We start from the raw sequence: 57,671 nt of genomic DNA on the forward strand, positions 1-57,671 counted from the left end.
AATGCCGGCTGACAAAGATTTTAATATACAGCCTAATAAAGAGCTAACAAAAAACTGTGCCGTGAAAGATTATATACGTTTGTAGCAAATCAACCTGTTTTCATCCTTTCTGATAACTCTGTAGCCCAGAAGGTGAAAAATTTCCTTCACGAAGAACCGCGCAATGGTAAGATTTACGGAATAAGCACCGGGTTGAAATTCTTCTACCCCGGGCAGATAATGCAGATAGTTGTTAAGGAAGCTGTCTCTGAAAATCGAAGATATTTCGAGCCAGAAAGGTGAACGTCCTTTAAGAATAAAAAAGCCGTCATTTCCTTTCTTCTGATATAGAGGCATAAATATGAATCCGGATACAGGGGCATTAATTCTCTGATGATCGTCATAAGCCAGAAAATCTCCTTTCCGTATGCTGTCAAAATTTACATACCCCTTTTTCATCCTGAAAGTTAAAGGGTCTTCGACCATATAATGATGATCAATTTCATAGTATTTGATGGGGATATCCGACTCAGGCCTTAGTTTCTCTTCAAGTTGCCTTAGCTCCTTAATTCCCAGATTCACAATGTTGACGTAATCGAGATATATCCAAAGAAAGGCTTCGGTTCGCTCGATTGAAAGTGGGTCGGTGTGGCTGCCTGCTTCAAAACCAATCGCAGGGTAACCCAGATCGTTGATATAACTGAGTAATGTTCCGTGTATAGATTCTTCGATTCCCAGTATTTGGGGAACCGGAAACCGCAAGGCAATTCTGCGGTTTTCAAGCGTATCATTAAAGGGAATGAATGCACAGCTTTTAGCCGATGTAGTATGTAAATCAATGAAGTAAATCTCCTTCATATCATCACTGTATCTGCCAATCAGTCCCTTAATAATCTCCCTTATTTCCAGGGCCTCCTTCCATTCAGCTGATTCACGCAATTCATCGGAACCTGAGTCAAGCTCGTTCCAAATTCGGTTCAGATCAAAATCTATATATCTTACCCCTTCTTCTATCGCAGTTTTATTACCGCTTATCATATACACCGAACCCTGCATATCACCTTTCATGGATTCAAGGGCATTGGCAATCTGCTTGCAAGCATTTATCCCGGCCGTCTCATTTCCATGCACTCCCGCAAAAACCACAAATATGGGACCTACTTCTGCTTCATGACTCCATATTATCCTGTTTGTATCGTCCTTTTTTTGTTCTGTTTCCTTTTCGTTGTGCATTAAGTTGACGGTCAATACTTCGGTGCTGATAATTATTTTTGGTTTTCAAGTGTTTTCAGAAGACGAATGGTAATCTTCATAAAATTACCCTCCGATATTATTCCTATAAGCCGGCTGTTTTTCACTACCGGGAGACAACCAATCTTTTGTTCCCTCAGTATTCTCATAGCCTCCATTATAGATGCCTCCGGGTGAATCGTAATAGGATTTTGAAGCATGATATCGCTTACGGTTTTAGTGCCTGTGTCTTCACCTGCATCCTCAGCTTTTGAGTATTCACGCAGCAATTGCCTCATGGTGATCAACCCTATTAAGTGCTTCTGATCATCTTCTACGGGTAAATACCTGATCTTTCGCCAGTCTAACAGGTTGGCAACAAATTCGAGTATATCATCTTTATGAACGGTAAACAGGTCGGTAGTCATAAACTCTTCAACCATCAGGGATGACGGTTTCCAGTTTTCCAAATCTTCCAATTTCGCTAACCCCCATTTATGAACAGGTTCTCCTTTGTTTTGATTCTTCATCATCGCTGAAGTGATGGCTGTAAGTGCCTGATCTCTGTTACTCTCTTTAACTAAATTTCCATAAGATTTAACAACCCAATAGGATCCGGTTTGTGCGCTTTTCACCCTCTCCTCTATCACACCAAGGTAGGTGTCAATGTCAGAAGAATTGATGTCAGCTTTTTTCAACCCATTTCGAGCAATCGGCAACAGTTCGTCTTTAATCAAATCAACCGCCGATACTTTCCGATCACCCGTCCACATAAATTTGGTATCCAGACCCATTTTGGATGCTGCAAAAAAGTTCATCCGGGCGTTATCAAAATCCAATTCTTTGGTAATATCCTTGTACTCATCTTCAAATCCATTCAACAGCCCCAGCCAAAAAGCTGCATTTGACACTTCATCTACAACTGTGGGTCCCGATGGAAATATTCGATTTTCAATTCTCAAATGGGGCTTTCCGTTACTAATACCATAACAAGGCCTGTTCCACCTATACACCGAAGAATTATGCACTTTAAGCGCCATAAGCTCTGGTGCCTTTCCTTCTTCCATAAGTTTTTCCACTTCTTCCTCAACTTCTGCACTCAGCATTACGCGGTATCGGGAAATATCTTCCTTATAAATATCAAGGATACTGTCTTCCAACCATTGGTTCCCAAAGGTTACACGTGGACTTGAGTCCCGCAGATGCTCTCCCACCTGCCGGGTATCGATGGATTGATGAAAAAGGGCTACCCGGGTTTCTGCCCAAAGGCGCTTCCCGAATAGGACGGGGGAATTTACCGCACAGGCTAAAACGGGAGCGGTAACCGCTTGTGCAATATTGTATCGGTTTACAAATTCATCAGGCTTAACCTGTAAATGTACCTGAAACCCGGTATTGCAAGCTTCCAACAAGGGAGAATCAAATTTCATCAGCAACTCATCCATCCCCTGAATGCGAAGTTCAAACTCTTTACCTCTCAGTCTATTAATCGCTTCACACAGAGCCTCATAACGCTGGAGCGGGGTTAAATTTTTGATATCCACATCCATCTTTCGGATGGTTGGCAAAATACCCGTAAGTAAAATATCGCCCCCCATCTCTCTAACCACTTTCCTAACACGCTCCACATCTTCATGAAGATCATGCTCCATCTGTGAAAGGCTGTTGCCGGTAAATTCCAACGGCTCCATATTGATTTCCAGATTGAAGCGGGCAAACTCAGTGGTGTAATTTCCGTCTCCAAGTTTTTCCAGAACTTCCATCGACTTTGAAAACACCTTGCCATTCGGATCAACCATACAAAGCTCCTGCTCGGCCCCAATTCTTATGGTATCGGTTTCAAACCAGTCATTTTCAAGCATGGTTTTCAAGGCCCGCATATCGCGGAACACGTGCTTCATGAAGTTCTGCACCTGTTCGTTATCATCAGCAAGCTTTACGCGCTCTTCTCCCATAGTCTGTTCCGTTAGATGGGTTGAATTTCATTCACCCTTAAATACCGACTTTGCGTACCCTTTTGCAAGTTTTTTGAAGGGCCTTTTTTACTGAATGGCGTCCACGTTTACATTTACCCTCACCGATGAGAATCTACCTTTGGTTTCTGCTTCATATACTCCCATAATTTTCTCCACAACTGCCTCGATATAACCCGCTCCTTTTTCGGGATCAATCTTCAGCGTTACCTCCCAAATGTACTTCTTATTCATCCAGGGAATGGCACCCGGCGAAGGCCCCAAAACAGCTAATTCAGGAACCACTCTCCCAATTGATGAGGTTAGCTGGTGGGCCGCCTGACTTACCTCTTGTTCCTTTGTAGATTTAAGCTCAAACTGTATCAGGCGTGAATAAGGCGGGTAATAAAGCGGTTTCCTGAATTCCATCTCCTGTCGTGCAAATCCCCGGTGATCGTGTTTTTTAGCAAACTGGATAGCTGGATTTTCCGGCTGCCGGCTTTGAAGAAATACGGTGCCGGCCTTCTCTCCTCGCCCCGATCTTCCTGAAACCTGGCTCAGCAGTTGGTACATTCTTTCTGTTGCCTGAAATGAGGGAAAGGCCAATTCCGTGTCGGTATCAATCACCCCTACCACCGTTACATTTGGGAAATCGAGTCCTTTGGCCACTAATTGAGTTCCAATTAATATATCTGCTTCACCTTCCCCGAATGTATTCAGAATCTGTTCATGAGCCCCTTTTCGGGAGGTGGAATCACGGTCAAACCGGATTACGCTTGCCTCAGGGAACAAATCTCCGAGTTGCTCTTCGATATTTTGCGTTCCCGATCCTTGCACTTTCAGGTTTGGAGAACCGCAATGCTCGCAGTTGGTATCGGCACGGCGGGAATACCCTGAGTAATGGCACATTAGCAGGTTTTTACGCTTGTGATACGTCAGGCTAACCGAACATTCCGGGCTTTGGGGGATATGCCCGCAATCTTCACATTGCAGATAACTGGCATAGCCGCGCCGGTTGTACAACAAGATAATTTGCTCTCCTTTTTCTAAAGCTTCTTCCATCTCCATAAAAAGAGGAACCGCCAGTTCGCCTCGCATAGCTCCTTTATACTGTTTTAGATCCAGCACCTCCACTTCGGGTAGCTTTGCTTCGGCATGGCGTTTTTTTAGTTCCAACATTTCGCACTTCCCTTTGGCCGCCATATTCAATGCCTGCATGCTTGGCGTAGCCGACCCCATAATGACAACAGCGTCGTTTTCCCGGGCTCTCACAATCGCCGTTTCCCGGGCATGATACCTGGGAGCGGGATCCATTTGCTTGTACGAGCTGTCGTGTTCTTCATCCAGAATAATAAGCCCCAGATTTTGTACCGGAGCAAACACTGCTGATCGTGGCCCAATGGCGATGTTCTTTTTCCCTGAATTCAGATCTTTCCAGGCCTGCAGCCGTTCACGGTTTGTCATTCGGCTGTGTAGAACAGCAATCTGATCACCAAAAATGCGGTAGAACCGGGATACCGTTTGCGGCGTAAGTGCAATCTCAGGAACTAACACTATGCCGCCTTTACCATTCTCCACCACTTGTTTGAGCGCATGGATATATACTTCGGTCTTTCCACTCCCTGTAATTCCAAACAGTAAATAATTGGCAAACTCTTCTTTCGTCAGTGATTCACTTATTTTCTCAAAGGCTTTTTCCTGATCCTCATTTAGGGTTTTTATGGATTCCGGTTCATGAGATAGGTGATCGATTTCGGTTTTCTTCTCCACATCCTGATAGGTAATCCAGCCTTCATCACGCAGTTTTTTTAGGGTGTATGAGGTTAGAACCGACTCCTCTGAAATATCAGATTGCCGAATGGGAATTCTTTCAGCGATATATGAAAGTGCTTCTATCCACTTCAATTCACTGTTAGCATCGTCACTTTCTAAAAACGCTTGTACCGATTCTTCATTTCTTCCTTCAGCCCATATCCATTGCCGCTCTGTAGCTACCGTCACCTTCAGGTCTGGCTCTTCCCAAATCTCGATTACTTTCTTTTTAAGCAGCTTTGAGAATACTTTATTTAAACCCGTTCCCTTATACCTTTTCTTGGCTTCATTCAGCGTTGTTTCTGATTGTTGAAGGTCTTCAATAATTTCCTTTTGGTCTTCGCTCAATCCTGCATCATCAACCGATTCAGATACTCTCAGGTATTTGCGGGAAACGAAGTTCAAACCCGCCGGCAGAGCAGCCTGAATTGTTTCTCCCCAGCTGCTATAATAGAACCTTGAAATCCATTGGGTAAGCTTCAAAAGCTCCTGCGACAGAAGAGGATCCTCATCCAGTATTTTTCGCAGGGGCTTTGTTTTGAAAGAAGGAGTTTGATTGTGAACACCGACAATCACACCAATGGCATAGTAGTTTCTGAATGGTATCCACACGCGCTGCCCGGGCTGTACAGAAGCCATAAGCTCTTTAGGCACGTGATAAGTAAACTGCTTTCGGACCGCTGCCGGTAAAGCTACATCAACAAAAATGGACAAAATATCGGTGTGATCTTGATTTCATGAATAAAGGAAGGAAAGCTTATCCAATTTCAACGCCTGAATCAACCAGTTTATAGAACCACTAGTAAATAAATCAGAATAATAAGTACCGGTAAGCTAAATACCAGTCCGCCTCTCCAATATGCCGTTCTGTTTCTCATAACCGTCTCCTGTCTAACTATTTACCGCTGATGACAGATTTAGTTTCATCAACTGCAATCTTAATTAAATCATTCTCTCCAAACACCACATGAACATGTGAACATTGAACAAGGAACACCCAACGTTTAAGTTTCTTTTCTAAGGTTGTGCGTTGCTGTTTGGATGCTCTTCACAAATATTGCAATGAGTTCATTGTTTTCTTTCAATATTTCATCCAAGATTAGGTCAGCAAGTATTCTTCTCTTTTTGAGAATAGAAATATTTACCTGCGTCTCTCTAAGTTCTTTGGCGCCAATTTTCAGTTTATGAATAAAATCTTTTCTTGATTCCGCACTTTGAGCTTCACCATGATGAAATGCCGGTGATGTTCCACTTTTTACTAATTGCTTAGCAAAATGGATTCCCATAACTGTTTTGGGCAGCTGATCAACAATTTCCAGTACCATAACTGAAAAATTTATCAGCCTTTCCTGTAAATCATATTTCACATTTCTCATAAGTCTTCGTTTAAGTTATAGTTTAAAGTTCAACATTCGATGTTCCTTGTTCAGTGTTCTACCCCAGCCAGCCTTCCCGGTCCAGGCTTCTGTATTGGATGGCTTCAGCCACGTGGTTTGATTTGATTTCTTCGGAGTGATCCAGATCGGCTACTGTCCTTGATACTTTCAGGATACGATCGTAGGCACGGGCCGAAAGTCCCAGGGAAGTAATCGCTTTTTTGAGGATAGATGAGCCGGCATCATCCAGCTTGCAGACTTTCCGGACGGTACGGGTACTCATTTGGGCATTGCAATAAACACCTTTCATCCCCATAAACCGTTTGGACTGAATTTTTCGGGCTTCCACTACCCGCTCCCGAATATCTTTAGAAGACTCCCCTTTTGCCTTCCCCGATAGTTCTTCGTAACTCACTTTATGTACTTCGATATGCAAATCAATCCGATCCAGCAACGGCCCGCTGATTTTGCTCAGATATCTTTGCATCTGCATCGAGCTGGTGCCATTCATTTCTTGTGGATCATACCAGTCACCTGATGGGGAAGGATTCATCGAAGCCACCAGCATCACCCGGCTCGGATAGGTCACGCTCATTCGGGCCCTTGAAATGGATACGCTGCCATCTTCCAGCGGCTGGCGCATTACTTCCAGGGCGCTTCGCTTAAACTCCGGTAGTTCATCTAAAAAAAGCACTCCGTTATGCGCCATCGAAATCTCGCCGGGCATGGGAATGCTCCCCCCTCCCACCAAAGCCACATCCGATACCGTGTGATGAGGAGACCGAAACTGACGTTTAGTAATCAGTGCTTTTCCCGATTCCAGAATCCCCGATACCGAATGGATCTTGGTTGTTTCAAGAGCTTCCTCCAAAGTCAGCGGCGGCAGAATCGTTGGTATTCGGCGGGCCATCATGGTTTTTCCTGAACCCGGAGGACCTACCATAATTACATTATGTCCACCAGCAGCAGCAATCTCCAGGGCTCTTTTTACATTTTCCTGTCCACGGACATCACTGAAATCCAGCGGATTGTGTTTCCCATTCTGATGAAAATATTCCTGCACATTACTTCTCAATGGATCGATATTTCCGCGGTTTTCGAGCCAGTCTTTCACCTGGTTCAGATGCTCAAAAGGGAACACTTCAATCCCCTCCACAACTGCTGCTTCTCCGCCGTTTTCTTTGGGAACCACCAGGTATTTGAATCCTTTTTTGGCAGCCTCAACGGCAACCGGAAGTACTCCTTTGACCGGACGTATTTTTCCATCCAGTGCCAACTCTCCCAGCATTACGGTATCGTCCAGTTTGTCGGTATGGATTTGCCCTGACATATTCAAAATTCCGATGGCGAGGGGCAGATCAAATCCATTTCCTTCTTTAGGTAAGTCGGCCGGAGCCAGATTTGCGGTGATTCTTCCCAATGGATAATAAGAGCCCGTATTCCGGATGGCTGCTTCTACCCGGTCTCTTGATTCTTTTACGGCGCGGTCCGGCAATCCCACCAAAAAGAACTTGACCATTCCATTGGTGTGATGTGTTTCTACGTCAATAATTTTTGCATCCACCCCCACTGTGGATGCACAGTAAACTCTTGAAAGCATGTTTTGTACCTGAATCTTTTTTATTGTGTTTACGTAGTTAGAGCGGTGAGAATCCAATTCCTTACAAAAAAATTTCATAAATCATACATATCATGAAAAAAGAAGAAGCTAAAGAGAAGGCAAAAACCATTTATCAGGAAATACAGGGCGGCGTAAATGAGGTGATAAAGCAGATCCGGAATTTGATTAAAGAAGGAAGCGCCCGTAAGCTGATTATTAAGGACAAGGAAGGCGAAATTAAATTTCAGACTCAGCTGGCTTTTGGGGTAAGCGGGGCTGCACTTATCGGAGCGATGGCACCCGTCATTTCAGCCATCGGGATGTTTGCCATGTTCATCAACGATTACCAGATTATTGTGGAACGGGAAGTTACCGATGATGATGAGTATTCGGTGGATGCTGAATTTATAGACATCAAAGATGAGGACGAGTCGGAAGAAGAAAAGCCGAAAGCCAAGTCAAAGTCTAAAAAAGAAGATTCGGACTCCGAAGAAGAAGAGGAAAAGGAAGAAAAAACGGTTGGGAAGAAAAAGAAGTGATAAGTAATTAAGTGATGAAGTGATTGAATTGCAGAACATAGCTCACTTCATCACTCGTTAATTTATCACCATATCACTTACTTCCAATGAGATTCGGCGATGGCTTCTTCGCTTTCAAGCTCACCTAAATAGCGTTCGGCATCAAGAGCGGCTTTACATCCGGTTCCTGCTGCAGTTACTGCCTGTCGATAAACGGCATCCATGGCATCTCCGCAAGCAAACAATCCGGGTAGGTCGGTTTCGGTTGATTGACCTTTTGTTTTGATGTAGCCGACATCATCCATTTCCACCACACCTTTAAAAAGATCCGTGTTTGGCTTGTGACCGATAGCTACAAAAACGCCGGTTACGTCCTCTAATTCTGTTATTTCGCCAGTATTACTATTCTTTATTTTCACCCCATCCACAACTTGATCACCAAGAACTTCAATCAGCTCGCTGTCCCACATAAATTCAATCTTGTCGTTGTTGAATGCGCGGGTTTGCATTGCCTTGGAAGCACGCAGCTCATCCCGACGATGAACGACAGTAACTTTGCTGGCAAATTTAGTCAGGAAGGTGGCTTCCTCCATGGCTGTATCACCGCCACCAACTACAACTACATGCTGGTCGCGGAAGAATGCACCGTCGCAAGTTGCACATGCTGATACGCCTTTCCCTCTCAGCTTCTGCTCGCTTTCAAGGTGCAGCCATTTAGCTGAAGCGCCGGTGGATGCAATAATTGCATTCGCGTACACCTCGGTTTTTTCATCAACAGTGATTTTATAGGGGCGTTTGCTGAAGTCGATATCAGATACAAAACCGTACCGGCAGTCAGCCCCAAAGCGGGTAGCCTGCTCTCGGAAGTCCTGCATCATTTTCGGGCCCATTACTCCTTCCGGGTAGCCGGGAAAATTCTCTACATCGGTGGTGGTCATAAGCTGACCACCGGGCTCAGGACCTTCAAATACCAATGGGCTTAAATCGGCTCTGGCTGCATATAAAGCAGCAGTTAAACCTGCGGGCCCGCTTCCTACAATTACAACGTCAAATGTTTTTCCGGCAATATCTTCCATATCTCAAATCTTTAGTTAATTCGACTCCAATTATAAGGTTTTGAGAACAAAATAATCTGTCTAATTCTCTATCGAATTCATAGATCAAGCTTATGCTAAAACCTCAAAGTGTCACCTTCTATTTTCGTTTTAGAGATGCATTTCCAACCCGAGTTCTTACTTACCTGAAGACACCATGCTCAAATAGGATAAGTCACTTTTAAATTCCCATAAAAAAGCGCTCCCAATAGCATTTGTGATATTCACCGATTTCATTATGTTAATCAAAATGTTTTAACGGAGGATAAAAAAGTGATTGTTGGAGTTTTAAAGGAAACAGCTGAACATGAACGTCGGGTTGCGCTTACACCCGAAGTCACTGACCAACTAATTAAACAGGGGCTTAATGTCTGGGTTGAAAAAGATGCCGGACTTGCATCCAACTTTTTAGACCAACATTACAAAGATTCAGGAGCTAAGGTAGTGTCCGGCAGGAATGAAATTCTCACCCAAACTGACATCCTCCTTACTATTCAAACTCCTTCCAACGAAGAACTTAAGAAGTTAAAGAAGGGAACCATTCTCATTTGCTTCCTCTGGGCTCTTCAGCACCCTGAGTTGGTAGAAGAGCTCAAAGAACTGGAAATTTCTTCGCTTGGGATGGATGCCATCCCCCGCATATCACGGGCACAGAATATGGATGCCTTGTCTTCCATGAGTTCCATTGCCGGTTATAAATCTGCTCTGATCGCGGCCAATGAGCTCGACAAATATCTGCCCATGATGATGACCGCCGCCGGAACTATCCCGCCTTCCAAAGCACTGGTTTTAGGTGCCGGAGTTGCCGGACTTCAGGCCATTGCAACCTGCAAACGACTGGGATCTGTGGTTGAAGCTTTTGACATCCGCCCGGAAGTAAAAGAGCAGGTAGAAAGTCTGGGTGCCAAGTTCGTTGAAGTTGAACTTGGCGAGGAAGACACACAGACCGAAGGAGGCTATGCCAAAGAGCTGGATAAGAGTAAGCAAGACCTCCAGCGTGAAGCCATACATAAGCACGCGAAGAAATCAGACATTATCATCACTACTGCTTTGATACCGGGCAGGCCAGCACCACTTCTTATCACCGAGCAGATGGTGAAAGACATGGCCCCGGGTTCTGTGATCGTTGATATAGCTGCTGAAAACGGCGGGAATTGTGAACTGACCGAGGCCGGGAAAACGGTCATCAAACATGATGTTAAAATTGTGGGACCTGTAAATCTGCCAAGCCGACTTTCTCATCATGCCAGCAAGCTTTATTCAAAGAATATGTACGCTTTACTAAATCTTCTTATTAAAGAAGGAAAAGCAGATTTTGATTTTGAAGACGAAATTCTGCTTAAAACCACCATCACCCATCAGGGCAAAACCATTAGTCCAATGTTGAAATAAACATCGAACAAGGAACACCGAACTTCGAAGTTCAAAACTCATACTGCTATGTCAGCTTTAATTTTTTCTTTATTCATTTTTGTTCTGGCCTGTTTTATTGGGTTTGAACTCATTTCAAAAGTACCTCCAACCCTGCACACCCCGCTTATGTCTGGGGCAAATGCCATTTCGGGCATCACCATTGTAGGGGCGCTAATTGTTGCCGGCCACTCGGGGGTGGATTCTCAAATGAGTCAAATCATCGGTTTTGTTGCCATCGTATTTGCCACTATTAATGTGGTGGGCGGTTTTATGGTTACAGACCGCATGCTGGAGATGTTCAAGAAAAAGGAGGATGACAAATGAGCCAGTTTTTACCTGAAAGCTTTTTGCCTTTTGTACCCGATGTTATCCAGATTATATACCTGATTGCGACCTTCTTTTTTATTCGCGGGTTGAAGTTGCTGAACTCTCCCGCCACAGCCCGAAAGGGAAATCAATATGCAGCTATTGGGATGTTAATTGGTATTGCCGTCACTCTTTTCGATCAGCAAATTATTTCTTTTGAATGGATTGTAGCCGGTGTAGTTATTGGCGGTTTGATCGGCGCAGTGCTTGCCAAAAAAGTAGCTATGACAGCCATGCCGGAACTTGTAGCTGTGTTTAATGGATTTGGTGGTGGTGCATCAGCATTAGTCGCCTGGGGAGAATTTTCCCGCCTGACCGATCCCACCGTTATGTCACCGGATAGTTTGGTTACCACAGGCTTAGGCATCTTCATCGGAGCCTTAACCTTCACCGGCAGTTTTATCGCCTTTGGTAAACTGAAAGGATTTATTTCCGGAAACGCCATCACCTTTCCAGGACTGAACGTTATTAATATCGGGTCCATGATTGGTGTGGTGGTTCTGATCGGAGTCTTCACTTTCGATCCCACTAATCAAACCATCTTCTGGATTATTCTCGGGCTTTCACTATTGATTGGAATCACCTCTGTCATCCCCATTGGCGGTGCAGACATGCCGGTTGTTATTTCCCTGCTTAACTCCTATTCAGGCATTGCCGCCTCTATGGCCGGCTTTGTGATTGGCAATAACCTCCTCATTATTGCCGGAGCTCTTGTAGGAGCGGCCGGACTCATCCTCACCCAAATTATGTGCAAGGCCATGAACCGCTCGTTAACCAACGTCATATTTGGAGCCTTTGGAGGTGAAACAAGCGGAACTGCAAGTGGCGAAGAAGGAGACAAAACCGTTCGCGAAACCTCTGCGGAAGATTTAGCTATTCAGGTTGCGTATGCTTCAAAGGTTGTCATTGTACCGGGATATGGATTGGCCGTTGCTCAGGCCCAGCATGTTATTAAAGAAGTGGCCGGAAAACTCGAAGAGCGCGGTGTGCAGGTTAAATACGGGATTCATCCTGTAGCAGGTCGCATGCCCGGACACATGAACGTACTTTTAGCCGAAGCGGACGTTCCCTACGACCAGCTGTTGGACATGGATCAAATCAACCCGGAATTTAAATCGACGGATGTGGTATTGGTGATTGGAGCCAATGATGTCGTAAATCCTGTCGCTAAAACCGAGCCCGGCAGCCCCATCTATGGCATGCCTATACTTAATGTGGATGAAGCCAAACGAACGGTGGTATTTAAGCGAAGTTTAAGCCCCGGTTATGCCGGCATCGATAATCCGTTGTTTTATGACGAGAAGAACCAGATGTTTTTTGGGGATGCCAAGAAGAGTTTGCAAGCTCTGAATGAAGCGTTGAATGATGTTTAGAATGGAAAACAGATAACGCTGATTTTGCAAATTATCGCAGATTAAACAAATCTCAAACACTTACCAGTACGCTTGGTGCCGGTGTGATTTTTTCCATCTATAATTACCCTTCTTAATGCAGAACCGCTTATCTTTTCATTTCAGCATTCCAAGACAAACTGATTTTTAGATTATCACACATGCCATCTACCAAATTTATCCGACTATTTATTCCGGTACTGTTTCTGTTTTTTGTCACCGTTTCCTGCTCTGATGACAGCGGTTGCAATCAAAAGCCCAACACGGCTGTAAATCAGGCCCAGCTGCAGTTAGATATCGATGAAATTGAAGCCTATCTCACCGAAAATAACATTGAAGCTGAAGTTCATGAATCCGGCCTGCGTTATGTGATCAATGAGCCCGGTGACGGTAAAACAGCTACCCTTTGCGACCAAATTACGATCAGTTATGAAGGACGTTTGCTTTCGGACGGCAGTGTATTTGATGACAGTGACGGTAAGAACGTAGCCTTCCCCCTCAGCCGACTGATCATAGGGTGGCAGGTTGGCATTCCTTTAATTGACGAAGGCGGAAGCATTACCCTTTACGTGCCATCCTCTTATGGGTATGGAAGCCGGGGCGCCGGGGATGATATCCCACCTAACGCCAACCTTATTTTTGAAGTCAGCCTGGCCCGGGTTTTTTAGTTTTTTCCTTCCAATAAACAAAACCTATCACAGCTTAAAGCTTTATTGATTTTACCGGCATCCGGGGATTTCCTTTCTTTCACTTATATTGAAAAGAAATTAAACGGAGATAATATGGCTGATAAAAATGAAAGTTCTGCAAATAAGGCAGGCACGTATAAAGCTAATGATTCTAAAGCTCACGGAGATGGAGATATAAGTAAATGTCCATTTCATAACGGATCTCTGCGTGAGACGGCCGGTGGCGGTACCGGAAACCGCGAATGGTGGCCCAATAAATTGAACCTGAATATTCTTCGCCAGCATTCTTCCAAATCAGATCCTATGGGTGAAGATTTTGATTACGCAGAAGAATTTAAGAAGCTGGACCTGGATGAAGTCAAAAAAGATCTCAACGACCTGATGACAGACTCCCAGGAATGGTGGCCGGCCGACTTTGGGCACTATGGACCACTCATGATCCGAATGGCATGGCACAGCGCCGGGACGTATCGTGTAGTTGACGGCCGTGGTGGCGGAAGCACCGGAAACCAGCGATTTGCTCCCCTCAACAGCTGGCCCGATAACGTGAATCTTGATAAAGCACGTCTATTACTGTGGCCTGTAAAACAGAAGTATGGCAACAAACTTTCCTGGGGAGATCTGATGATTCTCGCCGGAAACGTAGCCCTCGAATCAATGGGTTTTGAGACCTTTGGTTTTGGCGGCGGACGTAAAGATGTGTGGGAACCGGAAGAAGATATTTACTGGGGTTCTGAAGGCGAATGGCTTGCCGATCAGCGTCATACTGATGATGGAGAATTGGAAGAACCGTTAGGTGCCGACCACATGGGACTGATTTACGTAAACCCGGAAGGCCCAAATGGCGAACCTGATCCTAAGAAAGCAGCGAAATATATCCGTCAGACTTTCGCTCGTATGGCAATGAATGATGAAGAGACTGTCGCACTGATTGCCGGAGGACATACCTTTGGTAAAACTCACGGAGCTGCACCTGAAGATCATAAAGGGCCTGAGCCCGAAGCCGCACCTATCGAACAGATGGGAATTGGCTGGAAGAGCGACTACGGTACCGGAATGGGAGCTGATACCGTAAGCAGTGGCCTTGAAGGAACCTGGACTCAAACTCCTACCGAATGGAGTAACAAGTTTTTTGAGAATCTTTTTGAGTATGATTGGGAACTAACCAAAAGTCCGGCCGGTGCCTGGCAATGGAGACCTAAAGACGGAGCCGGTGAAGGCACTATTCCTGATGCTCACGATCCGGAGAAAAAGCATGCACCGTTTATGCTGACTACCGACCTTTCTCTGAAAGAAGATCCGGCATATGAGAAAATCTCTCGCCGTTTCTACGAAAATCCGGATGAATTCGCAGATGCTTTTGCACGTGCGTGGTATAAACTTACTCACCGTGATATGGGGCCAAAATCACTCCTGATAGGGCCGGAAGTACCTGAAGAAGAGCTGTTATGGCAAGATCCCATTCCGGAAGTTAATCATGAATTAGTTGATGAGAATGACATTGCCGAACTGAAAGAGAAAATTCTCGATTCCGGACTATCCGTATCAGAATTGGTTTCTACAGCATGGGCTTCAGCTTCCACATATCGTCAATCAGACAAGCGGGGTGGTACTAACGGTGCCCGAATCCGATTGGCTCCTCAGAAAGACTGGGAAGTAAACAACCCCGAGCAGTTAAACAAAGTGCTGAATACCTATGAAACCATTCAGCAGTGGTTTAATGAAAATCAGTCCGGCGATAAGAAAGTTTCAATCGCTGACCTGATTGTTCTGGGTGGAGCTGCCGGAATTGAAAAAGCAGCCAAAGATGCCGGTCATGACATCACCGTACCGTTTACACCCGGACGAACCGATGCTACCGCCGAGCAAACTGATGAAGAATCGTTTGCATGGTTAGAGCCACCGGCTGATGGATTCCGTAACTACTACAATCCTAAGCACAACACCACTCAGGAAGAAATGTTGGTTGATAAAGCGCAGCTGCTTTCCCTGACTCCACCTGAAATGACGGTGCTTGTTGGTGGTATGCGTGTGCTGGAAACCAATTATGATGGTTCCAAAAAGGGTGTGTTTACGGATAACCCCGGAACACTCACCAACGACTTCTTCAAGAACCTGCTGGATATGAATACGACCTGGCAGGCTACTACCGACAAGCAGGATGTGTTTGTTGGAAGTGATCGCAATACCGGAGATGTGAAGTGGAGCGGAACACGCGCTGACCTTATTTTCGGATCCAATTCAGAACTGCGGGCACTTGCAGAGGTGTATGGTACAGAAGAATCCGAAGAGAAGTTTGTGAACGACTTCGTTAAAGCATGGAATAAGGTAATGAACCTTGACCGCTTTGATCTGAAGTAACCTTCACAGCTTAACTACGCTTTAAAGGCAGCCTGATTTAGTTCAGGCTGCCTTTTTTTGTTTCCAATACCTGAGGACCTTTAACATGTAATAGCTTAACAAAGTCATCATGCTGATCAAAATGGAACAACCTGTCAATAAAAGCCATGTCTCAAACGAAATCAGTGTTTCTGATGAAAAGTTGTTCTTGAAATTTCCGGTTAAAAGGACTGATACAGGCACCCAAAGTATTGCAAAAGACAGGCTCGGGTAAATAAAGTACCTGGCTTTAGAAGGCTTTTTAATTAATGAAAGTATGAGCAAATTTAGGGAGACAAGAGCCAGCCAGGTTAACAGGTTACCCAAAGGCAGAAATGAAAATATAGGTGTAGCTGTTACCAGCAGCCAGTGCCCGGTAATTAAAAGATAGCTTACCAGAAGAATGAAAACCGTAAGCCCAACACGAAAATACATCATTTTATCCTGAATGTAATTAGCCGCCATCGACTCCACAACTCTTAACAAAACAGACCTTGAATTCTTTATGAATGTTGGTACTTTTGCCTGCGTCCAAAAATTAAAATCAGACTTATGAAAATGACCAAGATTCGCACCCTGTTTATCTCTCTTTTGATTTTTGGAACCCTGGGATGCTCAACATCCCCAAAGGTTGAGCCCGGTGTTTCCCTTGAACTCGCTAAATTCAGAAAAGCCCTGATCTCGGATGTTAATTATGAACTGTTCTTTAATATCCCCGGGAAAGAAACAGAGGACATATCCGCCTCAGAAACCATCACATTTACTCTTAAGGAAGCTGGTCATGATATACAGCTGGATTTTCGAGAATCTGCTGAATTACTGAAATCACTTACCATAAACGGATCGGAAAGTGAGATTAAGTTTAAAGACGAACATTTGATTTTACCATCCCACCTGCTGAAAGAAGGACTGAATTCGGTAACCATTGATTTTATTGCGGGTGAATCTTCACTCAACCGAAACCCTGATTACCTTTATACCCTGTTTGTTCCCGATCGTGCCCGAACCGCCTTTCCCCTTTTTGATCAGCCTGATCTGAAAGCAACTTATGATCTGACCTTAGAAATCCCGGTATCCTGGGAAGCTATTTCAAATGCACCGCTGGCTTCCGTAACCGAAAAAGATTCAGCTAAAACCCTTGAGTTTGCTACCTCAGATTTAATCAGTTCCTACCTGTTTTCTTTTGTTGCCGGCGATTTTGAGGCCGTCTCGCGAATTGTTAACGGCCGTGAAATGACTATGCTGCACCGTGAAACGGACGAGGAAAAAGTAGCCCGGAGTATCGATAAAATTTTTGAACTCCACGCGGCCTCACTCAACTGGCTGGAAGAATACACCGGTATAGACTATCCCTTTCAAAAGTTCGATTTCGCTCTCATACCTGCCTTCCAATATGGAGGCATGGAACACGTGGGAGCCATTCAATACCGTGCCTCTTCCCTGTTCCTGGATGTAGATCCATCTGAGTCTCAACTCCTCAGCCGGGCCAGCCTCATTGCCCACGAAACTGCCCATATGTGGTTCGGAGACTTGGTCACCATGGAGTGGTTTAATGACGTATGGACTAAAGAGGTGTTTGCCAATTTCATGGCTGCCAAAATCATGAATCCTAACTTCCCCGATATTGATCATGATCTGAATTTTGTACTTCGTCATCACCCCAGCGCTTATTCCGTGGATCGAACTGAAGGAGCCAATCCCATTCGACAGCATCTTGAGAATTTGAACGAAGCCGGGCAGATGTATGGAGCCATCATCTATAATAAAGCACCCATCATGATGCGCCAGCTTGAGTTACTGGTTGGGGAAGAACTCTTTAAAAAAGGATTACGCGAATATTTAAGCACCTATTCTTTCGGCAATGCCACATGGCCCGACCTGATTACCATTCTGGATCAAAAGACTGAACAGGACCTGCATGCATGGAGTGAAGTTTGGGTGAATACCGCCGGCCGTCCTCATTTTTCTGTGGAGTTCCATGAAGATGACCTTCCCGGCCGCGAGCCATTGAAGTATGACGTTTTGGTGCAAAGCGACCCGGCCGGTTTGGAAAGAGTGTGGCCACAGCAAGTTGGTATCTGGACCATCAGCCCGAAAGACAGCTCATTCAAATTTTTTGATATTTTGAGTGACGAGCAGAAGAAATTTGCTACCCTGAATAAACTTCAGGCTGAAACAAGAGTGTTTAATGCCAATGGGCGCGGCTATGGTCTGTTCCCTGCAGACCTTAAAACCCTTCAGCATTGGGAACACATGCGGGATGTACGGAAAGGCTCTCACCTCATCAACCTGTATGAGAATATGCTGGAGCAGAATGAAGTATTTCCGGATTCATACCTGGATGAATTGGTCGGGATTTTTCAAACCGAGGAAAACCAGTTATTGCTGAATCTGGCGCTTGGGCATATTGAAACCATTTACTGGAAACTGCTAACGGAAGAACAGAGAAATGAAGTTCAAAGCGGGTTGGAAGAAATACTCTGGAATGAGATGCTGGCTCAAACCAAAAGCAGTACAAAGAAAACTTTCTTCAACACCTTCAGAGACATTGCCCTGTCTGATAATCAGGTCCAAAAAGTATATGATGTCTGGAGCGGGGAACTTGAAATTGATGGGCTAAATCTTGCGGAAACAGATTTCATCAGCATGGCCGGAGACCTTGCAATTAAACGACCTGATTTAGCAACATCTATCATTTCGGAACAACTCAGTCGAATTGAAAACCCGGACCGCAAACGCCGGTTTGAGTTTATTCAGCCTGCTCTGTCAGCAGATCAAAATGTACGCGACTCCTTTTTTGAATCTTTAAAGGATGAAGGAAACCGAAAAACAGAATCCTGGGTTTTAAGCGCGCTCGGATACCTGCACCACCCGCTTCGTGTTGATGAATCAGAAAAATATATTCTGCCAAGCCTGGAGGTGCTTCGGGAAATTCAAACAACCGGAGACATCTTCTTCCCCAAGCGCTGGCTGGATGTTACCCTTGGCAACCATTCATCAGATGAAGCTGTGAAAACGGTGCGCACATTTCTGGATAATAACCCGGATTATAATCGACAGCTGAAAATGAAAATTCTACAAGCTGCCGATATGATGTTCCGGGCTAATGAGATTAAACAATACACCAAATAGCGCTATTCTTGCCCCGTACGCTGCAAGGATCTTTGGATGCTTACAGGTTCTGCTAAGTGGCTGCTTCATCCTCGGTGCTCATAATTTCAAACCAGTTGATGTTTCGGGTCAGGTACATAACCACAGATAGCACGACAAATAATCCAAGGCTTCCTAACAAGAGCGCATAATCCTGCAATTGCAGCAGAATGTAGAGGTAGCCATACAGGATGATTAACACCCCAAAGATGATTCCTGATTTCAGCTTATCGGATAATACGCTGTAGGAGTAGATTGTGATCAACCCAATGATGGCGGCAGCAGCAATTACATATGCTAACTGGAACACCACATATTCTGAAATCGACAGAAGCAGCGTGTAAAAAATCAGCAGGGCGAAGCCGATTAATAAGTACTGAATGGGGTGAATGATTTTCTTGCTCAGCAGTTCGATCATAAAGAAGGTCAGGAAGGTCAGCGAGATAAACATGATGGCATACTTGGCAGTTCGCATGGTTTTCTGATATTCATCCACAGCCAGCAGCAGTTCAACCCCGAAAAGCGTATTGGTCACTTCCTGGTTAGGCCCCTGCCATTGCTGAGCAAAATTCCGGTTCAGGTGTAATACATTCCATTCGGAATCAAATCCGGCATCTGTGACTTCCCGCTCGGCTGGTAAAAAATTACCCGTAAAACTTGGGTTTAACCACTCTGATTTAAGCGCAACATTTGTCTGCTTGCCTACTGGTGAAAAATGAAGCCCGGTACTTCCGTTTAAATTCAGATCAAAGCTAAAATCATAGGCTTCGCCGGTGGTAAGGTCGGGTGCAATAGAAATTCCGGAGGCCAGAACATCATTGGATTCAATACCCGGATTCGCCAAAAATTCACTCTCATTCCAAGTAATATTCACAAAGTCCTTGATTCCGGTCATATCTGAAATCCCTACCGAAACAAAGGCGTCTTCAATAAGGAAGTCTTCCACCGGCACTTTAAACCCACTCAAATCAATGGCCGGGAAATTTCCTGATACCGACAAGCTGCTGTTATACACAATCACTTTATAAATGCCCCGATACCGAATTTCCGGGGTGATGGCTCCTTCTACATTCAGGTTCTCCGGCAAAAAATGAGCATAACGAATGGTTTGCTCTACCTTATCCTCGCCGTTGAAATAATACCTGTAAGGCACACTGATAATAGGTCCTACAACAACTTGTTCATCACCCCATTTTTGACTGATTTCATTCGCTACGGAATCTCTCCTGTATTCCCGCTCCGAAATCAGTCCCTGGATTAAAAGGGAAGGAATAAGCAGGATCAGCGTTAGAAACGCGATGATAAATAAACGGGTACCGAGCGATTTTCTAAGGTTTTTCATGATGGTTGGGTTGAGAATGAGGAATGAAAAATGAAAAATTCAAAATTAAAAATGGGGGCTCTTTCTGTCATATTGAGCTGATCGAGAAATAACAAATCCCCCCATTTTGAATTTTTCATTTTTCATTTTGAATTTAAGAAGTAACACTGTTTCCGCTATTAGCTTATTCTGATTGATGGTCTTCAGCTTCTTTCTGTGCAGCGTATTTGAACATCAAGGCAGACACAATCCAAAGTGTGACGAAGAAGCCATTTACTCCCAGAATTTCTAACACTGAGCTTGGAGGCGATTGGTAATAACCTCCGAATATTGCTATGGCCGCAATTAGTGCCTGTGCAAAGGCTGCCACAAACAGAGTGATGACCATACCCTCTGCTTTGAATCTAGAAATAACAGATCCTATGATACCAATGGCAATCACCCCAAAATACCACACGTTGATGGGGTTGTCCTCAGAACCTATGATTCCAACAGCCAGGTTTGACCAGATGAGAACAAATCCTGTTCCCAGTGCCAGTCCTATTGCTGCACGATAAGCAGAGGAACCGGATTTACGGGTTACGAGCAGGTAGGTATAACCTGTTCCAAGAATAAGTATGCCGGCAAAAATGAAATCGCTTAAGGTCCACATCACTTCTGACGTAAATTGCATAGCGGTGAAGGGGATCAGCAAAATGACTGCTGTTCCCACAGTAAGGTATAGTAAGTGTTTAGATAAGTGTTGTTCTGTATTCATGTTTTGACCTCATTAAGAATTTAAATATTTAAAGCACTTTGAATTACAAAGTAGTTGGGTAAATTTTTTTGGTTAACGGATTTAACTGTTTTTCTGGGCTTTTATAATTTCTTCCATCACGTTCAGGTAGTCATCGAATGCTTTTTTTCCGTCCGGTGTCATGGAGTACTTAGTGTTTGGTTTGTTATCGATAAAGGATTTTTCCACTTCAATGAACCCCTCCTTTTCCAGCTTCTTAATGTGTGTGGCAAGGTTGCCGTCGGTTACATCCAAGAACTCCTTCAGCGCACTGAAATCGAGCGAATCGTTAACCGCCAGGGCCGACATAATCCCCAGCCTGACCCTGCTCTCGAATGCTTTATGTAAATCATCAAAAGATACGTTCACTGCTAATCACCGCTCGTAGCTGAAATACATGTAAATTCCATACATCATATGAACTGCACCAAAGCCCACTGCCCACAACAGCAAGCCATATTCAACAAACCAGGCGCTTACCAATCCCAATGCGATCTGCACAAAGCCCATAATTCTCACTTCCGGGATGGTGTACCGCCCGGCATTTACCAAAGCAAGTCCATAGAACAATAACATCAGCGAGGCGAGAAGACCAATAAGTCCTTTTGCGAGGAGCACTAAAATTAATACCCCTCCTGCAGCCAAAGGAATAGCCATGCTGCTCAAAAGTCTTCGGGAGGTGGCATTCCATATATTTTCTCCGTTTCCATCTGCTTTTCGTTTGGAGAAGTAAATGGCCGTCACCAAGGCCAGCACTAAAATCCCAATGGCCAGCCAGACTACGTTTGCCAAATTCGGGGATGCATAAAAAAGCTCATCCGGATTAAATTCCAATAAGTTGTGAGCAATGTAAGCCCCGGCTAAGGCATACAAGCCGGCCATGATCCCCGCCCAGCCGGAAAGTGATAAAAACTTAGAAGACCGCTCCATCATCGAGCGTATCTCCGCAATGTCCTTGATATAATCTTGCTCTTCTTTCATACAAAGTACTTTTTATTTAAAAGTAGATGAAAAAAATCAGTTCTGCAAGAGGGATGGAAAATTTTTTAGTATGATTTATGAGGCACCACCTACTAAGGTGTAACCCCGGCATAACGGATACCGGTAAGACGATGCATCTCGTAATCATAAGTGGAAAGATCGTTTTTATTAAAGCCACTCACTTTTTCGTGGCCGCAAGCCCGGGCTATAACTTTGACCAATTCGCTGGATGCTTCAAAATAATTCTGCAGCTGGCTGGCTGATTGATCTATGATGAGTCTTTTTCTCAAGCCTTCTTTCTGAGTAGCTATCCCGACCGGGCAGTTATTGGAGTCACAGGCCCTCATACCCAGGCATCCAATTGCCTGAAGTGCTGCATTTGAAACTGCAACGGCGTCTGCCCCGAGCATCATCGCTTTAGCAAAGTCTTCGGCTACCCTTAATCCCCCCGTAATAATCAGCGTTACATCACTGGCTCCGGATGTATCCAGATGTTTACGGGCCCGGGCCAGCGCAGGAATGGTGGGCACATTGATATTATCGCGCAAAACCGTGGGTGCTGAACCGGTCCCGCCCCCTCTTCCATCCAGGATGATATAGTCCACTCCTACTTCCAGAGCAAAATCAAGGTCGGACTCAACATGACTGGCTGCAATCTTAAAACCCACTGGAATACCTCCAGTTTTCTTGCGAACCTCATCTGCAAATCCTTTGAAGTCTTCAACAGTTTTTAAGTCGGGAAAAGCTGCCGGTGAAACAGCCGTTTCACCTTCCTCTAACCCTCTTACCTCAGCAATTTCTTCCGTTACTTTATCTCCCGGCAGATGTCCTCCCGTTCCGGTTTTTGCCCCCTGCCCTCCTTTAAAATGAAATGCCTGAGCTTTTTGAACTTTTTCCCAAGAGAAACCGAATTTACCGGATGCCAACTCATAAAAATATTTGGAGTTATTGGCCTGTTCTTCGGGTAGCATACCTCCTTCACCACTGCAGATTCCTGTACCTGCAAGCTCTGCTCCTTTGGAAAGAGCAATCTTTGCTTCTCGGGATAATGCTCCGAAACTCATATCAGATACAAATAACGGAATTTTCAGTTTTAGCGGTTTTTTTGCCTGAAGTCCAATTACAACCGTAGTGTCCACTTCCTCTTCATCCATGAGCGGTCTGGTTGCGAGCTGAGCCGGCAGAAACTGGATATTCTCCCATTTGGGCAGGGTGTTTCGATCTACCCCCATAGCAGCAGAAGGACCATGGTGTCCATAATTCTTCAGCCCGTTTTGGGCGAGCTCTTTAATATAACCGGTATAGGGTTCGGTATCCTCTGGGTGCGTATCTGCGTACTGGCCAAGGTATTCATCCCTGTTAAAGGGCTGAGGATGTTCCTCAAGGTATTCATTGATTTCCGCTTCATCTACCCATACATATCCATCTTTGATTTCAGCTGTAAATTTATGAAGCACCTCCTCATTATTATATTCCGAAACGCCTGTATCGTATCGGTAGTCCCACCCATGAACACCACAAATAATGTTACCACCTTCAATATAACCGTCGGCCATAAGCGCTCCCCGGTGCAAACATCTGCCATACAGTACCGAAATTTTGCCATCATACTTTATTGTCACAAGGTCTAGCCCATTTAGCAGGCTATGTACAGGTTTTCGGTCTTCAAGATCATCAATTGCATGAAGTTTAGTCATTTGTCTTTCCTTATTATGAAGCCTTTTCAGGCAGATTATCTTTTAATTCCTACTGCTGACAACGAGATGCGTGTGTACTAAATAGTATTTAACGAAAGCCAATGTGATAAAATCCGGAAAAGATTCAAAGAAAATAAGGCCGGGAGTAAGACGACTGCCTTGTCACATTATCATTTCTATTGATTGATAGCAGGGTCAAACGGCCTTACAGGCAGGCATCCATCAGAATGGTTTTATCAAAATTACCCTCAGCTACCAATAGTATAAAACTCAATGCGAAAAAAATATTGACAAAACAAAAAACCCTGCTCACATAAATGAGCAGGGTTTGTAAAGGTCAGGTTTAAAAAGGTGATTTATTTAATCAGCATCATCTTGCGAGTTTGCACATACTTACCGGCCACAATACGGTAGAGATACATACCGGAAGCCAGTCGGGAGGCATCGAAATTGACTTGATGCCAGCCGGCCCGCTGCCGTTCTCCGTTCACCAGTGTGGCTACTTTACGGCCCAGCATATCGAATACTTCAAGGCGGACCTCACTGCTTTGCGGTACGCCATAGCGAATTATGGTAGTTGGGTTAAACGGGTTCGGGTAGTTTTGATGCAATTTGAAGTCCTCCGGAATCTGAGCCATAAGTTCAGCTGAAGTTATAAAATTCGGGTCGGTGCGTACTTCCAGGGTATCCAGCGACACGATGTTCTCGTTGTTAGCCACCTGGATGGCTACAAAGAAAGTATCCGCTTCGGCTCTGGTAGTAATCGAAAGCTCGCCGCTGGCATTATCAAAGCCAACCGTTTCGGCAGTATCTGATACGATACCGAAGCTGAATTGCAGTTGCTCATTCGGCGTGGTCGCATCACTCACATACTCCCAGAGGTTCAGAATACGGGTGTCTTCGGTAGCTATCTCAAACGGATTAGGCAAGTCGGAGAACACCGGTTTGTCATTCACGCCCTGCTGCCCACCCCAGGCAACGGAAATGTTATTGGCCTCACGCATAGCTTTCATGGCGTTTGCCCCGGCTTCATTGAGTTCTATATCACCGATATCGATACTCACACTGTCCTGCAGATCCAGCTTGGCCCATTCTACGAACATCTTGCTGGCGTTTTCTGAGTTCATTCCTGAGCCAGTCATAAATCCTGATATGCTTTCACTGGCTGTTGTTTTAACCTTTCCGAGACTATATGGATCGTCATCACATGGAGCACCATAGCCAAACTCAACCTGTCTGCCATCCGGGAATTCATATAACTCATATCCTCCAAAACAGACTACGTTGACAGGATCAAACCCGCTTAAGTCCTGATTGAATGAAGCCGCCCCATAAAACATATTTTTCATTTCCCGGGTCTCGGATACATCCCACGCTTCTCCTGTTTTATTATTTAGTTTGCCATTAAAGGATTTCGCTCCCCTAAACATGCCAGACATGCTATTAACATTTGAAACATCCCATGATAATGAGTTATCAAACATTTTTTGGCTTCCACCAGTAGCTACTTTACTTGAACTGCTTCCGGGAGCATAACCGTTATTAAAGCGGTATGCATTTACAAACATCGCATTCATATTGGTTACTGATTCCGTGTTCCAAGAACTTAGATCCTGATTGAACTGGGAAGACGCAAACATAAACGCCATATTCGTCACATTCGATACATCCCATTTGTCCAGAGGTTGATTAAACCTGGTTGCAGTGAACCGGATATTTACCCGACGTGTAGCAGCAAACATGCTGTACATATTGGTTACTGATGAGACATCCCAATCGTTTAAGGGCTTGTTAAAAGAAACGGCTCCAAAAAACATGTTCATCATATTTGTAACCTTTGACACATTCCAGTCGCCGAGCTCCTGGTTGAAGGCCCTGTTCCCATAAAACATGTTATACATACTCGTAACATTAGAAACATCCCAGTCCCCGATAGGCTGATCAAAGGCAGCTGTCGCAGCAAACATCCCTGTCATATCGGTAACGGATGAAACATCCCAATCACCTATAGGTTGGTTAAACCTCAATGCGCGGTGGAACATGGAATCCATTTGTGTCACTGAAGAAACATCCCAACTGCTTATATCCTGATTAAAGGAAGTTAGTCCATCAAATAACTTACGCATGTCCGTGATGCCGGTTGTCACACTTGTTTCAAGGTCCGCGTTGTTTGAATCTTCAAGTAATAAGCTATCCAGCCCACTGCGATCTCTAAGCGTAAAGGTTGTGTTCTCGCCTTCAACTTCGAGTACATCGCTTTCATCTACCTGTGTTCCCGGGTAGGCCTTGATGGTAACCCCATTTTCTGCGAAATAGAACTTACCGCCGTATGTATTTTCATAAATAATAGCTTGAACTCCTTCTTCACTTGACCCTGTTATGAAAAGATCTAAATCTCCATCATTGTCGAGGTCGTTCACGTTCAGATGACTGTAATACATATTTTTAAGATCTATGCCAAGAGGTGAATAGGTATATGATCCATCGTTGATAAACACGTCAGTATATCCTGAGACAAGTGTAGTGGCAGTTTCTTTTGAAATCATACCGGAGACCATGATATCCAAATCACCATCACCATCGATATCAGTTAGTTTTGAATAACCAGCTTCTGCAAATATATCAAACTCTATCCAATTGACTTGGCTGTTCAAAAGGGTAAAAGAACCATCTCCGTTGTTTTTATAACGGTAGGAGACTAACTGCGCTGAAGTATCGATACCAGCAAGTAACAAGTCTCGGATGCCATCTTGATTGACATCAACCAATTGTATATCGCCTTTCAATACACCCTTAAGCTGAGCTTCTAAAAGTGTAAAGGCACCTGATCCGTCATTCTCATAGATGTTCGTTAACAATTCGCTTTTATTATTGCTTCCAGTTACGATAAGGTCCAGGTCACCATCTCCATCGATGTCTCCCCAGGTTGTCGCCCCCAGAATTAATCCTGTATCACTCAATTGGTTAGCCGTAAAGGAATCATCGCCCAAATTACGGTAAACCGTTGTTGTCGTACTGTCATTCTCATTGTTACCTGTCAATACAAGATCCAGGTCACCATCTCCATCCATATCTCCCCAGGATGATGTTCCACCAAATACTCCTTCCAAATTAGTTGCTTCCAGGGCTGTGAAGCCGCTTGGTGTATTCTTATAGATTAATGCGTTTGGAGTACCATTTTCTTCCTGCCCTGTCATGATGATATCCAGATCTCCATCACCGTCCATATCACCAAATTCAGAGGAGCCATAGTACAAACCAACCAGATCACTTGTGCTCTCGGTAAAATGACCTACTCCATCATTAAGGTAAATCGAAGATATAAATGAGTTATCGCCATCTACACCAGAAATGAAGAGGTCATCGTCGCCATCTGCATCTACATCTCCAAAACTGGAAGTTGACAAACCAACACCAGCCACCGATGCATTCAGGCTATCTAACCTTACATTACCTTCTTTAACGATCACGGAAAATGTCTTTGCTAAAGTAGCTGTTCCTTTTTCATTGGTAACGCTGACCTGATATTTTCCTCCCGTCATATTTACCGGCAGATCAATAGTCAAAAGCGTTGTTCCTGCAACTGATTTGGGAACTACAGAGGTACCTGAAGTTTCTCCAACTTTTGTTAACATAACTGAATGTTCGGAGGGCGATTTGCTAAACCCGGAGCCATACAGAACAATCTCTGTACCTGGAACAGCACTCATTGGGGTTGATAGAGATAATGAAAGAGGAGCGGTAATGGCTTCATCTTTGCCCGGGATTGGGCTCTGAGGATTAGCCTGCAAATATGGATAACTCACCGAATCTCCTGTTACAATTGCCCAGATGTTTTCAAAATCAAAGCCTGCATTTGCAAAAGTAAGAGAGTCTTTCATCGCACCAGTGGAAACATCCGTAGTTTGCTCACCACTTGTGTTCCAGTAGGCGTTGGACTCTACGTCTGAAAGTGTGCCTGCAAAGTAATTATGGGTTTGGGTTGCTCCATTAAAGCCAACAATACCGCCTTCAAAAGTACTTCCTGATACTGTTGCCAGTGAATAACTGTCAGAAATTGTACCTCCATCAGTTACACTACCTACAATACCACCAGCTCTTTCGCCTGAAACTGATCCGGTTGAATAGCTTTTGCTAATGAATGTATTTTCATCGCCATACGATTCAATATCACCGGAAATACCACCAACATCGGTTCCGGTAACTGTTCCCACAAAAGAACTTTCTATAATAGATCCATCATTCCATAACGCTCCGGCTATACCCCCTGCGGTTGGCCCGGAAACTGTACCAGTTACATGTACATTAGATACCGTTCCGCCTGATACATATCCTATAGGACCTACTGTGGTACCTCGTAAATTGACCTCTTCAAGCTTAAGGTTGCGAACAGTTCCCGAATGCGCACCGATCAAGCCTACATATTCTTGTTGCGCCGTGCTGTTAATGTACAATCCGGTAATGGTATGATTGTCTCCATCCAGACTTCCAAGAAACCATACAGATTCGCCTCTAGTAATCGGAATCCAACCCTCTCCTTCATTGTATGGAGCTACATCAAGGTTGATATCATTTATCAGTTTAAAATGGCCATCTAAATTATAGGGTTGTTCGGAATACACATCTCTCATTACATTCAGCTGATCTGCCGTGGAGATCAGGTACGGATCAGCTTCCGTTCCGGAACCTCCTTCAAATGGATTTGCTTTCACATATCCACTGGTTATGGTATCACCATACGCCGTTCCATCAAACGGGACCACTTCCACTCGCAGGTCGGTAAAATTATCCGTACTGATAATGATGTATAAAGAGTCTGTTGCTCCATCTATTTTTGCTTCAGAAGAGCTCCCGTACTCACCATACACTTTTCTATACCACTGGAAGCTGGCTCCGGCATTGTCATCGCCATCTGCATCTTCAAAATCATAGGTAGCCGCAATGGTTTCTCCTGTTTTAGGATAGCCGGAAATGGCTGCATTGCTGGCAACAGGTGCTCTGTTACCCTGATTAATAGTGATGGTAAATCCTATTTCATAACTATCTTCTCCCCCATTATCTGTACCTCCATCATCAATTACTTTAACGCTAACTACAGCGACTCCGGTTGTATCCGGTAAAGGAGTAAATGTTAATGTACCCGCGTATTCGTAACCACCTGAATATCCAGTACCAGCAATTACGATCTCTGGTTGGACCTCAAACAAACTTGAATCCTCAGTACTAACAGCATATTCCAATGGCTTCTGACCGGATTCATTAGAAGGGCCTGGCTCAAAATATGCTATAAAAAGAGCCTGTGAAAATAACCCTGAAGTATTTAGCACAACAGGGTTTCCATAGGTAATTTTAGCATATGGTGCGTCATTCACAGGGTTTACTGTGATTAGAAATGTTTTTACCGTTTGATCGGTACCACCATTTCCTGTACCGCCGTCGTCACTCAGTGTTACCGTAACGGTAGCCGTGCCACTACTATCGGACGAAGCCGTGTAGTTAAGAGTTCCTGTGTTAAGATCAATGGATGGCTGAGCTGAGAATAAGGCTTCATTATCCGTCTCAACAGCTAAATTTAAAACCTGCGCAGACTCGTCTGCTGCTCCTTTAGAACTAACCGTCAAAAAGTTTTCTACTGTTTGTTCACCAGCGTCCTCGTTTGAAGATTGGTCTCCGGCTAAAGTAAATACAGGACCATCATTCACCGGGTTCACGGTAATAGTAAAACTATGTTGTACGGTCAACCCTTCACTGTCTTCAGCCTGAATAGTGATATCTGTCGACCCATTAGCATTCGATTGCAAAAGAAAGCCCAAGATATCCTGAGTATTGTCAACCGAGGTGAGCACTAACGAAGTATTGGTATTTGATACCAATGAGTACGTCAAATCCGCATCATTATCTTCGTTATCACTAAATACATCGGTGAAATTGATGGGGTCTACAGAGCTATCCTCGTTTACCGAAAAGTCAGCAACAGCATTTGTCACAACCGGAGCTGTATTCCCTACAAATGCCTTAAGAGAAGGATACCCGCTCATCGCCCAGATATCTGTAAAGTCCCAGCCGGCATCTGTGAAGGTACTTTGTGTTTGCATTTCGGTGGTTGTTTGACCGGTAATACCGGTGGTGCTGCCAATACCGGTTGCAGCCGCCTGACCACTAGTCTGGGTATCCCAAAAAGAATTACTAGCTGCGGCAAAGCTGTTTTTTTGACCAATAAAACCCCCTACATTTGAACTACCTGTAACCGCACCTGTGGAATAACTGTTGCTTACCGTACCGCTGTTATAGTTTCCGGCAAAGCCCCCCACGTTTGTATCACCACTTACAGAACCGGTGGCATAACTATTTTCCACATTGTCGTAGCTAAAACCAATCAATCCACCCACGTTATTGGCCGTTCCGGTGGCATCACTGGTGGAGTAACTTTCAGATATCGTGCCCAGGCTATGAAGCCCAACCAAACCTCCAATGTCCTGCGTACCATCTACCGTACCTGCCGAGTAGCTTTGCGTTATACTGGAATTGTTTAGCCCAACAAGTCCCCCTACAATGGCTGATCCATCCACATCTCCATCGGCATAACTACCTGAAATGGTTCCATTATTCTCACCGGCCAGTCCCCCGGTATTTCCACCTCCGGTAATTGAAAGTTGTTCTAAACCAATATTTTTGACTGATCCGCCATCACCAATAACGGCAAACAGTCCTGCATAATCTTCTGTTGAGCGGTTAACAGTCAATCCTGTAATTACAAATCCTTGTCCATCAAAACTTCCGGTAAAGGGGGAATCGCCTCCAATGGGTACAAATCCTGCTCCTGAGTTCCAGGTAGAGGTCGCAGATGCATCCAAGTCATTGTTCAATACAAAATGTAAAGAAGGGCCGTCTTTCAGTGCTTGCAGCTGCTGAAGTGTTGCCACCTGGTATGGGTCGGCTTCACTTCCGGTACCTCCGGCAAAGCTAACCGCAGGTGTTGTTGGCTCAGCTGCAACAGGACCCTGAAGTGCACTTTCCTCTTGAGTACCTGCATCGGTGCCATCACTTGGGATCACCGAAAAACTAATGTATTTACCTTCATCAGCGCTTGTCAACGTGTAGGTAGCTGCATCGGCTGTCGGAATTGGAGTCTTTCCGCTCCCTGCTCCATCATCACTACGGTTCCATGTATATACAGAGCCACTTTCAGGATCACTATCGGCATCGCTATAATCATAGGAACCGGTTAATATTGATCCCACTTCCAAAGTACCTGAAAAAGAAACATTACTTGCCACAGGTGGTGTATTCCCCCCACCGCCAGAGCTTGAGCCTACCGGTCCTTCCAGCATACTTTCTGCCGGCATACCGGTGTCCGTGCCGTTAGAAGGAGTCACTTCAAAACTAATATATTTACCATCATCGGCCACTACCAGGGTGTATAGAGTATCTGTAGCCCCGGTAATTGCCGTCCATCCGCTACCAAATTCGTCATCAGCCCGGTACCACTGGTAGGTTGACCCATCTTCAGGAAAGCCATCCGGGTCGTTGTATTCATAACTGCCGGTAAGGGTTTCGCCGACTTCCAGGGTTCCGCTGATCTCAACAAAATCAGCAATTGGCCCGGATGGCGGAGGCCCGAACTGGGCAAAAGCCGGGTTCACCCCGATGATTAACAAAAAAAGTATAGATTTAAATGCCAACGTAATAGCGGTTTTCATAGTCCTGGTATTAGGAGTTGATGGTGTGTAAAATGAGTGCAAGGTCAAACAGCTTATCTTTAGTGACATAGCCTTTGACCTTGAGTTCTTCTGATTTGGTTCTGAATATGTGATTGTCGTGACTGGTCACAATCACCACGTTTGCGGCGGAATCCAGCTGGTTTATTTTCTTTGTGGCTTCAAAACCGGACATAGTGCCCAGCTCGATATCCATAAGTACACAATCGGGTTTCAGGAGCTCATATTGAGCTACCGCCTGTTCCCCGGTTTCACATTCTGTGACCCGTGTAGATGCGCCTTTAAAAACACAAACTAAATTCCTTAGCATGCGACGCATATCCGCATGGTCGTCCACAATCATTATGTTCATTGATAGAATTATTTCTATGAGAAAGGATGTACCCCGATAAGCCAAAAATCCGGTATGCACCCCAGCATCGCTAAAACTGCATTTTAAGAACACCTATATCAATGGGAAGAGCTACTCATTCGTATAGGTACAACTACCCAAATATGCTTAACGAAGTATAGAAACCGGGTTTTTATAACTTCGATGCGTGTTCTACCGCGTATTTAAGAAGAGCATGAGTTCCACTGAGGCCCAGTTTGTTACAAATGTTGTTGCGGTGATTCTGAATAGTTTTAATGCTAACGTTATTCTCATCGGCAATTTCCTGGCTGGTTTTCATCTCAGCCAGTTGCTTTATGATGTTTTTTTCGGTTTTTGTCAACGAATTGAGACCATCCTTATCACTTGCCGGGGCTACAAGTTTACTATTTCTCCTGATGAGAAATTCAGATATGGCGGGACTGAGGTAGTGTTTTCCACTGAGTACCGTTTGAACGCACTGAATGATTTCCGAAACCGTGTTTTCTTTGAGTACATAACCTTTCACGCCAATATCCATGGCTTTGTTGAAAAGAGACTCATCTTTGTACATGGTCAGAAAAATGATGTCGATGGATATGCCTTCATGATACACCTGTTTAGCTACTTCAAAGCCTGTCAGCTCCGGCATTTCAATATCGAGTATGGCAATTTGAGGGCTTTGCGTGCGAATAAGATCCAAAGCCTCCTTCCCGTTTTCGGCAGTTATAATTTCAAAATCTTCATGGCCTTCCAAAACCTGCTGAAGTCCATTCCTCATCAGAGGATGGTCATCAGCTATCAACGTTTTTACGACATTGCCCATTCTTTAACCGGTATAACTATTGTGATTGTAGTTCCTTCCGTCTTCCCCGAATCAATCGATAAGGTACCCCCGAGAGTTTCAACCCGTTCATTCATCCCTGACAAACCAAGCCCACCTGCATTTAATTTATCGTCAGGATCAAATCCAGCACCATTATCCCATATCATAGCTTTTAATCCGGGTTCTGCCCTTCGGATAATTACAGATGCTTCCGAAGCTTTTGAATGTTTAAAAATATTGGTTATCCCTTCCTGAATAACTCTGTAGAAGTTGATTTCTTTGTCTTTGGATATCACCTCATCAATATCGTCCACATGGTAACTCCATTCTATAGAAGAGGAGTCCTGAACCTGACTGCATAAATTGTTCAAAGCTTCAGTGAGTCCAAATTTCTCAAGGTGAACCGGACGTAATCCATGAGAAATAGACCGGACGTCCTCAATAGAGGTAACCGCACTTTGCATAATTTCATCAAGCTGTTCGTCCAGTTCCGCAGGTTGATCAACAAATTTTCGAGCAAGCTCTGCCCTGTTTTTTATAACTAAAATTTGCTGGCCAAGACTATCGTGTAGTTCAGATGCAATCCGCTTTCTTTCCTGCTCCTCCGATTCAATAAGCTGTTCGGTAAAGCGCTTTTGTCGTGCATTCTGTCTTTTCAGCTGCTCTATTCTCAAATAATAGACAAGGCCACCAGCACCAGCTACCAATAGCCCCATTAACGTATAAAACCATGTAGTTTGCCAGAAAGGTGGTACAACCGTAATGGCTAATGAAGCTCCCTCCATATTCCAAACTCCATCGCTATTACCGGCAATCACTCTAAACGTATAATTGCCGGGCGGGATCTTTGAGTAGAGTGCTTCTCTTCGATTTCCTACCTCGATCCAATCATCATTCAAACCTTCCATTTTATACCGGAACTCCACCTTTCCAGGTTCTGAAAAGCTTATAGCTGTATATAAAATTTCCAAATATGAAGTGTTGTAGGATAGTGATATACCAGAAGAAAGCTCAACAGGCCCCTCATCTGTATTTAGCTTTTCGATATAAACCCGCGGCGACACCTCATTTTTCCTGACTAACCCGGGGTTTACCACAGCTACGCCGGCTACGGTAGGAAAATAAATACGACCTAAAGAATCGGTAAAAGTACTTGGCTGAAATCCCCCGTTTGTTTCAGCAGAATTCATGCCATCAGCTGCTCCGTAAGAATTGGATGGTATGTGATCAATTTCACCGTCTAAAAAGCCATTCAAGTCGCTTCTCTTAACACTCGATATGCCACGATTACTGCCCATCCAAAAATTACCTTCCCCATCTTCAACTATATGAGAGATAATATTGTCGTACAAACCATCCTCTTCAGTAATATTTAAAACCTTATTACCGTCCACCCTGTAAAGTCCATTCCCATATGTTCCTACCCAGATGTAGCCATTGCCATCTTCAAAAATTGCGCGAACCGGTGGTTGTTTTTCTTGAAAAGAGCCCGGTTCATTACTCAATAATTCAATTTTTTTCATTTCCCCGCCATCGATTCTGTTTAAGCCGGCCCTTGTACCAATCCACATTCTTCCACGGCTATCTTCAAATATCGTTCGGACACTATTGTAGTAAAGCCCGTCTTCTCTTGTCAGATTCTTAAAATAATCTCCCTTGTAAACAAAAACCCCATCATCAGTGAGCACCCAAATTTGACCCTTTGTATCTTCTGATATTCCAAAAACTCTACCTGCAGTGAATCCATCTTCATCACCAAAAGTTATAGCCGGTCCTTCCAAAGTCGGGAGATAACGTAAATCATTTGAACCAATCCAAATTCTTTCTTTTGTATCCTGATATACTGCCCAGTTACATTTTCCTTCGAATATTTCGTTTAAATTTGGATAGGTAGCTTTGAGTCCGTCCCAATAGTAAATACCCCCGCAATTAGTTGCAAAAAGAGCTTTTCCATCGTTTAATTGAGCCAGAGAAAGCATTTTCTCATTATTTAAGCCCTGATCTATGTCGATCATATGAATTGGAGTTGACCGGAGTTTAAATAATCCATCTCCGTCTGTCCCAAACCAATAATTCCCTTCGTTATCCTTTAAAACACTCCGATAAATAACATTCAGCTGCCCGGGAATCGGAGTCATTTGCCTGAATTTATCTTCTTCCCAAATAAGGATGTCGCCGGGGAAATTAATGATGAGTTTCTCTTCATCAAATCTCTCAAACCGAACAAAATTATTGTTGCTTGCCCCGTTTTCTGTATTAAATACCTGACGGGAATTTCCATTTTGAATGAGTACCCCATTATCAACCGTTCCGATGAACAGCTGGCCTGAGTGTTTTGGGTATTCAATAACTTCTATATATCCAAGATGGGCATTCTTTTCCTCATTCTCGTAATCCTCTATCTGAATAACGCTGTCGCCTGCCGTCTTCACAATTTTATACTCGTATGCAAGCCAAATACCTAAACTATCATTCTTGATTACTTCGGCTAAATCGGAATCAACAATTAGTTCTTTCTTTTCAAATTCAGTTCCTGTAAAACGATAGGTATCTCCATACGCAGTCGCCCAGAGCACTCCCCTCTCATCTTCGTTTAACTCAATCCGGCTGCCTCCTTGCTTTCCAAAATCATACGTTTCTATCTTGCCGCCTATATACCGCTGTACATACCCCAAATCACCTTCCAGAAATAACCAAATCCCCCCCTTCCGGTCTTCAAATAATTCGAGAATACGCTCAGTCGCCAATCCTTTTAAGTTAGACTTATTGAATACCGTAAATGAATTGCCATCAAAACGCACCAATCCCCCATAGGTAGCCATCCATAGGTAACCATCTTTAGTTTGAATGATATCATTTACTGAACTTTGAGGAAGGCCTTCGTTAAGTCCAAATTGGGTAACAACATAATTGGGTGACTCTGCACTTTGGGAGAGTGCCTGAGACCCCATTACTAAAAAAATTACTATCGATAAGAAACCAGTTGCTGCTATGCCCTTCATACAATAAAATGATATTGTCGAAAATACACAGCTGTTGATGATTAACAAACATAAACCCTTATCATTGGCAAAATTTAATCCCCCTCAGTTTCACTATTAACCGATTTTTGATTTGTCGGGTAGCTTAAACACTATTCCACCACATCTTCATCATAACTCTTCATGGCTTGAAGGAAGCAAAAGGTGGCCAACACCCCACATACCGTAAATACCAACAGCAGTGCTTTCGAAGGTCCATAAACACCGGTAAAAATATGATCGATCATCCATCCGGTTACGGGAGGACCAATTCCAAAACCTACGATGCTCACGACAAACAAATAGACCGCGCTGGCCATCCCACGCATGTCGGATTTCACGAAATATTGGATGAGCGCAGCGGCCACACCGTTGTAGGAAGAGGATATGACATTGGCAAATCCCACCAACAAGAATGCCACCAAAGCCGACTCGGCCATCAACCCGAAATAATAGAATGGGAGTCCACCCAGGGCTGCTACTATTCCCATCACAAAACGCTTTTCAGCTCCCCATTTTTTCGCAAAGTAATCGGCCAGCCAGCCGGATGCATTTACACTAACCCCGGTTGCAAACATAAACCAGCCGTATTGAGAAATTAGTGAAGGCATTTCAAAAGTATCATTAAGCACAGTCCCGATAAAAGCGAGAATGGTGTATCCGCTGAGTGCCAGAAGGGAAAATCCCGCCAGATGATAACGCACCGTTTTCTTTTGGAGAATGAATTTCAGCACGCTGAAGAATTGCAAGGCCGAACGCTCACTTTTGCCTGATTTACGTTTCGGCTCACGAATCAACAAAAAGCCAATGACTACTAAAACCAGTCCCGGCCAGCCTACAGTTTTCATGGCTACCCGCCAGTCGTAGAGTTCAGCAACAGAACCGCCAATCAGGAATGAAAGTCCTACCCCTACAAATATCCCGGATGCATATAATGAGAATACCCGTGCCCTTTTTTCGGGCGGGAAGTAATCGGCCAGCAACGAATATACGGCCGGACTTAATGCCGACTGACTCACCCCTACAAAAAACCGGGCCGTAACCAGAAACAGGAACGAGCTGGCAAATCCGCTGGCCACCGTCATCAGGCTCCAAATTAATAAACCTGTCAGAATGATTCGCTTACGGGAAAACTGATCAGCAAACCACCCCATGAATATTCCGCAGATGGCATAAATCAGGGAAAAAGCCGGTCCGTACAACACCCCGATTTGCGTGTTGCTGAAGCCAAGGTCATCACGGATGGCCGTTCCCAACACGGCCACAATCTGCCGGTCCACAAAGCTGGAGATATAGATAAGGGATAGTAACCCCAACACCAGCCAGGCATAGAATTTGGGAGATTTAGCTTCGAGCGTTTCATATATGAATTTCATGGCCCCAAAGATAACACCCAACAAGGAACATTCAACATTGAGCGTTTAACCGTTAATTCATCATGGTAATCTCTTTAACCTGTAAATCAGGGTTCAAGTCTCTTCTTTATAGAACACGGATGAGTGGATAGGGCTGACGTTCGCTGATAAAATCCAATCATGGTAATCCTAAAATCCCACAAATCAAGGTTCAACAACTGTGTTATGAACCTTGATTTGAAGGATGACGGGATTTACTTGATGAGCAACGATTGCCGACACAACCAATTCTTCTTTAACATCGAGGCTATTTCAGATTCCGGCTCAGGGCCGGAATGATGACAATGGTGTTAATGAATGAAGAAAGGCCGATATCCTAAACATAGTCCGCGAATATCATCCCTACCTGTTTCATCCGCGTTCTATTCCTCACCTTGTTAATGGCAAACACTCCTTCTTACCTGCCTATGTCAATCAAAAAAACTTTCAATAAAACTATCACATAAAGGGTGCAGAATGTTTATTTTTAAGGTTCACAAAATTTTGATTTAACCCTCTACTCAATCACAATGATGAAAGTTGGAATTCTGGGCGCTACAGGCGCTGTTGGCCAAAAATTTATTCGCTTGCTTCAGGGGCACCCCTGGTTCGAAATCGAGGCACTGGGTGCTTCGGAACGTTCGGCCGGAAAGAAGTATAAAGATGCTGCCAACTGGATTGAAGATGTGGTATTGCCCGAGCACATCAAAGACACCATCGTCAAAAATTGTGAACCCGGCGAATTTAGTAACGTGGATTTTGTGTTTTCCGGGCTGGATTCATCCGTTGCCGGTGATATCGAAAAAGCTTTTGCAGAAGCCGGGATTCCGGTCATTTCTAATGCAAAAAACTACCGGCAGGACCCAACGGTTCCGCTGCTGATACCGGAAATCAACCCGGATCATACCGACCTTATTAAAACCCAGTCGTTTAGTAAAGATGGGAAGGGCTGGATTGTGACCAACCCGAATTGTGTGGCCGTGCCGTTATCGCTGGCGCTAAAACCATTGTTTGATTCATTTGGAATTGAAGCTCTTATCCTTACCACCATGCAGGCGGTTTCAGGAGCCGGGTATCCCGGTGTAGCCAGCCTGGATATTCTTGGTAACGTGGTTCCTTTTATTTCCGGAGAAGAGCCTAAGGTTGGACCTGAAACACGAAAATTATTAAGCACACTGAACGAAGACTCCCTATCACTTCCGGATTTTGACGTACAGGCTACTGCAACCCGTGTCCCGTCCATCAACGGACATATGATTTCAGCTACCGTGAAGCTGGAAAATCCTCCGGCTGATTTGGAGGAGCTGAAAAAAGCCTACCAAAACTACCGGAATCCTGTTGCCGAATTGGGTCTGCCTTTCTCACCGAAAGCACTCTACAACCTTCACGACAATGAGTATTACCCACAACCCCGCCTCCATGCAGATTGGGAGAATGGGATGCAGCTGCATTTAGGGCGATTGAGAAAGGCCGATGTATTTGATGTCAGCTTTGTGGCTATGGCTCACAACACCATTCGTGGTGCGGCCGGCGGTGCCATTTTAAATGCGGAATTGCTAACCAAAAAAGGATATTTAAAATAAATCTCAAGCTCCAAATCCCAATTTACAATTAATTGATCATTGGATTTGGTACTTGGTACTTGGTGCTTGGAATTTATTCCCCTTCCATATCCCCGAGGCGTTTCTGCGACATATACAGGTTTATTTTGGTGGAAAACCGGATCGCTTCGTTCTTGTCGTTTCGTTTGATATTCAATTTAATCTTTCCCTGCTCGCTGCCCGGCAATGGTTCAAAAAACGCCCATTGGTTGGCTTCGATAATTAATTTGCCTCCGGTAAAAAACAGGAGTCCTTTCTTATACTGTATCTTTTTGATGTGGTCGAGCTGTATGGAAAACTTGCTCAGGTTACTCAATCCGTTCCCCATCATATCATACACTTTGTACTCAAATAGCAGCTCTCCATCCAGGAAGCTCAGAATTCCCTTTACCTCCTTAACCTCCACTTTTACATCTTCGGTTTCATACATCGAATAGTTAAAAGGAATGCTCATGGTTTAATCTTCCAGCTCGTTTAGTTTTTGTTCGGAAAGCTTCAGGTTCAGATTGGATGAGATGCTGGCTGCTACATTTCGGTGCTTCCTTTTTACTTTTAATACGCGTTCAGTTAATTCCTTACCCGGCAAATCCCCAAAAGATGATGCCCTTTTACCATGCAAAATCAGCTTCCCGCTAAACCATCCCTTTTTATACTCCAGCATATCCAGCTCCGATAGCGGTATGGTTTCAGTCCGAAGTTCAGACTGATAGGCCTCAACCACAGCGTCTTTTTTCTGGAATTCAAACACCAGATTCTCTCCTTCCACGCGCAGAATTCCCTCCACTTTCATGAATCCGCCGTTTAAATTTTCGATAGAAAAAGGAAGACTTCGCATATGCGTTACTGATTTTTAATGATTTAGGTGTGTTTTAAAAAACTTCTAAAAAAGTACAAAAAATCTGTAAGGAGTGCGCGTTTCATCGCTCTAACTAAACAGCTAACAAAAGAGAAAACTAATCATTGCCTTGAGAATGACACAACATTCTCAATGTCCTTCCAGGGGTAAAAGGTGGAACATCCTTTTACCCTATTTTTTTACCGGGAATATTTTTTCCTGCAAGTCATTAAACAATTGTTTTAATTGGCTAAATAAATATTCGGGAGCATGAGGGTACTTTTACTTATGATATTGTGGGGATTGCCCTGTATCATTTTGGGGCAGTCGGCAAACTTTGAAGATGACTTTTCCGATCAGGATATTTCTGACTGGTCCGGAGATACCGGGAATTTCATCTTTACAGAAGAAAGCGGAAATACCCTGCTTCAGCAAAATGCTCCCGGTGCCGGCGTTTCTTACCTGAGCATTCCCTCCACCAATACCATCGGCTACTGGGAGTTCTTCGTTCGCTTTGACGGATTCGGCCCTTCTAACGGTAACAAAGCCGAAATCTACCTGATGAGCGACAATCAGGATCTCACATCTTCTCTGAACGGATACAAACTAAGGGGTGGCGAAAATGGCAGCGCCGATGTATTCAGGCTATTCAGAATCACCAGTGGCAGTGAAGCAACGGAGGTACTTACCGGAACTACCGATATCAGTTCCGGCGGTGATTATCGGGTAAAAGTAACCCGCGATGCGTCCGGAAACTGGACGCTTGAAGTCGCTGAGGGTTATGCCGGCGTGCTTTCCGTGGAAGACACCGGAGCCGACAACACCTATACTTCCACCTCCTATTTCGGATTTAAGAACACATATTCTTCAACCCGTTCTGACCTGTTTTACTACGACTTCAAAATTGACATTCCCCCTGTTGAAGTTACTTCCGTTTCTTTGGTCAGTGATATCGAAATAGATGTCATATTTTCCCGGGATATTGATTTTTCCTCCGTTCAAACCTCCGATTTTGTTTTGAATCCCGGCGGAATAACTCCTCAATCTGTGAGTCAGCAAAGTGGCGATACCACACGCATTACGTTTTCTTCAGCCATTTCCAGCGGACCAAACTCCCTTACTATTTCCGGTATTGAGGACAACGCCAATGAAACCACCTTAGCCGATACCACCTTCTCGTTTTTTGTGTATGATGGTTACCAAACCGGGGATGTAATCGTCAATGAGTTCATGAAGGACCCGCCGCCGGGCACAGCCGAATATCTGGAACTTCGAAATACTTCTTCCCGATTTTTAAATCTGAGGAACTGGCAGCTTGGAGATAATAACTCACTCAGTACCATTTCTTTTTCAAATTTTACTCTGCAGCCCGATAGTTTTGTAGTGGTATCATCCGATACTTCCGCCTTAAATACGTATTATGGTGATGCGGTATATCTTCAGGCTTCTCTCCCGGCCTTCAATAATGGCGGAGACCAAATTCGGCTTTTTGATGAATCCGGCAGCCTTATCGATTCCCTGCAATATGATGATGACTGGGGAGGGGAAGATGTGTCACTGGAACGCAGAAGCTCAACGGTTTCCTCTGTTTATAAAGAGAACTGGGGAGACAGCCCGAGCGCAGATTTCGGAACGCCGGGATTTCCCAACCAGGTTCAGCCCGACAACACACCGCCCTTTATTTCATCGCTGGAGGTGGAAGACAGCCAGACGTTATTATTGGTCATTTCTGAACGCGCAGAAGCTTCCTCAGCGCAAGACCTAAACAACTACTCCTTAAGCCAAAACCCGAAGGCAGGTGTAGTAACACCGCCCATTCCCGGAATATCTTCCATTCAGCAAATAGCGCCGGATTCGTTGCGTATTTCTCTGGATACCGAACTTCAGGAATACGATGGCAGCTGGACATTAGCGGTCAGCAACCTCACCGATATTTTTGGGAATAGTACTGATCGTGAAACGGACTTCAATTACTATGTGATTTTTTCTGCCGAGCCCAATCAGGTGGTGATTAATGAGTTTATGTATGATCCCGGTGACGGATTTTCGGAGTTTGTGGAGCTTTACAACCATTCGGACAGTTCATTCAACCTCCAAAACTGGACATTCAGTGACAATACCGGCGATGATGAAGTACTCACCACAAACAGCTTTGTTCTTCCCGCTGGCAAATATGTTGTTCTGGCTCCTGATAGTCTTTTAGCCGTTTCCTTTCCAAACATTTCGCTTATTGATATGGGAAGTCGTTTTTCATCCCTGAACAACAGCTCCGATGCCATCGTCATCAAAAACCAAAATGGACTGGTTATTGACTCCCTGAGTTATGAAGACAATTGGGGTGGTGAAGAAATCTCCCTGGAAAGAAGAACGGAAACGGTGACCGGAATTTACCGGGAAAACTGGGGCGATTCTCCTTCTGAGAACATGGCCACACCCGGCAGGGAAAATGAAATCCCGGCAGATTCATCCCCTCCACAAATAAACGATGTTTTCCTTACTTCTGAAGATGCCATCCGTGTTATCTACTCAGAGAGAATTATTGCACAAGCGGCTACAGACACAGAAAACTACGATCTCTCTGCCGAATCTTCCTTTACCGGAGCCGTCCCGGGCATTCAATCAGCCATACTCTTTCCACCGGACACGGTATTGCTTCAGTTTGATAACGTTTTGGAGAGTGACCCTTCCGGCACCAACTATCAACTCGACATCTCCGGTCAATCCGATGTATTTGGTAATGTATCGTCTTCCCTGAGTTCCTCATTTTTCCTGATTGAATATGCACATCCTGATTCGGGAGCAGTAGCCATCAGCGAATTTATGTACGACCCCGCTGAAGGGTTTTCAGAATTCTTGGAATTGGTGAACCGCACCGACAGCGCCTTTAACCTGAAACAGTGGACCTTTAATGACAACACGGGAAACAGGCGAAGGATCTCAGATACCACCTATACCTTCCCTCCCAACTCCTACCTGGTGCTTACCCCCGACAGTACCCTGCTTGAATCTTATCCCGGCATTCCTGCTCTCGTCATCGGCAGCCGGTTTTCTTCTCTTAATAATTCCACCGATGCCATCGTAATCCGAGACGCATCCGGGACACTTCTGGATTCCCTTACTTACACCTCCAGCTGGGGCGGAGACGAAGTTTCTGTTGAACGAAGGTCGTTCGGTTTCGCTGCAACTTTTAAAGAAAACTGGGGCACTTCTCCTGCCGTTGATGGAGCCACACCCGGACTTCCCAATCAAATCCCGGAAGATGAGAAGCCTCCCGAAATTCAATCGTTGTCAGTTGTAAATGACAGCACGCTTCAGCTTATTTTTAACGAACGGGTGCAGCCGGTGCCGGCCACTAATCCCGAAAATTACGATTTCTCCGCCGTTTCAAATGCTACCGGTAATTCAGTCAGCCCTGATTCATTTAACTACCTTGCACCTGACACGGTAATCATCTCTTTCCCTGCTAAGATCCCCAAGGAAGAAACCGGAACTACCTATCAGCTCAGGGTTGGCAATCAAATGGATGTGTTTGGAAATACCTCCGGGGATTTGGTAGCTGAATTTTTCCTTATCGACCTGGCCGAAGCCGGAAGGGGTGATGTAGTTGTAAACGAGTTTCTGTATGAACCGGAAGAAGATTACACAGAGTTTATTGAATTGTATAATCCAACCAACAAAAACTACGACCTGCGTAACTGGACGGTGAATGACAATACGGGAAATCGCAGGGAAATGACCTCTTCCGGCCTTGAACTCACCCTTAACTCTTACCTGATTCTTGCCCCGGACAGTTCCTTTCTCGAACTTTTCCCGAACCGGCCAACTATCATCCTTGGCAGCCGGTTTCCTTCATTAAATAATAGCACCGATGCCATTGTAATCCGCAACGCTGCCGGGGAATTGATCGACTCTTTAACCTATACATCCGACTGGGGTGGAGAAGGAGTTTCGCTGGAGCGCAGAAGTCCCGATTTCCCGTCGATTTATAAAGAAAACTGGGGCGACTCACCTGCCGAAGTAAAAGCCACCCCGGGGCTTGCTAACGAGATTGAACAGGATAATGAAGCACCTGTACTTGAGAGTGCGTTCATCACTTCGGCGGATTCCATTCGGATGATTTTTGATGAACGGATTGATTCTGCGTTGGCCACAGATATTTCCAACTATTCCATCTCTTCACCTTTATCAATTGCTGAAGTAGCAAACTATGGTGGGAACCTGGTGACCTTGGTTCTGAGCACTTCTTTATCCAGTGGCGACTCGTTCACCATTTCTGTTCAGAACCAACAGGATATTTTTGGGAACGCCATGACTTCAGCCTCGGCAGATTTGGAGTACACGGTTTTTTCTCCGGTTACCCGAAGGGATGTCATTATAAACGAAATTCTATACCGCAGGGCGAGTGCCGAATCAGCAGAGTTTGTCGAGCTCTACAACCGAACGGGCAATAATTTCAACCTAACCGGCTGGACTTTTTCTGATGCCACCGGTTCCGCCACTATTCCGGAAGGAACCATTATCAAAAGTAATGAATATGTGGTGCTTACCGATTCTGAAGATTTTGCCACAGGCAGCGGCAGCGCTCTTGCCAAAGCTATAGCAAATGGGAAAGTGGTTTATCTTTCAGGATTTCCTTCCCTGAATGATGATGAAGATGCCGTAGTCATCAAAGACGAAAACGGGATGATTGTTGACAGTTTGTTTTACAAGGAAACCTGGGGAGGAAATGAACCCGGCATTTCATTGGAGCGAAAAGATCCTGAATCGGCATCGAACGATGCCGGCAACTGGGCTTCCAATACTTCTGAATCAGGCAGCAGCGCCGGTGCACAAAGTTCGATCTATCAACCCGACCAAACCCCACCTGAAATTGTATTCGCCAAACTGCAGACTGACGGTAAAATCTATGTGGCATTTTCAGAATTTGTTCGCTCCTCCGGTACGGGTCCAATAACTGTAAATGATGAGCCCGCCACCATCACTGAATACAATGAAGAAAATGCGAATATCCTCATCATTGGGGATGTTGCCTACCCAACCGGAGAGCCTTTGACCGTTGCCTTTGGGCAGGCAACTGATTTCCGGGGTAATACGTCCGGGGAGCTGGCAATTGAAGTGTCTCAGCCTCTTTCCAAAGGCAATGTGGTGATTAATGAAATTCTGTTCGACCCTCTGGCTAATTCTGATGACAACCTCCCCGATCAAACCGAATATGTGGAATTCTACAATCGGGCGAATTATGCCGTTTCTCTGGAAGGGTTTTTTATTCATGATAAACCGGACGAGAATAACGAGATCCGGTCTGTGCATCCTTTCTCTTCTGAGTTCCGATGGATTCCGGCTGGCGGAACCGTTGTGTTTTATGCTGAAGATCAAACCCCGGTTTTCAGTGAAAGTCGGCTGGCCGAATATTTTGAGCTGGAAGGTGAAGGTGAATTGTTCTTTATCCGGGCTGATCGGACGAATTTAAGCCTGGCTTCTTCCGGAGATGCCATTTACCTGGCAGACAGTACCGGGACAACCATCGACTCGGTGTTTTATGATGAAAGCTGGCACAACCCGAATTTATATGATGTTGACGGTGTGGCCCTGGAACGTATTGATCCTGTCGGGCCAAGTAATGATGCAACCAACTGGAGCTCAAGCACCGCTGTAAGTGGCGGAACACCGGGGCAGCAAAACTCCATCTTTCAGCAAGCCGGAGCCGGCCCGGATGATGCCGGTATCACCTTCTCCCCAAATCCCTTTTCTCCCGATGACGATGGTTTTGAAGATAACTTGTTCATTAACTATAAACTGGAAGAACCGGACTACCTGTTACGTGTCCGCATTTTTGATCGTTATGGGCGGGAAGTCCGCAAGCTGGCTGATGGCAAACAAGCTGGCTTTGAAGGCTCCCTGATTTGGGATGGGTTAAAAGACAACGGCTCAAAAAACCGGGTGGGTATTTATATCGTCCTTTTTGAAGCCTACAATAGTGCTGAAGGAAAGAATAAGACGTTTAAGAAGACGGTGGTGTTAGCAAAGAAATTCTAAATGATGAATTTTGAATGTTAAATTGGGCTTGAGCAAGCTCAATTTAAATGATATTAATGTAGTGACTTGAACCGAAAACCCTCATTATGAAAAAAGCCAGGCTGCCCTTTCTGATTTTTGTTCTTGGGTTCACCTCTATTCATGCACAGGATTCTGTTCAAACATCTACTTCATGGCTCCAAATAGGGGTTGGCCGTGGTTTCATGGATAATATTGATGATGCAACTTCGGCTCTTATTGGCTTTCAACTCCAACATAATCGCCATCTTTTTTCTTTCCGCACTTCGATTACCGGTAATATTATCGGTACTTCTTATCAAGATTTTGGAATTTTATACGGCCAAATTCTGACACCCCCAAATTCCAGGTTTATGGGATCAATGAGTTTGGGAGCCGGATTTAGTTTAACCAATCAAAGTAATATTTGCCTTTTCGGGTGTGGTTCAAGCTCTTCTTCCACCAAGGCTAAGTTTACAGTACCTGTACAAGCCAGTTTCCAGTATCGACCATTCAAGTTTTTAGGTTTTGGGATTACAGGAATAGGTAATTTCAACACTTATCGAAGTTATTCAGGATTGCTATTTTCCATCCATTTAGGACGGTTCAGAGACTGAAACTAAATTCAATTAATTAACTCGCTCTGACGCTCTGCGTCGAAGCGAACCCCTATCAAATCCTTTCTAAAATTCAACATTCACCTTCACCCCGCCAAACCAATTTCGGGGAGCGGCCGGCTGGTAGTAGCGTTCTCCAAAAGCATTCAGGTCGTTACCCAGGCTATACTTTTCATCCAGCAGATTGTCTATCCCCACAAAGAAATCGAAGGTCCAGTTGTCGATGAGTTCCTTTTTGAAACCTACTTTGGTCTGCACCAGGTGATAAGGGTTGGAATACACGGAATTGGCATCATTAAGGGGGATTTCATCGGTGAAGTTATAGGACAGGTTCCCGTAGAAGCCGGGTTCCGTTCCGGCTGTTATCGCTGACACAACGGTATGTGGAGCAACTCCCGTCAGTTTATTGCCAGAATAATCATTTCCGTCTTTCACGTAGTTCACAAATTCAAAATCGTGGTAGGTGTACGACAGGCTCCAATCAAGTTGCTGGAGAAAGGCCGCCGGATTTCGAATCATTTGCCAGTTTGCAGCCAGCTCCACCCCATACTGATCGGTGGCCCCGGCATTTCTAAAAATAACGGTTGAATTACGATCCGACTGCTGCTGTACAATGGTTTCTTCCAGCTTGAAATAGAAAGCTGTAACATCGTAGGTAAAGCGTGCGCTAACAACGGTACCACGGGCCCCAACTTCAAAATTGGTTCCCTGTTCCGCTTCTAAATCTAAAGCAATGCTGCCTTCATTGGTTCTGAACTCTTCGATGGTTGGGGGCGAGAATCCATAGCTGATACTCCCATGCAGGGAAAGCGCCGGGCTGAATTTCTTCAGCAACCCAATTCTTGGGATGATTTCCGGATCAAAAGTTTTACGCGCAAGGCCGGTGGTATCACCGGGAAGATTTGATACCAGTCGGTTCAAACTGTATTCCAGCCGGTTGTAACTGAGTCCGGCCGTGAGATAAAAGTCAGCGGGCAGGTCCATTTCAGTATTGAAGAACAGCAACGAAGATTCAATCTTAATTTCATCGTCAAAGTTTAACGCGCCCACTTTGCTGGTGTCATTTTCAAAATTTCGGGCCGCATAATTAGCCGCCTGAAATTCACCCCCAACCGTAAACCGCGTTCTCACCTCCCCGATATCTGTGTCAAAGTAAAAGCGGGTTCGTCCCCCGCCCGATTTCCGGCTGTCTTTTTTGTAATCCAGATTGAAGGGATTTTCAAAGGCACTGAAAGTTCCATACACATTAGTCAGATTTGAAATGTCATCGGTGATCTGCACATCATGACTAATGCCCGCTAAAAAAGATTGCTGATCAATACTCGCATTCGACTCTACACTTCCCAGTACAAAGGGATTGCCCGGCCGGGCCTGACTCGGATCATTTTGATATTGCTCCAGCGTCAATCCTCCCGGAATTCCGTAGTTCAGATCCGAATACAGGAAACTGGTCTTAATGATCTGCCTGTCATTCAGCTGAAAGCGTCCGGAAAGCTCAGCCGTCTGCCTGTTGAAAAACGTCTGATCCCGGTATCCGTCCGCATGCTGATTGGAATAGTTGAAACGAAGGCTTCCTTCATCAAATTGATTTTGGGCATAAGCCGTATAACGCTGCAATCCGTATGAACCCAGCATCAAGCCTGCTCCCACCTCATTTTGATTCGACTGCCGGCTTTCCAGCAAAAGAGCTCCTCCGTTTCCGGCTCCGTAAATACTGCCGGCCGGACCTTTAATCACTTCCACTTCCTGCATATTAATCACATCCAAAAGATTCAGGAAAGTGCTTCCGGAAGGCTCCGTAAAAGGAATACCGTTCCAGTAGACTTTCACATTCCGGACTCCAAAAGGAGCACGCAGGGAACTTCCCCGAATGGCTACCCGGTAACTTCCCGGGGCGCGCTGTTCAATCCGTACGCCGGGCACCGTATTCAAGCCATACAGCAAAGATCCCTCATCAAATCCACCGATAAGTTCGGGCTTCACATTGGTGATGGCTCCGGGTGTCTCCATCAGGCTTCGGTTCCCCTCATAGCCAACTACTACAATATCTCCGAGATCGGCTTTGAGAGTATCTAAATCCTGGCGGGCATAAAGCTGACTTGGGAATGATGAAATGAGAGAAAGTAAAAGAACCGCTGATGATTTTATGTGCATGGGAACAAATTACAAAGCCTTGTATTAAGATTTAAGAATTGAATACCTTCTGGCAACAAATAATTCACTACCAGATACTCATTTGCAAGATTTAAAGAACGCACCCATTGGAATTTTTGACTCAGGTATTGGCGGACTTACCGTAGCCAAGGCCGTGATTGATGCTTTACCCAACGAAGATATCATTTATTTCGGTGATACAGCCCGGGTTCCTTATGGTATCAAATCGGAAGAAACCGTACGTTCCTATGCTCTTGAAATTACCCATTTTTTATTGAAGCGTGGTGTGAAGATGATTCTGATTGCCTGTAATACGGTTTCAGCCTCAGCCAAGGAAGAGATTATACAGGCTGCCGGCGACATCCCCGTATTAGATGTGATAACTGCCGGTACTAAAAATGCGGTTTCTCTGCCAAAGCATAATCACGTAGGAGTGATTGGCACATTAGCCACCGTTAACTCTCAGGCGTATTCCAAGTCCATTCATGCTTATGACCCAACCATAACGGTAACGCAACAAGCTTGCCCTATTTTAGTCCCATTGGCCGAGGAAGGCTGGATTGATAACGATGTGGCCCTGCAGACTTTACATCACTACCTGGATCATTTTGATGAAAGCGGTATCCAATCTCTTATTTTGGGATGCACGCATTACCCGCTGTTTAAAGACATTATCCCAAAGGTTCTGAAGGATGGAAACATTGAAATTATTGACTCGGCAGAATCTATCGCAGAATCGGCAAAAACTAAACTGAGTGAATTAGGTTTGCTGAATGAATCCGGTGGAGAGTTCCGTTGCTACGTGAGCGATCGCCCCCAGCGTTTTCATGAACTGGCCGAACGGTTTTTAGGCCGCAGCCTGAACGGTGTTGAAGTTGTAAGTTTGGGGTGAAAAGCTCTCAGCTTACAGGATTCAGCTGTCAATTTTCTATCCCCGAAACTGACAGCTGATTATTGATAGCTAACTATTCTCCTTTCTTCACGGCCACTTTGTACAGCCAGATCATGAAGCATACAGCCGCTCCCACACCTAACACATCCGTTAACCAGCCAAAACCTTCCGGCATAAGGCGCAGGGCGTCCGTGCTTTCAAACAAGGCAAACGGTATTGCCAGAATAATTCCAATCAAAGCCTCCCCTGTTATCAACCCTGATGAGAACAACAAGCCTTTACGCTCTGCTGTAGTCTCTGCCTCTTCGGGGCTTTCCCCATTTTCAATAGCACGATTTCTGACAAAGCGGGCAGCTGTCCAAGCTATCATTCCTCCTAAGAAAATAGGAACCGATAACTCTACCGGCAGATAAATACCAACCGCTACGGCCAGAACCGGCGTTCTGAATTCCGTTCCTTTTCGTTTTAGGATCTGATCCAGGATGATAATGGCAACAGCAATCAGCCCTCCAATGATGATCATTCCCCATTCCAGGTTTCGCGCAAACACACCCTCGGCTACCGACTGCATGAGGGTAGCCTGTGGAGCCGTCAGCATTTCTTCGGGATTCATTCCCTCCCGCGGGAAAACACCGCCCAAACCATAGGCATTAAACAAGAGACTGAGTATAGGTGCAATCACCAAAGCGGCTGCTACCACACCCACTACCTGCATAATCTGTTGTTTGTAAGGAGTAGCTCCCACCAGCTGGCCGGCTTTTAAATCCTGCAGGTTATCACCCGCAAGAGCCGCAGCACAAGCAATCATGGCACCAACAATAATCGCTGCAGCGGCAGCAGTGGTTGCTTTTTCCATATCCGCGGTAAAATCAACCTGACTTCCCAAAATCGCCAGCAAACACAGAGAAGTAGCAAGAACAGTAGCAATAGTCACTCCTGAAATCGGGTTATTGGACGAGCCAACCAAACCGGCCATGTATCCGGCGACCGATGAAAACAAAAATCCTGCAAACAGTGAAAACACCACTCCGAATGTAATAGCCGTCCAATAAGCTCCCCCGCTCACAGCCAGGTGATCGATATCAATCACGTACATAAACACAATAAAAATCGGGATGGATAACCCTAAAATTCCCCACACAACAATATTGATTGGAGTATCCAACTCTGTCCGGGGGATATTCCCGCTGCCATTATTTTTCAACTCCTTCACTGCTACCATGGAAGATTTAATCCCATCCACCAGTGGCTTGGCCAAAGAAATAAGAGCCCATACACCACCAACAACCATAGCGCCTACACCCAGGTATCGAATTTTCTGACTCCAGATGGCAAGTGCGGCATCATAGCCTTCAGCAGCACCCACTATAGCTGAAATTTCTTCCGGGCTTGTAACTGCCATATAAATCGGGATTCCAAACAGCCAGGAAATCAAACCTCCTGCAAAAATCAGTACGGCGATATTCAATCCAACGATATAACCCACTGCAAGGAGCGCTACAGATAAATCGGCACCCATCCCAAAAATAGACTTTCCGGCTTTAACCGAACCGCCTACAGATCCTGCAAAAACCTTTAACCCGGTTTGGCTAAGCTTAAACAATGCAGCGGCAATACCTGCTTGAATAATCGTTTTAATTCCGGCTCCGCCTTCGGTTCCTGCTTTCAGAACCTCACCCGTAGCCACCCCTTCCGGAAACTGTAGTTCGCTTTCCACAATTAAAGCCCGGCGTAGCGGAATGGTGAACAGAACCCCCAAAATTCCTCCAAACATCGCGATGGCTGCTGTTTCCATGAATGGAAAATCCAGCCAGTATTTAAGTAAAATCAATGCCGGAAGTGTGAAAATAACCCCTGCCGCCAGCGATTCCCCTGCCGATGCAGCCGTTTGCACGATATTGTTTTCGAGGATATTAGACTCTTTGAACAGCTTCAATACCGCCATCGAAATAACGGCTGCGGGAATAGAAGCGGACACCGTCATTCCTACTTTTAGGCCCAAATAAGCATTGGCGCCGGCCAGGATTGCTGATAAAACAAAGCCCAACACAACGGCTTTCACGGTAATTTGGGGGAGGTCGTCTTCGGCAGAAACAAACGGGGTAAATCCTTTCTTACTCATAGGTTTTATTTAGGATAAATTTGGGTTTGCCGTAAATAACGATTTTTCACCTTCTATGCATAATGTTTGATGGGGCATTAGATTTCAGAGATAAAATCATTAATGTCCCCTTTCCTGTGTGTAGATTGTTGTAAAGGTAACCAACTCATTTAAATACCTAACCGCTATGAATAAACTTGTTGTATTACTTGCACTGATTTTAGGAAGCTTTTCGGTTTCTGAGTCATATGAAATCTTAGCACCCGAGAATCCTTCAAAAAACAAATTTGATATCGAAGATTTTAACTGGCTGGTTGGCTCATGGACCGGCGATGGCTTTGGCGGGATCTCCCACGAAACCTGGGCTGAACCGGTCAACGGGACCATGATGGGAATGTACCGCCATATTAATGCAGACGGGGAGCTGGTGTTTTATGAATTCCTACTGCTGGATGAAACCGGGCTTCGGCTGAAGCACTTCCATCCTGACCTGACCGGCTGGGAAGAAAAGGATGACATGCTCACTTTTGAGATGATCAGCTATACCACAGACAAAATTGAACTCAAAGGACTGACTTTTGAAAAGAAATCAGATACAGAGATGACCATTTCCCTGAAGATGAAACGCAGTGATGGTATCCATACCGAAATATTTAATATGAAACGGGATTAAGATCACTTGTTCAACGAATCCCGAATTAAGATTAGCTGTTCCTTTTTTGAGAAGTTTATGGGTATGAGGTTTCGTTAGCCTCTTACCCAAATCTGCGTTATTTTCAGGTGAACGTTTACTTTGAAATAAAATCATTAGTTCCTCTATGAAAACCATTGCCCAGCTTACATACATCCCATTATCAGAAGAAGACCCCCGAGAAAAAGTACAGGACCTGCTGGAGCACCTGGCTCAATACGATGTAGAAATAGAGGTTGGCTACTTATCCACAACTATTATTGGAGCTCCCAAAACGGTTTTTGAAGTAATTGAAGATCTTTACGACACCATGTCTCTGGAAAGCGAGAAGTTTCGTTTTCATGTAGAGTTGCTAAGTCCGGAGAAATAGGTAGGTAGGTTTTAGGGGCAAGGTGTTAGGTTTTAGTTGTTCTTGAACAAAACACTAAAACCTAACACCTAACACCTTACCTCTAATACCTACAACAGTTTTGAAGCCAGGTTAGCCAGTTCCGAACGCTCCCCTTTCTCAAGGTTGATGTGAGCATACATTTCATTGTTATTCATGCGGTCCACGAGGTAACTGAGTCCGTTACTTTGGGCATCCAGATATGGCGTATCGATTTGGAAGATATCCCCGGTAAACACAACTTTGGTGTTTTCGCCCGCCCGGGTGATGATGGTTTTCACTTCATGAGGGGTTAAATTCTGAGCCTCATCAATGATAAAAATCACGTTGGATAAACTTCGTCCACGGATATAAGCCAGCGGCACAATGCGCAGCTTCTCAGTCTGCAGCATTTCATCAATCTTCTTAAATGGCTTACTCGTTTCCTTATACTGATTTTTAATGAAGCTCAGGTTATCCCAAAGTGGCTGCATGTAGGGGTCAATTTTGGCATTGGCATCGCCGGGAAGAAAGCCAATGTCCTTATTACTTAGGGGAACAATGGGTCGGGCAAGATAAATTTGCTTGAAATTGCTCCGCTGCTCCAGTGCACTTGCCAAAGCCAACAGTGTTTTTCCCGTTCCGGCAGCTCCGGTAATGGTACAACACATAATATTCGGGTTCTGAAGGGCATGCATAGCAAAGGTCTGTTCTGCATTTTTTGGCTGAATGCCATAGGCATTGTTCTTTTCCACCACTTCTACCTTTTTGCTCTTCGCATTATACCAGCCAAGTCCCGATGAGCCATGACTTTTCATTATGTAATAATGGTTGCAAATCGGATCGGCTTCCATCAGTTCTTCAGGCTTTATCTTCCCTTTTTCATAAAACTTACTAACCACCGATGGGTCTTCAATTTCCAGAGACGTTTTGCCCTTGTATAAATGCTCAATATCCTGAATCCGAATGGTCTCGTAATCTTCCGACTCCAGGTTCAATGCCCGGGCTTTAAGACGCAGGTTGATATCCTTGGAAACCAATATCACCCGCTGATTTGGATTTTCTTCTTTCAGGTGGAGAGCCGCATTAATAATCCGGTGGTCATTCTTATCGGAGCCGTACACTTTGGTGGCATCCATGGAGTTTTCACCATTTGTTATCACCCTGAGGTTTCCATGCGACCTTCCGTTTAGCGGAATCCAGTTTTGCAGCATATTGGCATCCGAGATCCCATCCAGGTACCGGATAAATTCACGCGCATGCAGGTTAATGACGTTGTTCCCCTTTTTGAAAGTATCCAGCTCTTCAAGAACCGTGATGGGGATGGCTACATCGTTTTTTTCAAAGTTTCGGACAGCTTCATAATCGTAAAGTAGAACGGAGGTGTCGAGGACGAAGATCTTCTTCGATTTCTTCTTAGGCATAGATGAGGATGTTTGATTAGTCTTGCCATATGTACCAGCCGGGTAGATGATTGTAAGAGCGGCTTTTATAATAAAGCTAAAGCCCAAACCATTTGCAATATGCAGCCCTTATTTAATGGAATCTTAATGAACAGTACGCAGTGAACAGTTTCACAGTGATCAGTTGTCAGATACTTCTGAGCCTGTTATAAAACCAGGACTAACTTTGGATACTGTTCACTGAAAACTGATTACTGTAAACCCCACAAGGCAATACTAACCGCAATAGCCGCATTCAGGCTCTCGACTTTATCCTGTCCCGGAGCTGATTCTATCCTTACTTTCTTTCTTTTGGAATGCAATAAGCTTTCACTGATTCCATTCCCCTCATTCCCGACAACAATGATTGTTTTTTTTGCGGGTTGAACCGATCTCAGATTTATACTTTCTGGCCCACCATCAAGCAGCAAAATTTGCCATCCGTTCGCTTCAAGTTCCGTGAATATTTCTTCCAGTTCGCCTGATAATACCGGGATGCTTCCGGTGGCTCCGGCCGTACTTCGCACTACTTTGGGGTGATACACATCTACGCTTCCCTTTCCGGCAATTAACGCTTTTGCTCCGAACCAAGCCGCTGTTCGCAGAATCGTCCCCATATTTCCCGGATCCTGGATTGCATCGATTGCAACGATGATTCCGCTTTGTTCTCTCAATTCATTGGCACTGATTTCATCCGGCATCTTACAAACTGCCAGAATGCCCTGTGGATTTTCGGTATCTGCCACCTCATCAAGCACATCCGCTTCTATGGAAGCGCTGAAAGCTGACCATTCATCACTGGCCGCTTTTCCTTCGACCACAAACACAGTCTCTACTTCCACCAACCCATTTTCAAGCACCTGCTCAACGGCGCGCTCTCCCTCAACCACAAACCGCTGCTCATTTTCCCGATATTTTTTGCGGGCTAACTTCCGAAGTAATTTAATTTCATTATTTGATGCGTTTCTCATGTGGGAAGAATACAGAACTCAGCAGTCAGAATACAGTCTTCCCTTATAGTCAACCTTTCCAGGGTTAAACCAAATGAGCCTGATTCCGGGAAAGTGTAGTAACCCTGGAAAGGTTAACTGATGAAGACTTTCTCCTCTTGAATTCTGAGTTCTGTTTTCTGACTACTCACTTCCCTATCTTCACCAAAAAATAAGAGCTAAAATATCGTTATGGAATTTCTGAAGACATTAGGCATTGAAGGTATTAATCCCGGAACCAGTACCGGACGTAAACATCACGAGAGCAAAGAAACCATCAGCAGCTTCACGCCAACCAATGGTGACAAAATAGCTACCGTGGGAGTAACTACCCGCGAGCAATACGATCAGGTTGTGGAAGAAGCTCAGAAAGCATATAAAGTTTGGAGTCAAATGCCGGCTCCTCAGCGCGGTGAGATTGTGCGACAGATTGGCCAAAAATTGCGTGAGTACAAAGAACCACTTGGTAAACTGGTTACTTACGAAATGGGTAAAATCTACCAGGAGGGGCTCGGTGAAGTCCAGGAAATGATTGATATCTGTGATTTTGCAGTGGGACAGTCGCGCATGCTGTATGGTAAAACCATGCACAGTGAGCGCCCTCAGCACCGCATGTATGAGCAATGGCATCCGCTGGGGATTGTGGGAATTATCTCCGCGTTCAACTTTCCGGTTGCCGTGTGGAGCTGGAACGCCATGATTGCTGCCGTGTGCGGAAACGTAATGATTTGGAAAGGCTCCGAAAAAACGCCCCTTTGCGGAGTTGCCGTACAAAAGATTGTAGCCAAAGTGCTCAAAGAAAATAACCTGCCTGAAGGGATCTTTAACCTGGTTACCGGAGACCGCGAAGTAGGCGAATGGATGACCGAAGACGAACGAATCCCACTTATTTCCGCAACCGGCTCTATCAGAATGGGGAAAGAAGTAGCCAAAACCGTGGGCGGACGATTAGGAAAAAGCATTCTTGAGCTGGGAGGAAACAATGCCATCATCATTTCCGAGGATGCTGATATTGAAATGGCGATCAGAGCTACCGTTTTTGGGGCCGTTGGAACTTGCGGTCAGCGCTGCACAAGCACGCGCCGGCTTATCGTTCAGGAATCCGTTTATGATCAGGTAAAAGACCGGTTGCTCAGTATTTATGAAAATATCTCCATTGGCGATCCGCTTGACGAAAACACACTGGTTGGGCCGATGATAGATCAGGGCGCCGTTGACCAAATGCAGAATGCCCTGAAGGAAATTGAAAAAGAAGGTGGTAAAGTTATAACCGGTGGTGAGCCTCTGGACGAAGATGGTTTTTACGTGAAACCAGCGATCGCTGAAGTTGAAAATCATTATGATATTGTTCAGGAAGAGACTTTTGCGCCTATCCTTTACCTCATCAAATACAAAACGCTGGATGAAGCCATCGAGCTGCACAATGGTGTGAAACAGGGACTCAGCTCGGCTATGTTTACCCTGAACATGCGGGAAGCTGAAAACTTCCTGAGTGCCCGCGGCTCCGATTGCGGAATTGCCAACATCAATATTGGAACCAGCGGGGCTGAAATTGGTGGCGCCTTTGGCGGAGAGAAAGAAACAGGTGGCGGACGGGAATCCGGTTCCGATGCCTGGAAAGCGTACATGCGCCGACAGACCAACACCATGAACTGGGGAGATTCGTTGCCACTCGCACAGGGCATCGATTTTGATGTTTAATTATTCCTATTGAAAACACGTAGAGCCACAAGGTTTTGTATCTCTACGTGGCATTCTAATAAACACAATGTCCACAATAGAAAAATTAATCACCCGCTTCGATCTGAAGGAACATCCGGAAGGCGGGTATTTCAAAGAGACTTATCGTAGTGAGGGTGTTATTCCCGAAACTGTTTTCCCTGAGGTATTTGAGGGGAGCCGCAACTACTGCACAGGCATTTATTTTCTTTTGACCTCAGATGCTTTCTCTGCTTTTCACAGAATCAGGCAGGATGAGATGTGGCACTTTTATCAGGGTTCGCCGCTTACTATTCACATGATCAGTCCTCATGGCGACTACTCTAAGCAAGTGGTTGGGTTGGATTTTGACAACGGAGAACTTCCTCAATTCACCGTACCCAAAGAATATTGGTTTGCAGCGGAAGTCAACCAACCGGACAGCTATTCATTTGTGGGCTGCACCGTTTCTCCCGGCTTTGATTTCCGGGATTTTGAATTGGCTGCAGAAGAAAGTTTAAGCCGTAAGTTCTCCAAACATAAAGACCTGATTTCCCGTCTTACCCGAGGGTAGATCCCTTATTAATTATTTGATAAGGGTAAGCTTTCGAAACAGTGTTTGGTTACCGGTATCCAGTTTATACAAGTAAACCCCGCTCGAAAATTTTCCGGACGATGCATCCCATCTAAATGAATGGGTTCCTTGCGGCTTCATTCCATTCTCCAGCACGGCTACTTCTCTCCCCATTATATCATATACCGCGAGCTTTACCCTGTCCGGTTTATCTAACCGGTAAGAAATGGTGGTCGTCGGGTTAAAGGGGTTTGGATAATTTTGATACAGCTCAAAGCCTTTGGCAATTTCTTCGTCTTCCTCCTTTTCTATTCCCACCAGCACTCCACTGTTTTCTGCTCCCGGGGTTCCATGCCCCACCGAAGCCGCCCAATTTTCCGCTTGTGAGTTATCCAGCTTAGGATGGGTAAGGGAAAGGGTTGCCCCTTCTCCATCAGCCTCTGCCGGCCAGGGTGGGTCATCACTATAAGTAACCTGGTCCACGATTTCTCCGGTATTGTTAAAAAGGCGAACAAGTTCACCGCTTCCGGCAAATCCAAAATCGAGGTCTCCTACATAATTATTCACTTCAGGAAATAGTGAAGTAAACATGGCGCTGTCTCTGGTAAGCACTAAAAACCCGCCACTTTCTACTATAGTGCCATCAG

38 protein-coding genes (1 of these 38 cut by a window edge) are annotated in these 57,671 nt (G+C 44.9%); 15 read left to right on the forward strand and 23 right to left on the reverse strand.

Annotation, left to right across the window (positions count from 1 at the left end; genetic code table 11):
* Positions 1-69: 69 nt before the first annotated feature.
* The 5 genes from NM125_RS04220 to NM125_RS04240 all read right to left on the reverse strand — a co-directional run bounded on the left by NM125_RS04220 (position 70) and on the right by NM125_RS04240 (position 7,949).
* Positions 70-1,212 carry a succinylglutamate desuccinylase/aspartoacylase domain-containing protein gene (locus tag NM125_RS04220; protein WP_255133176.1) on the reverse strand — a complete coding sequence of 381 codons (1,143 nt, stop codon included), beginning with the start codon at positions 1,210-1,212 and terminating at the stop codon, positions 70-72.
* 32 nt (positions 1,213-1,244) lie between these two features.
* A complete protein-coding gene (locus tag NM125_RS04225; RefSeq protein WP_255133178.1) occupies positions 1,245-3,164 on the reverse strand; it encodes a CBS domain-containing protein in 1,920 nt (639 codons plus the stop codon).
* 87 nt (positions 3,165-3,251) lie between these two features.
* A complete protein-coding gene (priA, locus tag NM125_RS04230) occupies positions 3,252-5,687 on the reverse strand; it encodes a replication restart helicase PriA (protein ID WP_255133180.1) in 2,436 nt (811 codons plus the stop codon).
* A 290-nt stretch (positions 5,688-5,977) separates the two neighbouring features.
* Positions 5,978-6,349, reverse strand: coding sequence for a four helix bundle protein (locus NM125_RS04235; protein ID WP_255133181.1), 372 nt, complete (start codon positions 6,347-6,349; stop codon positions 5,978-5,980).
* A gap of 58 nt (positions 6,350-6,407) precedes the next feature.
* Positions 6,408-7,949, reverse strand: a complete 1,542-nt coding sequence (locus tag NM125_RS04240) for a YifB family Mg chelatase-like AAA ATPase (RefSeq protein ID WP_255133183.1) — start codon at positions 7,947-7,949, stop codon at positions 6,408-6,410.
* A 92-nt stretch (positions 7,950-8,041) separates the two neighbouring features.
* Between NM125_RS04240 and NM125_RS04245 the strand changes: the two genes are divergently transcribed.
* Entirely contained in the window at positions 8,042-8,488 is a 447-nt protein-coding gene (locus NM125_RS04245) for a DUF4342 domain-containing protein (protein ID WP_255133185.1), read from the forward strand.
* A 77-nt stretch (positions 8,489-8,565) separates the two neighbouring features.
* Here NM125_RS04245 and trxB read toward each other — a convergent pair whose 3' ends face one another.
* Positions 8,566-9,543, reverse strand: coding sequence for a thioredoxin-disulfide reductase (gene trxB / locus NM125_RS04250; RefSeq protein ID WP_255133186.1), 978 nt, complete (start codon positions 9,541-9,543; stop codon positions 8,566-8,568).
* Positions 9,544-9,834: 291 nt separating this feature from the next.
* Here trxB and NM125_RS04255 point away from each other — a divergent pair, with 291 nt between their 5' ends.
* The 6 genes from NM125_RS04255 (at position 9,835) to NM125_RS04280 (ending at position 18,931) form a co-directional block, all read left to right on the forward strand.
* Positions 9,835-10,953, forward strand: a complete 1,119-nt coding sequence (locus NM125_RS04255; RefSeq protein ID WP_255133188.1) for a Re/Si-specific NAD(P)(+) transhydrogenase subunit alpha — start codon at positions 9,835-9,837, stop codon at positions 10,951-10,953.
* Positions 10,954-11,001: 48 nt separating this feature from the next.
* Positions 11,002-11,298: an NAD(P) transhydrogenase subunit alpha part 2 gene (locus NM125_RS04260; RefSeq protein ID WP_255133190.1), complete on the forward strand. Its 297-nt coding sequence runs from the start codon at positions 11,002-11,004 to the stop codon at positions 11,296-11,298.
* Entirely contained in the window at positions 11,295-12,713 is a 1,419-nt protein-coding gene (locus NM125_RS04265; protein WP_255133193.1) for an NAD(P)(+) transhydrogenase (Re/Si-specific) subunit beta, read from the forward strand. Before NM125_RS04260 ends, NM125_RS04265 begins: the two co-directional genes overlap by 4 nt.
* A 179-nt stretch (positions 12,714-12,892) precedes the next feature.
* Positions 12,893-13,399 carry an FKBP-type peptidyl-prolyl cis-trans isomerase gene (locus tag NM125_RS04270; protein WP_255133195.1) on the forward strand — a complete coding sequence of 169 codons (507 nt, stop codon included), beginning with the start codon at positions 12,893-12,895 and terminating at the stop codon, positions 13,397-13,399.
* A 114-nt stretch (positions 13,400-13,513) separates the two neighbouring features.
* Positions 13,514-15,781 (forward strand): catalase/peroxidase HPI, encoded by a 2,268-nt coding sequence (katG, locus tag NM125_RS04275; protein ID WP_255133197.1) that lies wholly within the window; start codon positions 13,514-13,516, stop codon positions 15,779-15,781.
* A gap of 576 nt (positions 15,782-16,357) precedes the next feature.
* Positions 16,358-18,931, forward strand: a complete 2,574-nt coding sequence (locus NM125_RS04280) for a M1 family metallopeptidase (protein ID WP_255133199.1) — start codon at positions 16,358-16,360, stop codon at positions 18,929-18,931.
* Positions 18,932-18,983: 52 nt separating this feature from the next.
* On the opposite strand, the gene creD is transcribed toward NM125_RS04280, so the two are convergent.
* From creD to NM125_RS04330, 10 genes are all read right to left on the reverse strand, one after another.
* Positions 18,984-20,291: a cell envelope integrity protein CreD gene (gene creD, locus NM125_RS04285; protein ID WP_255133201.1), complete on the reverse strand. Its 1,308-nt coding sequence runs from the start codon at positions 20,289-20,291 to the stop codon at positions 18,984-18,986.
* 163 nt (positions 20,292-20,454) lie between these two features.
* On the reverse strand, positions 20,455-21,027 hold the full coding sequence (locus NM125_RS04290) for a hypothetical protein (RefSeq protein ID WP_255133203.1): 573 nt from the start codon (positions 21,025-21,027) through the stop codon (positions 20,455-20,457).
* An 81-nt stretch (positions 21,028-21,108) separates the two neighbouring features.
* On the reverse strand, positions 21,109-21,414 hold the full coding sequence (locus NM125_RS04295) for a winged helix-turn-helix domain-containing protein (protein ID WP_255133205.1): 306 nt from the start codon (positions 21,412-21,414) through the stop codon (positions 21,109-21,111).
* Positions 21,415-21,420: 6 nt separating this feature from the next.
* Positions 21,421-22,026 (reverse strand): hypothetical protein, encoded by a 606-nt coding sequence (locus NM125_RS04300; protein ID WP_255133207.1) that lies wholly within the window; start codon positions 22,024-22,026, stop codon positions 21,421-21,423.
* Between the two features lie 92 nt (positions 22,027-22,118).
* Positions 22,119-23,723, reverse strand: a complete 1,605-nt coding sequence (locus NM125_RS04305) for a glutamate synthase-related protein (protein WP_255133209.1) — start codon at positions 23,721-23,723, stop codon at positions 22,119-22,121.
* 356 nt (positions 23,724-24,079) lie between these two features.
* Positions 24,080-31,423 carry a BspA family leucine-rich repeat surface protein gene (locus tag NM125_RS04310; protein ID WP_255133211.1) on the reverse strand — a complete coding sequence of 2,448 codons (7,344 nt, stop codon included), beginning with the start codon at positions 31,421-31,423 and terminating at the stop codon, positions 24,080-24,082.
* 10 nt (positions 31,424-31,433) lie between these two features.
* Entirely contained in the window at positions 31,434-31,793 is a 360-nt protein-coding gene (locus NM125_RS04315; RefSeq protein WP_255133213.1) for a response regulator, read from the reverse strand.
* Positions 31,794-31,965: 172 nt separating this feature from the next.
* The gene (locus NM125_RS04320; RefSeq protein ID WP_255133215.1) at positions 31,966-32,616 is read right to left on the reverse strand and encodes a response regulator transcription factor; all 651 of its coding nucleotides are present in this window, start codon (positions 32,614-32,616) and stop codon (positions 31,966-31,968) included.
* The gene (locus tag NM125_RS04325) at positions 32,601-35,618 is read right to left on the reverse strand and encodes a sensor histidine kinase (protein WP_255133217.1); all 3,018 of its coding nucleotides are present in this window, start codon (positions 35,616-35,618) and stop codon (positions 32,601-32,603) included. The genes NM125_RS04320 and NM125_RS04325 overlap by 16 nt, the downstream gene beginning before the upstream one ends.
* A 131-nt stretch (positions 35,619-35,749) precedes the next feature.
* Entirely contained in the window at positions 35,750-37,012 is a 1,263-nt protein-coding gene (locus NM125_RS04330) for a spinster family MFS transporter (RefSeq protein WP_255133219.1), read from the reverse strand.
* Between the two features lie 548 nt (positions 37,013-37,560).
* Between NM125_RS04330 and asd the strand changes: the two genes are divergently transcribed.
* The gene (gene asd, locus NM125_RS04335; protein WP_255133221.1) at positions 37,561-38,613 is read left to right on the forward strand and encodes an aspartate-semialdehyde dehydrogenase; all 1,053 of its coding nucleotides are present in this window, start codon (positions 37,561-37,563) and stop codon (positions 38,611-38,613) included.
* Positions 38,614-38,686: 73 nt separating this feature from the next.
* Here asd and NM125_RS04340 read toward each other — a convergent pair whose 3' ends face one another.
* Together NM125_RS04340 and NM125_RS04345 are read right to left on the reverse strand one after the other, a co-directional pair.
* Complete coding sequence (locus NM125_RS04340) at positions 38,687-39,085, reverse strand: hypothetical protein (RefSeq protein ID WP_255133223.1); 399 nt, start codon at positions 39,083-39,085, stop codon at positions 38,687-38,689.
* Between the two features lie 3 nt (positions 39,086-39,088).
* Positions 39,089-39,466 carry a hypothetical protein gene (locus NM125_RS04345; protein ID WP_255133225.1) on the reverse strand — a complete coding sequence of 126 codons (378 nt, stop codon included), beginning with the start codon at positions 39,464-39,466 and terminating at the stop codon, positions 39,089-39,091.
* A gap of 270 nt (positions 39,467-39,736) precedes the next feature.
* On the opposite strand from NM125_RS04345, the gene NM125_RS04350 reads away from it, so the two are divergent.
* Both NM125_RS04350 and NM125_RS04355 read left to right on the forward strand, forming a co-directional pair.
* On the forward strand, positions 39,737-45,502 hold the full coding sequence (locus NM125_RS04350) for a lamin tail domain-containing protein (protein ID WP_255133226.1): 5,766 nt from the start codon (positions 39,737-39,739) through the stop codon (positions 45,500-45,502).
* A gap of 86 nt (positions 45,503-45,588) precedes the next feature.
* A complete protein-coding gene (locus tag NM125_RS04355) occupies positions 45,589-46,116 on the forward strand; it encodes a hypothetical protein (RefSeq protein WP_255133228.1) in 528 nt (175 codons plus the stop codon).
* Positions 46,117-46,182: 66 nt separating this feature from the next.
* Here NM125_RS04355 and NM125_RS04360 read toward each other — a convergent pair whose 3' ends face one another.
* Positions 46,183-48,270 carry a TonB-dependent receptor family protein gene (locus NM125_RS04360; protein WP_255133230.1) on the reverse strand — a complete coding sequence of 696 codons (2,088 nt, stop codon included), beginning with the start codon at positions 48,268-48,270 and terminating at the stop codon, positions 46,183-46,185.
* An 82-nt stretch (positions 48,271-48,352) separates the two neighbouring features.
* Between NM125_RS04360 and murI the strand changes: the two genes are divergently transcribed.
* Positions 48,353-49,162, forward strand: coding sequence for a glutamate racemase (murI, locus tag NM125_RS04365; protein WP_255133232.1), 810 nt, complete (start codon positions 48,353-48,355; stop codon positions 49,160-49,162).
* 73 nt (positions 49,163-49,235) lie between these two features.
* Here murI and NM125_RS04370 read toward each other — a convergent pair whose 3' ends face one another.
* The gene (locus tag NM125_RS04370; protein ID WP_255133234.1) at positions 49,236-51,284 is read right to left on the reverse strand and encodes an OPT family oligopeptide transporter; all 2,049 of its coding nucleotides are present in this window, start codon (positions 51,282-51,284) and stop codon (positions 49,236-49,238) included.
* 166 nt (positions 51,285-51,450) lie between these two features.
* On the opposite strand from NM125_RS04370, the gene NM125_RS04375 reads away from it, so the two are divergent.
* Both NM125_RS04375 and NM125_RS04380 read left to right on the forward strand, forming a co-directional pair.
* Positions 51,451-51,936, forward strand: coding sequence for a DUF6265 family protein (locus NM125_RS04375; protein ID WP_255133236.1), 486 nt, complete (start codon positions 51,451-51,453; stop codon positions 51,934-51,936).
* Positions 51,937-52,081: 145 nt separating this feature from the next.
* Entirely contained in the window at positions 52,082-52,324 is a 243-nt protein-coding gene (locus tag NM125_RS04380; protein WP_255133238.1) for a hypothetical protein, read from the forward strand.
* Between the two features lie 89 nt (positions 52,325-52,413).
* On the opposite strand, the gene NM125_RS04385 is transcribed toward NM125_RS04380, so the two are convergent.
* Together NM125_RS04385 and NM125_RS04390 are read right to left on the reverse strand one after the other, a co-directional pair.
* Positions 52,414-53,745: a PhoH family protein gene (locus tag NM125_RS04385; protein ID WP_255133240.1), complete on the reverse strand. Its 1,332-nt coding sequence runs from the start codon at positions 53,743-53,745 to the stop codon at positions 52,414-52,416.
* 230 nt (positions 53,746-53,975) lie between these two features.
* A complete protein-coding gene (locus NM125_RS04390) occupies positions 53,976-54,734 on the reverse strand; it encodes a TrmH family RNA methyltransferase (protein WP_255133242.1) in 759 nt (252 codons plus the stop codon).
* 210 nt (positions 54,735-54,944) lie between these two features.
* Between NM125_RS04390 and amaB the strand changes: the two genes are divergently transcribed.
* Both amaB and NM125_RS04400 read left to right on the forward strand, forming a co-directional pair.
* Complete coding sequence (gene amaB, locus NM125_RS04395; protein ID WP_255133244.1) at positions 54,945-56,453, forward strand: L-piperidine-6-carboxylate dehydrogenase; 1,509 nt, start codon at positions 54,945-54,947, stop codon at positions 56,451-56,453.
* 67 nt (positions 56,454-56,520) lie between these two features.
* Positions 56,521-57,024, forward strand: a complete 504-nt coding sequence (locus NM125_RS04400) for a cupin domain-containing protein (protein ID WP_255133246.1) — start codon at positions 56,521-56,523, stop codon at positions 57,022-57,024.
* Positions 57,025-57,036: 12 nt separating this feature from the next.
* Here the strand turns inward: NM125_RS04400 and NM125_RS04405 are convergent, their stop codons facing one another.
* Positions 57,037-57,671, reverse strand: the end of a protein-coding gene (locus NM125_RS04405) for a CotH kinase family protein (protein ID WP_255133248.1). Its footprint extends 1,924 nt past the window's final position; the window shows 635 of its 2,559 coding nt (coding positions 1,925-2,559); its start codon lies beyond the right edge, outside the window; the stop codon is at positions 57,037-57,039.

Source organism: Gracilimonas sediminicola, assembly GCF_024320785.1.
Classification (GTDB): domain Bacteria; phylum Bacteroidota; class Rhodothermia; order Balneolales; family Balneolaceae; genus Gracilimonas; species Gracilimonas sediminicola.

Bases quoted from the DNA above. Each gene is read 5' to 3' on its own strand.
- NM125_RS04360 (WP_255133230.1), bottom strand. From the start codon at position 48,270: ATGCACATAAAATCATCAGCGGTTCTTTTACTTTCTCTCATTTCATCA.
- NM125_RS04345 (WP_255133225.1), bottom strand. From the start codon at position 39,466: ATGCGAAGTCTTCCTTTTTCTATCGAAAATTTAAACGGCGGATTCATG.
- NM125_RS04260 (WP_255133190.1), top strand. From the start codon at position 11,002: ATGTCAGCTTTAATTTTTTCTTTATTCATTTTTGTTCTGGCCTGTTTT.
- trxB (WP_255133186.1), bottom strand. From the start codon at position 9,543: ATGGAAGATATTGCCGGAAAAACATTTGACGTTGTAATTGTAGGAAGC.
- NM125_RS04370 (WP_255133234.1), bottom strand. From the start codon at position 51,284: ATGAGTAAGAAAGGATTTACCCCGTTTGTTTCTGCCGAAGACGACCTC.
- NM125_RS04270 (WP_255133195.1), top strand. From the start codon at position 12,893: ATGCCATCTACCAAATTTATCCGACTATTTATTCCGGTACTGTTTCTG.
- NM125_RS04305 (WP_255133209.1), bottom strand. From the start codon at position 23,723: ATGACTAAACTTCATGCAATTGATGATCTTGAAGACCGAAAACCTGTA.
- NM125_RS04385 (WP_255133240.1), bottom strand. From the start codon at position 53,745: ATGCCTAAGAAGAAATCGAAGAAGATCTTCGTCCTCGACACCTCCGTT.
- NM125_RS04265 (WP_255133193.1), top strand. From the start codon at position 11,295: ATGAGCCAGTTTTTACCTGAAAGCTTTTTGCCTTTTGTACCCGATGTT.
- NM125_RS04355 (WP_255133228.1), top strand. From the start codon at position 45,589: ATGAAAAAAGCCAGGCTGCCCTTTCTGATTTTTGTTCTTGGGTTCACC.
- NM125_RS04245 (WP_255133185.1), top strand. From the start codon at position 8,042: ATGAAAAAAGAAGAAGCTAAAGAGAAGGCAAAAACCATTTATCAGGAA.
- asd (WP_255133221.1), top strand. From the start codon at position 37,561: ATGATGAAAGTTGGAATTCTGGGCGCTACAGGCGCTGTTGGCCAAAAA.
- NM125_RS04325 (WP_255133217.1), bottom strand. From the start codon at position 35,618: ATGAAGGGCATAGCAGCAACTGGTTTCTTATCGATAGTAATTTTTTTA.
- NM125_RS04290 (WP_255133203.1), bottom strand. From the start codon at position 21,027: ATGAATACAGAACAACACTTATCTAAACACTTACTATACCTTACTGTG.
- NM125_RS04225 (WP_255133178.1), bottom strand. From the start codon at position 3,164: ATGGGAGAAGAGCGCGTAAAGCTTGCTGATGATAACGAACAGGTGCAG.
- NM125_RS04280 (WP_255133199.1), top strand. From the start codon at position 16,358: ATGACCAAGATTCGCACCCTGTTTATCTCTCTTTTGATTTTTGGAACC.
- NM125_RS04240 (WP_255133183.1), bottom strand. From the start codon at position 7,949: ATGCTTTCAAGAGTTTACTGTGCATCCACAGTGGGGGTGGATGCAAAA.
- NM125_RS04310 (WP_255133211.1), bottom strand. From the start codon at position 31,423: ATGAAAACCGCTATTACGTTGGCATTTAAATCTATACTTTTTTTGTTA.
- NM125_RS04330 (WP_255133219.1), bottom strand. From the start codon at position 37,012: ATGAAATTCATATATGAAACGCTCGAAGCTAAATCTCCCAAATTCTAT.
- NM125_RS04375 (WP_255133236.1), top strand. From the start codon at position 51,451: ATGAATAAACTTGTTGTATTACTTGCACTGATTTTAGGAAGCTTTTCG.
- NM125_RS04235 (WP_255133181.1), bottom strand. From the start codon at position 6,349: ATGAGAAATGTGAAATATGATTTACAGGAAAGGCTGATAAATTTTTCA.
- NM125_RS04300 (WP_255133207.1), bottom strand. From the start codon at position 22,026: ATGAAAGAAGAGCAAGATTATATCAAGGACATTGCGGAGATACGCTCG.
- NM125_RS04390 (WP_255133242.1), bottom strand. From the start codon at position 54,734: ATGAGAAACGCATCAAATAATGAAATTAAATTACTTCGGAAGTTAGCC.
- NM125_RS04400 (WP_255133246.1), top strand. From the start codon at position 56,521: ATGTCCACAATAGAAAAATTAATCACCCGCTTCGATCTGAAGGAACAT.
- NM125_RS04320 (WP_255133215.1), bottom strand. From the start codon at position 32,616: ATGGGCAATGTCGTAAAAACGTTGATAGCTGATGACCATCCTCTGATG.
- NM125_RS04350 (WP_255133226.1), top strand. From the start codon at position 39,737: ATGAGGGTACTTTTACTTATGATATTGTGGGGATTGCCCTGTATCATT.
- NM125_RS04315 (WP_255133213.1), bottom strand. From the start codon at position 31,793: ATGAACATAATGATTGTGGACGACCATGCGGATATGCGTCGCATGCTA.
- katG (WP_255133197.1), top strand. From the start codon at position 13,514: ATGGCTGATAAAAATGAAAGTTCTGCAAATAAGGCAGGCACGTATAAA.
- NM125_RS04340 (WP_255133223.1), bottom strand. From the start codon at position 39,085: ATGAGCATTCCTTTTAACTATTCGATGTATGAAACCGAAGATGTAAAA.
- creD (WP_255133201.1), bottom strand. From the start codon at position 20,291: ATGAAAAACCTTAGAAAATCGCTCGGTACCCGTTTATTTATCATCGCG.
- NM125_RS04380 (WP_255133238.1), top strand. From the start codon at position 52,082: ATGAAAACCATTGCCCAGCTTACATACATCCCATTATCAGAAGAAGAC.
- amaB (WP_255133244.1), top strand. From the start codon at position 54,945: ATGGAATTTCTGAAGACATTAGGCATTGAAGGTATTAATCCCGGAACC.
- NM125_RS04220 (WP_255133176.1), bottom strand. From the start codon at position 1,212: ATGCACAACGAAAAGGAAACAGAACAAAAAAAGGACGATACAAACAGG.